At 60.0% G+C, this 47,208-nt stretch carries 44 protein-coding genes and 1 pseudogene (1 of these 45 only partly in view); 21 read left to right on the top strand and 24 right to left on the bottom strand.

All coding sequences use genetic code 11. The features are described from left to right. Positions 1-251: 251 nt before the first annotated feature. Positions 252-416 (top strand): annotated as a pseudogene (locus tag ACOYQJ_RS14210) (transposase); the annotation flags it as partial. 494 nt (positions 417-910) lie between these two features. Then, complete coding sequence (locus ACOYQJ_RS14205; protein ID WP_422906689.1) at positions 911-2,149, top strand: MFS transporter; 1,239 nt, start codon at positions 911-913, stop codon at positions 2,147-2,149. An 81-nt stretch (positions 2,150-2,230) separates the two neighbouring features. On the opposite strand, the gene ACOYQJ_RS14200 is transcribed toward ACOYQJ_RS14205, so the two are convergent. Then, positions 2,231-2,842, bottom strand: coding sequence for a LysE/ArgO family amino acid transporter (locus tag ACOYQJ_RS14200; protein WP_422906688.1), 612 nt, complete (start codon positions 2,840-2,842; stop codon positions 2,231-2,233). 98 nt (positions 2,843-2,940) lie between these two features. On the opposite strand from ACOYQJ_RS14200, the gene ACOYQJ_RS14195 reads away from it, so the two are divergent. The 8 genes from ACOYQJ_RS14195 (at position 2,941) to ACOYQJ_RS14160 (ending at position 11,747) form a co-directional block, all read left to right on the top strand. After that, positions 2,941-3,858, top strand: coding sequence for a LysR family transcriptional regulator ArgP (locus ACOYQJ_RS14195; RefSeq protein WP_422906687.1), 918 nt, complete (start codon positions 2,941-2,943; stop codon positions 3,856-3,858). A 143-nt stretch (positions 3,859-4,001) separates the two neighbouring features. Continuing rightward, positions 4,002-6,266, top strand: a complete 2,265-nt coding sequence (locus tag ACOYQJ_RS14190; RefSeq protein ID WP_422906686.1) for a putative bifunctional diguanylate cyclase/phosphodiesterase — start codon at positions 4,002-4,004, stop codon at positions 6,264-6,266. A 220-nt stretch (positions 6,267-6,486) separates the two neighbouring features. Then, on the top strand, positions 6,487-7,512 hold the full coding sequence (locus ACOYQJ_RS14185; RefSeq protein ID WP_422906685.1) for a TRAP transporter substrate-binding protein: 1,026 nt from the start codon (positions 6,487-6,489) through the stop codon (positions 7,510-7,512). Positions 7,513-7,589: 77 nt separating this feature from the next. Further along, positions 7,590-8,069, top strand: a complete 480-nt coding sequence (locus ACOYQJ_RS14180; RefSeq protein WP_422906684.1) for a TRAP transporter small permease — start codon at positions 7,590-7,592, stop codon at positions 8,067-8,069. A gap of 3 nt (positions 8,070-8,072) precedes the next feature. After that, positions 8,073-9,380, top strand: coding sequence for a TRAP transporter large permease (locus tag ACOYQJ_RS14175; RefSeq protein ID WP_422906683.1), 1,308 nt, complete (start codon positions 8,073-8,075; stop codon positions 9,378-9,380). A gap of 4 nt (positions 9,381-9,384) precedes the next feature. Then, positions 9,385-9,849, top strand: coding sequence for a DUF3237 domain-containing protein (locus tag ACOYQJ_RS14170; protein ID WP_422906682.1), 465 nt, complete (start codon positions 9,385-9,387; stop codon positions 9,847-9,849). A gap of 62 nt (positions 9,850-9,911) precedes the next feature. Beyond that, positions 9,912-11,153 carry an aminopeptidase gene (locus tag ACOYQJ_RS14165; RefSeq protein ID WP_422906681.1) on the top strand — a complete coding sequence of 414 codons (1,242 nt, stop codon included), beginning with the start codon at positions 9,912-9,914 and terminating at the stop codon, positions 11,151-11,153. 120 nt (positions 11,154-11,273) lie between these two features. Further along, complete coding sequence (locus ACOYQJ_RS14160) at positions 11,274-11,747, top strand: DUF2938 domain-containing protein (RefSeq protein WP_422906680.1); 474 nt, start codon at positions 11,274-11,276, stop codon at positions 11,745-11,747. 47 nt (positions 11,748-11,794) lie between these two features. Here ACOYQJ_RS14160 and ACOYQJ_RS14155 read toward each other — a convergent pair whose 3' ends face one another. The 3 genes from ACOYQJ_RS14155 to ettA all read right to left on the bottom strand — a co-directional run bounded on the left by ACOYQJ_RS14155 (position 11,795) and on the right by ettA (position 14,220). After that, positions 11,795-12,001 (bottom strand): cold-shock protein, encoded by a 207-nt coding sequence (locus ACOYQJ_RS14155; RefSeq protein WP_422906679.1) that lies wholly within the window; start codon positions 11,999-12,001, stop codon positions 11,795-11,797. A gap of 352 nt (positions 12,002-12,353) precedes the next feature. Continuing rightward, positions 12,354-12,557 carry a hypothetical protein gene (locus ACOYQJ_RS14150; protein WP_422906678.1) on the bottom strand — a complete coding sequence of 68 codons (204 nt, stop codon included), beginning with the start codon at positions 12,555-12,557 and terminating at the stop codon, positions 12,354-12,356. Between the two features lie 7 nt (positions 12,558-12,564). Next, on the bottom strand, positions 12,565-14,220 hold the full coding sequence (gene ettA / locus ACOYQJ_RS14145) for an energy-dependent translational throttle protein EttA (protein ID WP_422906677.1): 1,656 nt from the start codon (positions 14,218-14,220) through the stop codon (positions 12,565-12,567). Between the two features lie 326 nt (positions 14,221-14,546). On the opposite strand from ettA, the gene ACOYQJ_RS14140 reads away from it, so the two are divergent. The 3 genes from ACOYQJ_RS14140 to dacB all read left to right on the top strand — a co-directional run bounded on the left by ACOYQJ_RS14140 (position 14,547) and on the right by dacB (position 19,335). After that, complete coding sequence (locus tag ACOYQJ_RS14140; protein ID WP_422906676.1) at positions 14,547-16,949, top strand: methyl-accepting chemotaxis protein; 2,403 nt, start codon at positions 14,547-14,549, stop codon at positions 16,947-16,949. 159 nt (positions 16,950-17,108) lie between these two features. Continuing rightward, complete coding sequence (locus ACOYQJ_RS14135; RefSeq protein ID WP_422906675.1) at positions 17,109-17,714, top strand: nicotinate-nucleotide adenylyltransferase; 606 nt, start codon at positions 17,109-17,111, stop codon at positions 17,712-17,714. A 118-nt stretch (positions 17,715-17,832) separates the two neighbouring features. Beyond that, positions 17,833-19,335 carry a D-alanyl-D-alanine carboxypeptidase/D-alanyl-D-alanine endopeptidase gene (gene dacB / locus ACOYQJ_RS14130; protein WP_422906674.1) on the top strand — a complete coding sequence of 501 codons (1,503 nt, stop codon included), beginning with the start codon at positions 17,833-17,835 and terminating at the stop codon, positions 19,333-19,335. 9 nt (positions 19,336-19,344) lie between these two features. On the opposite strand, the gene ACOYQJ_RS14125 is transcribed toward dacB, so the two are convergent. After that, positions 19,345-19,773, bottom strand: a complete 429-nt coding sequence (locus ACOYQJ_RS14125; RefSeq protein WP_422906673.1) for a L,D-transpeptidase — start codon at positions 19,771-19,773, stop codon at positions 19,345-19,347. A gap of 150 nt (positions 19,774-19,923) precedes the next feature. Then, complete coding sequence (locus ACOYQJ_RS14120) at positions 19,924-20,346, bottom strand: tellurite resistance TerB family protein (protein ID WP_422906672.1); 423 nt, start codon at positions 20,344-20,346, stop codon at positions 19,924-19,926. Positions 20,347-20,449: 103 nt separating this feature from the next. On the opposite strand from ACOYQJ_RS14120, the gene ACOYQJ_RS14115 reads away from it, so the two are divergent. Continuing rightward, positions 20,450-22,027 (top strand): lysine--tRNA ligase, encoded by a 1,578-nt coding sequence (locus ACOYQJ_RS14115; RefSeq protein WP_422906671.1) that lies wholly within the window; start codon positions 20,450-20,452, stop codon positions 22,025-22,027. Between the two features lie 25 nt (positions 22,028-22,052). On the opposite strand, the gene ACOYQJ_RS14110 is transcribed toward ACOYQJ_RS14115, so the two are convergent. Continuing rightward, positions 22,053-22,718, bottom strand: a complete 666-nt coding sequence (locus tag ACOYQJ_RS14110) for an ImmA/IrrE family metallo-endopeptidase (protein WP_422906670.1) — start codon at positions 22,716-22,718, stop codon at positions 22,053-22,055. 166 nt (positions 22,719-22,884) lie between these two features. Between ACOYQJ_RS14110 and ACOYQJ_RS14105 the strand changes: the two genes are divergently transcribed. Together ACOYQJ_RS14105 and ACOYQJ_RS14100 are read left to right on the top strand one after the other, a co-directional pair. Further along, the gene (locus ACOYQJ_RS14105) at positions 22,885-23,301 is read left to right on the top strand and encodes a DUF4864 domain-containing protein (RefSeq protein WP_422906669.1); all 417 of its coding nucleotides are present in this window, start codon (positions 22,885-22,887) and stop codon (positions 23,299-23,301) included. 114 nt (positions 23,302-23,415) lie between these two features. Next, positions 23,416-25,707: a glycosyl hydrolase family 28-related protein gene (locus ACOYQJ_RS14100; protein WP_422906668.1), complete on the top strand. Its 2,292-nt coding sequence runs from the start codon at positions 23,416-23,418 to the stop codon at positions 25,705-25,707. Between the two features lie 72 nt (positions 25,708-25,779). Here ACOYQJ_RS14100 and ACOYQJ_RS14095 read toward each other — a convergent pair whose 3' ends face one another. Together ACOYQJ_RS14095 and ACOYQJ_RS14090 are read right to left on the bottom strand one after the other, a co-directional pair. Beyond that, a complete protein-coding gene (locus ACOYQJ_RS14095; protein WP_422906667.1) occupies positions 25,780-26,259 on the bottom strand; it encodes a HugZ family pyridoxamine 5'-phosphate oxidase in 480 nt (159 codons plus the stop codon). Between the two features lie 19 nt (positions 26,260-26,278). Then, a complete protein-coding gene (locus tag ACOYQJ_RS14090; protein WP_422906666.1) occupies positions 26,279-26,947 on the bottom strand; it encodes a hypothetical protein in 669 nt (222 codons plus the stop codon). Positions 26,948-27,074: 127 nt separating this feature from the next. Here ACOYQJ_RS14090 and parA point away from each other — a divergent pair, with 127 nt between their 5' ends. Together parA and ACOYQJ_RS14080 are read left to right on the top strand one after the other, a co-directional pair. Further along, on the top strand, positions 27,075-27,716 hold the full coding sequence (gene parA, locus ACOYQJ_RS14085) for a ParA family partition ATPase (RefSeq protein WP_422906665.1): 642 nt from the start codon (positions 27,075-27,077) through the stop codon (positions 27,714-27,716). 24 nt (positions 27,717-27,740) lie between these two features. Continuing rightward, positions 27,741-28,589, top strand: coding sequence for a DUF6206 family protein (locus ACOYQJ_RS14080; RefSeq protein ID WP_422906664.1), 849 nt, complete (start codon positions 27,741-27,743; stop codon positions 28,587-28,589). Positions 28,590-28,728: 139 nt separating this feature from the next. Here ACOYQJ_RS14080 and fsa read toward each other — a convergent pair whose 3' ends face one another. Next, positions 28,729-29,382 carry a fructose-6-phosphate aldolase gene (fsa, locus tag ACOYQJ_RS14075; protein WP_422906663.1) on the bottom strand — a complete coding sequence of 218 codons (654 nt, stop codon included), beginning with the start codon at positions 29,380-29,382 and terminating at the stop codon, positions 28,729-28,731. A gap of 57 nt (positions 29,383-29,439) precedes the next feature. On the opposite strand from fsa, the gene ACOYQJ_RS14070 reads away from it, so the two are divergent. Beyond that, positions 29,440-31,662, top strand: a complete 2,223-nt coding sequence (locus tag ACOYQJ_RS14070) for a primosomal protein N' (protein ID WP_422906662.1) — start codon at positions 29,440-29,442, stop codon at positions 31,660-31,662. 12 nt (positions 31,663-31,674) lie between these two features. Here ACOYQJ_RS14070 and ACOYQJ_RS14065 read toward each other — a convergent pair whose 3' ends face one another. The 14 genes from ACOYQJ_RS14065 to ACOYQJ_RS14000 all read right to left on the bottom strand — a co-directional run bounded on the left by ACOYQJ_RS14065 (position 31,675) and on the right by ACOYQJ_RS14000 (position 42,894). After that, positions 31,675-32,112 carry an acyl-CoA thioesterase gene (locus ACOYQJ_RS14065; RefSeq protein WP_422906661.1) on the bottom strand — a complete coding sequence of 146 codons (438 nt, stop codon included), beginning with the start codon at positions 32,110-32,112 and terminating at the stop codon, positions 31,675-31,677. Then, complete coding sequence (locus ACOYQJ_RS14060; RefSeq protein WP_422906660.1) at positions 32,109-32,876, bottom strand: TIGR02186 family protein; 768 nt, start codon at positions 32,874-32,876, stop codon at positions 32,109-32,111. The genes ACOYQJ_RS14065 and ACOYQJ_RS14060 overlap by 4 nt, the downstream gene beginning before the upstream one ends. 2 nt (positions 32,877-32,878) lie before the next feature. Further along, complete coding sequence (locus ACOYQJ_RS14055) at positions 32,879-33,784, bottom strand: sulfite exporter TauE/SafE family protein (RefSeq protein WP_422906659.1); 906 nt, start codon at positions 33,782-33,784, stop codon at positions 32,879-32,881. An 81-nt stretch (positions 33,785-33,865) separates the two neighbouring features. Then, positions 33,866-34,831, bottom strand: a complete 966-nt coding sequence (locus ACOYQJ_RS14050) for an ABC transporter permease (protein WP_422906658.1) — start codon at positions 34,829-34,831, stop codon at positions 33,866-33,868. Then, a complete protein-coding gene (locus tag ACOYQJ_RS14045; RefSeq protein WP_422906657.1) occupies positions 34,831-35,925 on the bottom strand; it encodes an ABC transporter permease in 1,095 nt (364 codons plus the stop codon). The genes ACOYQJ_RS14050 and ACOYQJ_RS14045 overlap by 1 nt, the downstream gene beginning before the upstream one ends. An 87-nt stretch (positions 35,926-36,012) precedes the next feature. After that, a complete protein-coding gene (locus tag ACOYQJ_RS14040) occupies positions 36,013-37,611 on the bottom strand; it encodes an ABC transporter ATP-binding protein (RefSeq protein ID WP_422906656.1) in 1,599 nt (532 codons plus the stop codon). Positions 37,612-37,723: 112 nt separating this feature from the next. Beyond that, the gene (locus ACOYQJ_RS14035) at positions 37,724-38,728 is read right to left on the bottom strand and encodes a BMP family lipoprotein (RefSeq protein ID WP_422906655.1); all 1,005 of its coding nucleotides are present in this window, start codon (positions 38,726-38,728) and stop codon (positions 37,724-37,726) included. Positions 38,729-38,872: 144 nt separating this feature from the next. After that, entirely contained in the window at positions 38,873-39,286 is a 414-nt protein-coding gene (rimI, locus tag ACOYQJ_RS14030; RefSeq protein ID WP_422906654.1) for a ribosomal protein S18-alanine N-acetyltransferase, read from the bottom strand. Then, positions 39,276-39,866 carry a tRNA (adenosine(37)-N6)-threonylcarbamoyltransferase complex dimerization subunit type 1 TsaB gene (tsaB, locus tag ACOYQJ_RS14025; protein ID WP_422906653.1) on the bottom strand — a complete coding sequence of 197 codons (591 nt, stop codon included), beginning with the start codon at positions 39,864-39,866 and terminating at the stop codon, positions 39,276-39,278. The genes rimI and tsaB overlap by 11 nt, the downstream gene beginning before the upstream one ends. After that, on the bottom strand, positions 39,856-40,419 hold the full coding sequence (locus tag ACOYQJ_RS14020) for a NifU family protein (protein ID WP_422906652.1): 564 nt from the start codon (positions 40,417-40,419) through the stop codon (positions 39,856-39,858). The genes tsaB and ACOYQJ_RS14020 overlap by 11 nt, the downstream gene beginning before the upstream one ends. 79 nt (positions 40,420-40,498) lie before the next feature. Next, positions 40,499-40,948 carry a DUF2267 domain-containing protein gene (locus tag ACOYQJ_RS14015; protein WP_422906651.1) on the bottom strand — a complete coding sequence of 150 codons (450 nt, stop codon included), beginning with the start codon at positions 40,946-40,948 and terminating at the stop codon, positions 40,499-40,501. A 9-nt stretch (positions 40,949-40,957) separates the two neighbouring features. Next, the gene (locus ACOYQJ_RS14010) at positions 40,958-41,413 is read right to left on the bottom strand and encodes a universal stress protein (protein WP_422906650.1); all 456 of its coding nucleotides are present in this window, start codon (positions 41,411-41,413) and stop codon (positions 40,958-40,960) included. A 69-nt stretch (positions 41,414-41,482) separates the two neighbouring features. After that, on the bottom strand, positions 41,483-42,349 hold the full coding sequence (locus ACOYQJ_RS14005) for a branched-chain amino acid aminotransferase (protein WP_422906649.1): 867 nt from the start codon (positions 42,347-42,349) through the stop codon (positions 41,483-41,485). Positions 42,350-42,417: 68 nt separating this feature from the next. After that, the gene (locus ACOYQJ_RS14000) at positions 42,418-42,894 is read right to left on the bottom strand and encodes a VOC family protein (RefSeq protein ID WP_422906648.1); all 477 of its coding nucleotides are present in this window, start codon (positions 42,892-42,894) and stop codon (positions 42,418-42,420) included. 284 nt (positions 42,895-43,178) lie between these two features. On the opposite strand from ACOYQJ_RS14000, the gene fdhF reads away from it, so the two are divergent. Continuing rightward, positions 43,179-45,950 (top strand): formate dehydrogenase subunit alpha, encoded by a 2,772-nt coding sequence (fdhF, locus tag ACOYQJ_RS13995; RefSeq protein ID WP_422906647.1) that lies wholly within the window; start codon positions 43,179-43,181, stop codon positions 45,948-45,950. Between the two features lie 221 nt (positions 45,951-46,171). Beyond that, positions 46,172-47,208 carry the 5' portion of a Zn-dependent hydrolase gene (locus ACOYQJ_RS13990; protein WP_422906646.1) on the top strand. It continues 166 nt past the right edge of the window, so the window shows 1,037 of its 1,203 coding nt (coding positions 1-1,037); the start codon lies at positions 46,172-46,174; its stop codon lies beyond the right edge, outside the window.

The raw sequence follows: 47,208 nt of genomic DNA, 5'->3' as shown, positions 1-47,208 counted from the left end.
AACTGGATGATCCTCGCAAATCCAGTCCTCCAAACGATCCGGGAACAGGGTCGTCTGGTCCCGGTCCACTCCCTCGATATAGCCCGACATCCACACCTCCAACTGATGAACGCAGTATACCTGAACCTCGGGTTTCCACACAGACCCGGCCGCTCACTGCATCGACTCTCGCGGCCTATTTTGTTGAAGAACTCGCCTTTGATCGATGTGTGATCAGCTGATTCAATTCCTCTCGAGGGGAGGGATTGGCGATGATGGGACTGGGGCAGGAGGCGCAGCCGGCGTTGTTCTACGAGTTCTCGCTCAAGGATCATGTGCCCCAGAACCACCTGTTGCGCTCGATCTATCGGTTCTTAGCCCTGTCAGGGCTCAGCACCGACCTTGCCGATTTCTACAGCCACACAGGGCGCCCATCATCAACCCACTTCTCAATACGACACTTCGCGACCGGGAACCTGCTTTCGCGATAGTGTCTCGCTTGGTTGCGGCAGGTGGCGTGTCAGCCGTGGATTTTGGACATGACGTCGGCGTGCCCTTCGCGCACGGGTTGAGGGGCGAGGCCACGGAAACCGAGATGGACGCTGCGCTGCGTTCGATGCTGGCGTCCTTTCATGAAACCTGCGGGTTTCCCGGGGCGACAGTTGCTACACCCTTTAAGACGTCACGACCGGGTCGATCGCCATCGGCCGCGCTCCTGCGGAACCCGGTTGTCGAATGGATGGGCGGCGGGTTCGTCTCCACTTGCTTCGACCTTACAAACTTACAAAATGGGGGCACGCGCTGTTCACCGGCGCGGCGATGGATGCCCCCTATCTTGATCGCCGAGACCAAAGTCGCCGCTGGCGCAGGCAGGTTTCAATGACATACCAAAGGAGGTGAACCGCGTGGTCACTGCAATGGAATGCTCGGGATGAAATCCAAATTGGTTGAAAACGGGAACGATCAGCCATTGGCCCCTTGGCGCAGCCTGCCCACCGGTATCTGGGCGCTGGGCTTTGTTTCCTTGCTGATGGATGTCTCGTCAGAAATGATCCACGCGTTGCTCCCTGTCTACCTGACGTTGGGGCTTGGGGCGACCGCGCTGGCGGTGGGGGCGATCGAAGGCATCGCCGAGGCGACGGCGGCGATCACCAAGGTGTTTTCGGGGGCACTTTCCGACCGGATCGGGCGCCGAAAGGAACTGGCTGCCCTCGGGTACGGGCTTGCTGCCGTAACGAAACCCGTCTTTCCGCTGGCGCCTGCCATCGGCTGGCTGGTCGCGGCCCGTTTCATCGACCGGGTGGGCAAGGGCATCCGCGGAGCGCCCCGTGACGCGTTGATTGCCGATCTTGCCCCAGAAGGGCTTCGCGGCGCAGCCTTTGGGTTGCGGCAGTCACTTGACAGTTTTGGCGCCTTTCTGGGGCCGCTTGCCGCGATCGGGCTCATGTGGCTGTTCTTGAACGATTTTCAAAGCGTCTTCTGGGTGGCGGTCGTGCCGGGCTTTCTGGCCTTGGCGCTGATCCTTTTCGCGGTGCATGAACCGCCGCGCCCCGAGGGACTGCGCCAAGTGCGCAATCCTTTGGCGCGGGCCGAGTTGCGTTTGCTTGGAACGACCTACTGGTGGATCGTTGCAGTCGCCACACTGTTTACGCTTGCAAGGTTCAGCGAGGCTTTCCTGATCCTGAGGGCCGAAGAGACCGGTTTGGCGTTGATGTTGGTGCCGCTTGTTCTGGTTGGCATGAATGCCGTCTACGCGCTCTCTGCCTGGCCGGTGGGGGTGCTTTCTGACAAGATTGGGCGCGCGGGGTTGTTGGCGGTGGGGCTGGCACTGCTCATTCTGGCGGATTTGGTGCTTGGCTTCACGGATGGACTGTCCGGTATTGCCGCCGGCGTGCTGCTTTGGGGGCTGCATTTGGGATTCACCCAAGGGCTGCTGGCCGCGCTGGTCGCCGAGGCTGTCCCGGCGGAACTGCGCGGGACGGCCTTTGGAATGTTCCATCTGGTTACCGGGCTGGCGTTGCTGTTTGCCAGCCTGATCGCCGGAGCGCTTTGGACAGGGCTTGGCGCGCAGTGGACGTTCCTTGGCGGAGCAGTCTTTGCCGGAGTGGCCATAGCGGGCTTGTTTCCGCTGGCACAAAGGCTTGGGAAGGCGCGCGGCAAAAAGGCCTGAACACCCAAACCATCACGCGTCAAAACTTCAATCGGCGCATCCTGATCGGGAGTGGATCTATGGCTCTGTTGCCACCTGTGTTCAGCTCCCAATCAGCAGCTTAAAGGCGATAATCCACATCACCAACGCGATGAGCACCTCGAGAATACGCCATGCCAGCGGTTGCTCAAACACCGGACGCAGCCGGACGGCCCCGTAGCCGAGCGCGAAGAAGAACGCGAACGATCCCAGGATCGCGCCGATCGCGAAGGATCCCTGACTGCCCGCGAACTGAGTGGAAATGGTTCCCAAAAGGACAACCGTGTCGAGATAGACATGGGGATTCAGCCAGGTGATGGAGAGGCACGCGACCAGCGTCCGAAAAAGATCAGTCATTACCGATGACGTCTCTGCCGTCAGGGCCTCGGTCGAGCGCAGGGCGGACTGCAGGCTTTTTGCGCCATACCAGATCAGAAATGCCGCGCCGCCGAACCGCATGACTGGTTCGATCCAGGGCAGCCAGCCGGAAACGGTTCCGAAGCTGGTCACGCCGACTGTGATCAGGATCGCGTCCGAGATCGCGCAAGTCAGGCAGACCGCGAAAACGTGCTCGCCGCGCAGGCCCTGCCGCAGGACAAAAGCGTTCTGCGCCCCGATGGCCACGATAAGGCTGAGCCCCATCATCAACCCTGTGAAGAAAACCGCGAGATCCATATGCAGGTGTCCGATCCGATTGCATTTGGCTTGTGTTATCTTGGCGCGCAGGATTAGACAAATTAAGGATTCTAATTCCAATGAAGGAAAACTGAACAATGATCGACTACGCGGCCGCCCGCGCTGTCGCCGCGATTGTCCGGACGGGCAGTTTCGAGAGAGCAGCCGCTGCGCTGAATGTCACACCCTCGGCGATCTCGCAGCGCGTCAAACATCTCGAAGAGCGGCTGGGGGCCGTGTTGATCGAGCGGGGCACGCCATGCAAGGCGACTGACAAGGGCCTTTGGCTTTGCCGCCATATGGAGCGTGTTGGCGTGCTCGAGAAGGAGCTCATGGCGCACTTGCCCGGGCTCTCAGCCTCTGAAGAGGCCGAGCAACTTGTGACTCTTAACGTGGCCACCAACGCCGACAGTCTCGGGACATGGTTCCTCAAGGCCATTGCCTCGTTCACCAAGGCGACGGATTACCTGATCAATGTCGCCATCGATGACGAGGATCACACTGCCGACTGGCTCAGGCGCGGGCGCGTGCTTGCCGCTGTGACCTCTCTGGAACGCCCGGTGCAGGGATGTCGCGCGGCGCCGCTTGGATCGTTGCGATATCAGGCCACGGCAAGCCCTGACTTCGTTGCGCGCTACTTCCCCAACGGTGTCACAATCGAGGCCTTCGAACGGGCACCGGCCCTGACGTTCAACCAGAAAGACCAGCTTCAGACCGCTTGGGCCCGGCAAGCCTTTGGTCGAGACCTGCAGTTTCCGACCCACTGGCTTCCTTCCACGCAAAGCTTCCTTGAGGGGAGCCTTGCGGGCATGGGCTGGGCGCTCAATCCAGTTCAGCTTGCGGCAGAGCATCTTGCGCGCGGAGAGCTTGTCGAACTTGTTCCCGGTGAGATTTTCGAGAGGCGGCTGTTCTGGCAGATCAACCGACTGGCGGCCGATCAACTGGCCGAGCTAACTCAGACAATCCTTGCAGTCGCGCGACGCGAACTCGGCCAGCCATTAGCTCCTTTTCGGTGAAGGCTGCGTGCTTTACCCCGTGAACAAGTGGGTTTGCAAAGCGGCAACTTAGTGAGGCAGAGGGAGGTTAATATGGCGCTAACAATCATGTGTTAACGTTTTGGAAAGGTTTGGCCCAACTTATGCTTGCAGGGACAAAAATAATGCAAGCAATGATAAATTTTTCTGAAGCCTCGCTGGCACCTGTCTGGCGCCGTTATCTGCCGACTGTTCTGGTCGGTGCTTTGGTGTGTCTGGCCTGCATCGGGGCCGACCGGGCAAACCTGAGTCTCGAGTTTCAGCAAGAGCGGGATCGCGTTCGCAACGAGGCGGCGATGTTGAGTGCGAAGCTGGAGCGCCGGATCAATGCACCGATACGTGCGGCACAGGGTCTTGTGTCCATGCTGTCGTCCGAGCCGGACATGTCCCCAAAAAGGTTTGAATGGCTCGCCCGTTCTGTCGTGGACAATATCTCGGAAGTGCGCAATGTCGCCGCGGCCCCTGACCTGATTGTCACCCTTGTACATCCGTTTGAAGGCAACGCGTCAGTATTGGGGCTGGATTACAGCCAGAACGATGCCCAGCGCGCGGCGGTTTATCATGTGCGGGATAGTGGTGAGTTCATGTTGGCGGGACCGCTGAACATAGTGCAGGGCGGACAGGCTTTGATTGGGCGTTTTCCGGTCTTTTCCGATATCGAGGGCACCCATTTCTTTTGGGGCATCCTTTCAGTCGTCTTGGATCTGCCCACGGTTTACGCCAATGCCGGGCTGGATGCATCGGACAACGGGCTTGATATTGCCTTGGTCGGGCTGGATGGCACAGGCCGCAATGGCCCGCTTTTCTATGGCGCGCCTTCCGTCGCAATGGATTCTCCGGTGTCCGAGGATATCCTCTTTCCCAACGGATCATGGGAATTGCACGCGCGGCCCATTGGCGGGTGGGGCAGTACTGTCGCGACGACCGGGTTTCGTCTGTTCCTCGTGGCGGCTGGCGGTTTGATCATGTTGCTGGTGGCGATCACGAACCACATGGCCGTCCAGCGCAAAGCGACGATTTCGACCCTGCAAAAGCGTGAAAAGGAACTTGAGGCCGCCCGCCACGAGCTGGAGTCCTTGGCGTTGCACGATCCCCTGACGGGATTGCCCAACCGGCGCCTGCTGAATCGCAAACTCAAAGAACTGTCCGGAACCTCTTATCCCGGCATCATTCAACTGGACCTCGATGGATTCAAGGATGTGAATGACAGCTATGGGCATGCGGTTGGCGATCAGCTTTTGGCCCGCGTTTCTGAACGCTTGCGCAAGGTTTTGGGGCCTGAGGCCATTCTGATCCGCAGCGGCGGCGATGAATTCGTTGTCCTGCTGTCGCGTTTGCCGGGCCAAAAGGCGGACCCGGTTAGTGACAGAAGTCAGCTTGAAGAAACGGCACGGCAACTGATCGGCTGTATGAAGACCTGCGTCATGGTTGGCGGCAAGAAGTGCCGGATCGGGATCTCGGCGGGAATCCATCTCCACTGTGCTGAGGACAGTCTGTCGCCAGAAGAAGAGCTGACGCAAGCGGATCATGCGATGTACGTGGCAAAACAGTCGGGGCGAAACCGTTTCAAGTTCTCGACACTGAACGCCCGGCCAACAACCGCCGCGCTGCACAGCGGTGCCGAGTTGCTCGAAGCCCTGAGCGACGGTGAAATCATCCCCTACTACCAGCCGCAATTTTCTGGCGACGGGTTGACGGTTGTCGGGGTCGAGGCTTTGGCGCGCTGGCAACACCCTGACGGCCGAATACGGGTGCCGGGTGAATTCATGGATCTGGCACATTCGCTCAAGATCGAGGGCGAACTGGATCATCGTATCCTTGAACAGGCCAAGCACGATCTGGATCAATGGGAAAAGGCGGGGCTCCATGTGCCGCAAGTCTCGGTCAACGTATCGCTGCGCCGTTTGAACGACCAACACTTGATTGAGTCGGTTGACGCCATCGACGTTGACCCGTCGCGCGTCACACTGGAATTTCTCGAATCCATTTGTCTGGATGAGGAAAACAGCCAAATGGTCAGCAACATCGAGGCGCTCAAGGCCCGCGGTTTCCGGATCGAGGTTGACGATTTTGGCACCGGGTATTCTTCGGTGACCAGTTTGCTCAAGATGCGGCCGCATTGTTTCAAGATTGACCGAAGCCTCGTACAGGCTGCACCATACTCGTCCGCGAACAAGCGGCTGTTGGCCAGCATCGCCGAAATGGGCCATGCGCTGAATATTTCTGTCTGCGCTGAAGGCATTGAAACCATTGAGCATCTTCGCACCGCGCGAGCGGTTGGCTGCACCACTTTCCAAGGCTTCCTTCTGGCGCAGCCAATGCCGGCAAGTGACCTGTCGCAGTTCCTGGTGGGGCTTACTGAGACCTGTCCTGACAAGCTTGCCAGCTAACCGGCATCCCTTGAGATTTCTGAAAATGAGGGCTCGTCGCTATGGTCGTGTCGTCGTGGTTGAACCATTTAACCGGGGCGGCTCTCATTATTTGTTTACAAGTGAACGGTTCCTGTGAATTGTAGAGCTCAAGGGTCCGCAAGGAACCCGGGCTCATTCGATGATCGCGCCTGAGGAGAGGTGCGGCCATCGAAGTACATTGAGAACGAAGGGGAGGAAAATGAAGCGTAGGACTTTCATGAAAGGCGCTGCTGCGGCCGGAGTTTCCGTAGTAGCCCTGTCGCCGGGTGCGGCATTGGCCAAAACCACAAGCTTGCGGATTGCAACATGGGTGCCGCCGACTCATCATATGACGGCAAACACCCTGCCTAAGTGGATCTCGGCGATCAGCGACGCCTCGAACGGCGAACTCAAGCTGAACATCGACCCGGCGCCTATCGCCGGCCCACCCGAGCAGTACAATATCGTGCGCGATGGCGCCGCGGATATTGCCTATCACGTGGCCGCATATACGCCGGGCCCGTTCGAGATTGCCCGCGGCGTAGAAGTGCCCTTCCTGTCGCCCAATGCCGAAGTCGGTTCGATGGCGGCCTATGATTGGTATGACCGCAACATAGGCTTTGACGCCGAATTCAAGGACGTGAAGGTTTTGACCGTCTTTGTGCACGGTCCCGGTGTGCTGCATTCGAAAATGCCGATCAATACGCTTGAGGACTTTGCCAATGTGAAAGTCCGCGTTGGCGGTGGCGGAGTAAAGATGGCCGAGGCGCTGGGCGCAGCGCCCGTCGCGATGCCTGCGAGCCAGGCTTATGAAGCGCTGCAAAAGGGCGTGGCGGATGCCATCCTTGGACCATGGGAGTCCATCAAGGGCTTCCGCCTGTACGAACATGTGAACCACCATCTCGAAATCCCGGGGGGCCTCTACACCACGTTCTTTGCGGTGATCATGAACCGCGCCAAGTACGACACCCTGCCGGACGAGCAAAAGCAGGTGCTGGCCGATCTGGGCGGCATTGAAGGCGCGCGTATCCTTGGCAAAGGCTGGGACGATGCCGATGTGGCGGGCAAAGCCTCGGCGGCTGACGGCGCGGTCATATCGACCCTGTCGGACGAAGAAATGGTGCGCTGGAAAGAAAAGGTCGCCTTTGTCGAGGACGACTGGGTCGCGCTGGCCAATGAGCGGGGCCAAGATGGCGCGGCTTTGTTGGCTGATCTGAAAGCGACGGTCGAGAAATACGCGGGCTGACGCCTTTCAACACATAAGGCGGGCGGTTTAAAAGGACTGCCCGCATCGTGGCTGACACTCTTGGTCGGAGCCTATTGATGCAATCCTTTATCCGGCGCCTGTCCTACGGAATGGCCTATCTCTCGGGTGGTCTGCTGTTGCTGGTCGCGGGCATCATGTTTGTCGATGTGATTGGGCGCTACGTCTTCAACGCACCGCTGACCTTTTCGGTTGAGCTGGTGCAACTTCTGATGGGGCTGGCGATTGCCTTTGGCCTTGCCCTTACCACTTTGCGCCGCGAACATATCCGGGTCGATTTGGTCACCCAGATCAGCCCTCCGTGGTTGCGGCGCGTGCTGGATCTTTTGGCGGATCTTGCCGGGCTGATGTTTTTCGGGCTGGTGGCATGGAAAATGTTCGACAAAGCCTTGCAGACAATGTCGGACGGACTGTTCACCCAGATCCTGAGCCTGCCGGTCTATCCCGTGGTGACTGTGATGTGCCTTGCGGCGGCTATCGCCTTTGTAGTCGCTGCGCTTTTGATCCTGCGCCCTCAGGCCGGCAGAAGCGAGTTTTAGGACATGGGAATTTCCATTGGCCTGATGGCTTTTGCTGGCCTCTTCGTGATGCTGGTGTTGACGGTGCCCATCGGTTTTGCCATGGCACTTGCCGGTCTGGCGGGGACGGCGGCAATCATCGGGTTGAACCCCTCGATCGCGCTTTTTGCAACAACCGTTTACGAGACGACGGTCACTTATGATTTGTCCATCGTACCGCTCTTCGTCCTGATGGGTGCGGTGGCGGCGCGCTCTGGCCTCAGCCGGGAACTCTATGATGTCTTCAACGCGTGGCTTGGCACCTTTCGAGGCGGTCTGGCCATTGCGACGATTGGCGCCTGCGGAGCCTTTTCCGCGATTTGCGGGTCATCGCTGGCAACGGCCGCGACCATGTCGAAGGTCGCTCTGCCGGAGATGAAACGCCTTGGCTATGCCGATAGTCTTGCCACCGGGGCGGTTGCCTCGGGCGGGGTGATCGGCATTCTGATCCCGCCGTCGGTGATCCTTGTGCTCTACGGAATCCTGACCGAGACTTCGATCGGAGATCTGTTTATCGCGGGGGTCTTGCCGGGCCTATTGACGGTGCTGGTTTTCATGCTGGTGATCGCCATCGTGACCCGCTGGAACGCAGAGCTTGGCCCGGCGGGCCCCAAACATTCCATGGCGGAAAAGCTGGCGGCACTTGGACGGACCTGGGCGATCTTGTTGCTGTTTGTCATCGTCATCGGGGGCATCTATTTTGGCGTATTCACCCCGACCGAAGCGGCCGGGATCGGCGCCGTTGGGGCCATTGGGATCGCGGCCATGCGCGGGCGGCTGACCCTGCCAACGCTGAAAGACGCACTGTTGGAGACGGTTCAGACCAGTGCCATGATCTTTACCGTGCTAATCGGCGCCTTGACCCTGAACAACCTTACGATTTTCTCTGGGCTGGCCGGGGCGCTGGGCGGATTTGTCTCGGGGCTTGATATGACGCCGATGGCGATCATGGCGATCATACTGCTGATCTACCTTGTGCTGGGTTGTTTTCTGGACGCACTGGCGATGATCCTGCTGACCGTTCCGATCTTTTTCCCGATCGTGACGGGGCTTGGCTTTGACCCGGTCTGGTTCGGAGTGATTGTCGTAATGGTGGCCGAATTGGGCTTGATCACGCCGCCCATCGGGATGAACGTCTTTGTCATCAAGGGAATGGCGCCAGATGTCTCGCTGTCGGCGATCTATGCCGGGGTGTTGCCTTTTGTGGCGGGGCAGATCCTGTTGATCGTGCTTGTTTTCCTTCTGCCCGACCTCGCGCTCTGGCTTCCTGAAACCGCGAAATCCTTTAGGTGATGTGATGCAATTCGACGCTCCTAAGCTGTCCCATGTTTTCGATCTGACCGCCAATCTTGCCCCAATCATGGAGATGGGGCCGGGCAGGGCGGGCCAAAGGCGCATCGTCCCGATCATCGGTGGAACGGTCGACGGCCCGCGACTGCGCGGCGAGGTGATGAACCTGGGCGCCGATTGGCAGACGATTTTTGCCGATGGTCTGGCCGAATTGGACACGCGATATGGCATCCGCACCCATGATGGCGCGATCATCGAGGTCAAGAACTATGGCCTGCGCCACGGACCGCCCGAGGTGATGGCGCGTGTTGCGGCGGGCGAAGATGTCTCGCCCAGCGAATATTACATGCGCACCCATTGCCGCCTTGAAAGCGGCGATCCACGTTATGACTGGGTGAACCGCAGTCTCTTTGTCGGCATCGGTGGTCGCAAGGCGCTGAGCGTCGAGATTTCTTTCTTCGAGATCACGTGAAGGGTGCGCGAAGCTGCGCAACGGCTCTTTTCATTTCCTGGATCTGCTGCCAGCATGTCGGCATGACAAAAGATATCATTGATCCCCGAGCCCTCGACCGCCTTGCTGAGGTGGCCATTACAACTGGTCTGAACTTGCAGGAGGGACAGGATCTGGTCCTGACAGCCCCTGTTGCGGCTCTGCCCTTGGTGCGCCGCATTGCGGCGGCGGCCTATCGGGCCGGGGCCGGGGTGGTGACACCGATCTTTTCCGACGAGGAATTGACGCTGGCGCGCTATCGCAACGCGCATGATGCCAGCTTTGACAAGGCGCCGAACTGGGTTCTGGACGGAATGGCCAAGGCCTTTGAAGGCGGCGCCGCGCGGATGGCGATTGTCGGCGACGATCCCATGCTTTTGGCCGACGAAGACCCGGAAAAGGTCGCCCGTGCGGGCAAGGCCAATTCCATTGCCTACCGTCCCGCGCTAGAGCATATCGCCAACTTCAAGATCAACTGGACGATCCTGAGCTACCCGACGGCCTCTTGGGCGAAACGTATGTTCCCTGACTTGCCCGAGGATGCGGCGGTGGCCAATCTTGCCGAGGCGATCTTTGCCGCCTCGCGCGTTGTGGGCGATGATCCTGTGGCCGAGTGGAAGGCCCATAATGCGTTGCTTCGCACCCGGACGGAATGGCTCAATGACCAGCGGTTCGACGCGCTGCACTTTACCGGACCGGGGACCGATCTGACGGTGGGGCTGGCTGACGGGCATGAGTGGCACGGCGGTGCCTCGACTGCGCAGAACGGGGTACTGTGTAACCCCAACATGCCCACCGAAGAGGTCTTTACCACACCCCACGCCGCCAAGGTAAACGGCTATGTCCGTTCGACCAAACCCTTGTCGCATCAGGGCAGTCTGATCGATGACATCGAAGTGCGCTTTGAGGGCGGCAGGATCACCGAGGCGCGGGCGTCGAAAGGAGAGCAGGTGTTGCTCAAACTTCTGGATACCGACGAAGGCGCGCGCCGTTTGGGCGAGGTTGCTCTTGTGCCGCATTCCTCGCCGATTTCGCAGTCGGGGCTGCTGTTCTACAACACCTTGTTTGATGAAAATGCCGCCTGCCATATCGCGCTTGGTCAGTGCTATTCGAAGTGTTTCCTGGACGGCGCATCGCTCACCGAAAATCAGGTCAAGGCGCAGGGCGGCAACAGTTCGATGATCCATGTCGACTGGATGATCGGCGGCGCGGAAACGGACATCGACGGGATCAAATCCGATGGCTCGCGGGTGCCGGTGTTCCGGCGGGGTGAGTGGACTTCTTAACCCCGGGGCACCGAAGGGAAATCCAAAAGGTTTGTCACGCATTTCGCGAAGATGTGCCCGCCGGATTGCGCGCGCCCGGTGTCTGGGGCAGGGTCGTGGGGCGAACAAGGAGTGATGCAGATGGGATTGTTGGGGGCTGGCGTGCTGATCGGAATCGGTGGCACGGTGGCGATGGATATATGGGCTTTGATTTTGAACAAGGCCTTTGGCCAACCGTTGCCGAACTGGGGCAATGTGGGCCGTTGGACAGGGCACCTGCCACGCGGCGTGGTTTTTCACGATGACATTGGCGTGGTCGAACCTGTGGTCGCAGAAACCGCCATCGGATGGGCGCTGCATTATGGCGTCGGCATCCTGTACGGGGTGATCTTTGTGATGTTCATGGGAATGGGCTGGGTCTCTGCGCCGACGTTCCTGCCTGTCTGGATCTTTGGGATCATTACAATCGCCGCAGGTTGGTTCCTGCTTCATCCGGGTATGGGGCTGGGCTGGGCCTTGTCCAAGACGGACGATCCGTGGCGCGGACGGATGATGGGGCTCGTGGCCCATACGGTATTTGCTTTGGGGATGTATGTGACCGCGCTGCTCATCTGAGGGGCGGTCTGGGTGGAGTGGGCCGACTGGCCCACCCCGAAACAGGCTTAGGCCAGTTCGATATCCGAAGCGCTTTCGCGGCCGTCGCGACCGGACTGCAGCTCGAAAGTCACTTTTTGGTTGTCCTGAAGGCCGGTCAGGCCCGAACGCTCAACAGCGGAGATGTGGACAAAAATGTCCTTGCCGCCATCGTCGGGTGCAATGAAGCCGTAGCCTTTGGTGGTGTTGAACCATTTCACGGTGCCAGTAGCCATATCCGTGGTCTCCTAGAGTATTTGCCGCTCGCGGATTTGCAGCGGCCCGGCGTAGTCAGAGCAAGATCGGTAGCGCTGTAGCCGGATTAGGGAGACAGGTAGGCGATAGTGGTAACGTAGCAGCCCGCTATATGGCAGCGAATGAGATTCGTTTCAAGAGGTTTGCAATCGACAGGCGAATTACAGCGCGGCCCAATCGGTGAAGCGATACGTCTTGATCGGGCGCGGGGCAGGCTCGGGCAGACGCGGTGCGTCCGGGGCGGGGTTAGGGTGCTTGGCGGTCATTTTGTCGTCCTCCTGCCGTTGATCATGCATGAGGTTAACGCATCGGGGTAGTCAGGAGTTCCGGACCTCAAGTGCGGGTTGTCGCAACCGAAATTCGGCTTTCTCCGCGGGCATACTGTCCGGCGATGAACAGGCCGAACGTCAAGGTTGCAACGACGACCATTGCCTTGAAAGCCGTTTGGTAGCGGAATATCGAGCTGGCGACACCAAATACGCCTGCAATCGAAACGACGCATAAAAAGATGGGCAGGTACTTTGCTGTACTGCCCATCTGAATTTCAACGCACGAATTTCTTGAACTTCACCCGTTTGGGTTCAAGGGCATCGGCCCCCAGACGGCGCTTTTTGTCTTCTTCGTATTCGGTAAAGCCGCCTTCGAACCATTCCACATGCGCCTCGCCTTCGAAGGCCAGGATATGCGTGCAGATCCGATCAAGGAAAAAGCGGTCGTGCGAGATGACCACGGCGCAGCCGGCGAAATCCACTAGAGCGTCTTCGAGCGCGCGCAGGGTTTCGACGTCAAGGTCGTTGGTCGGTTCGTCCAGCAGCAGCACGTTGCCGCCCTCTTTCAGCAGGCGCGCCATGTGGACGCGGTTGCGTTCACCGCCCGACAGCGAGCCGACCTTTTTCTGCTGGTCGCCACCTTTGAAATTGAAAGCCGAGCAGTAGGCGCGGGAGTTCATCTCGGCGTCGCCCAGTTTGATCAGCTCTGCGCCGCCGGTGATCGCTTCCCAGACTGTGTCGGTCGCTTTCAGGTCGTCGCGGGACTGGTCAACGTAGGCGAGCTGAACGGTGTCACCGTATTCGATACTTCCAGCGTCGGGTTTCTCGTTGCCGGTCAGCATCTTGAATAGCGTCGATTTACCAGCGCCGTTGGGGCCGATCACGCCGACGATGCCGCCGGGGGGCAGGCTGAAGGACAGGTCTTCGATCAGCAGCTTGTCACCCATGGCTTTGTTCAGGTGATCCACCTCGATCACCTTGTTACCAAGGCGCTGGCCGTTCGGAATGATGATCTGAGCGCGCGACAGCTTTTCGCGTTCGGACTGGTTGGCAAGATCGTTATAGGCGCTGATCCGGGCCTTGGATTTCGCCTGACGGGCCTTTGCACCCTGACGCATCCATTCCAATTCGCGTTCCAGCGTCTTTTGCTTGGACTTGTCCTCCCGCGCTTCTTGTTCGAGCCGCTTGGCCTTTTGTTCCAGCCACGCAGAATAATTGCCCTCGTAGGGGATACCGCGGCCGCGGTCGAGTTCAAGAATCCAGCTGGTGATATCATCTAGGAAATAACGGTCGTGGGTGATGATCAGGATCGTACCCTTGTACTCGATCAGGTGGTTTTGCAGCCATGCGATGGTTTCGGCGTCGAGGTGGTTGGTCGGTTCGTCGAGAAGCAGCATTTCCGGCGCTTCCAGCAGCAGCTTGCACAGCGCAACACGGCGCGCTTCGCCGCCCGAAAGCGTGGTCACATCGGCGTTGTCGTCGGGGCAGCGCAGGGCCTCCATGGCGACGTCGATCTGGCTGTCGAGATCCCAAAGGTTCTCGGCGTCGATCTCGTCTTGCAGGCGGGCCATTTCGTCGGCGGTTTCGTCCGAGTAGTTCATCGCCAGTTCGTTGTATTTGTCGAGCTTGGCTTTCTTTTCGGCGACGCCCAGCATGACGTTTTCGCGCACGTTCAGGGTTTCGTCCAGCTTGGGTTCCTGCGGGAGATAGCCAACGCGAGCGCCCTCGGCGGCCCATGCCTCGCCGGTGAAATCCTTGTCGATTCCCGCCATGATCCGCATGAGGGTCGATTTACCGGCGCCGTTGACGCCGACGACACCGATCTTGACGCCCGGCAGGAATGAGAGGCGGATGTTTTCAAAACATTTTTTGCCGCCCGGATAGGTCTTGGAGACGCCGTCCATGTGGTAGACATACTGATAAGAGGCCATGATCCGCTCCGCTTCGAGTACCTGTTGAGTTGCACAGGGGAGTAGCCTGTTGTGCGGGGCGGTGCAATCAGGGCGTTTCTGAACGTTGCTTTCAAAAATCGCAGGCGCATTGGGGATGTCATCTGCAATGGTTTGGAACGCGCAGGTCGACAGAATTTCATCTAAGTGATTGTAATGGATATGCAATGGGCGGACCTGTGAGCTGGTACGTCCCGAGATGCGCACGGTTTGCAATTAATTTGATCTAAAGATGTTCGAGTCATGTCTGTGGTCACGGCGGGCAGAAGATCCAGCCGAAGATGCGACTGTCGACCGGAGAAACCGAGATGACCCAGCCGAAATCGAACTATAAGCGTAATCCGTGGAAGCGACTCACGCTGAAATGGAAGCTGCCGATCCTGATAGCGTTCCCTACTGTGTTGATCATGCTAGGCGTTTCTTATTTCAGTTACGTACAGGCAAACGATGCTCTGCAAAATCGGCGGAACCAGACATTTTCGGCCCTTCTCGAATCCGATGAACACGCCATTGTAAAATGGCTTGACGACGTCAGCCTTGATATCAAACTGCTATCGACAGACTTGACGGTGAAAGACGCTTTGGACGGATTTGCGAGCGGTTGGGGCGCACTTGGGGCGCAGGCTTCGGCCGATCTGACCCGACTTTATGTCACCGAAAATCCGAATTCGGCCGGTAAGAAAGACGAGCTGATGCGCGCGAAGGATTCGTCGCGCTGGTCTCAGCAACATGCTCGCTTTCACGAACATTTCCGAAACTTTCAGCGCGGACATGGTTACTATGACCTGTTCCTGTTCGATACGCAGGGCAATCTTGTCTATACCGTTTTCAAAGAGGCGGATTTCGCGACGAACTTTGTTTCCGGTCCAAATGCCGGCAGCGGTCTGGGCGAAGTCTATCGTAAAGCGATTTCGGCCAAACCGGGCGAGATTTTCTTTTCGGATTTTGCGGCCTATGCGCCCAGCGGAGGTGCTGCGGCGAAATTTGTTGCGGCACCGATCTTTGGCGACTTTGGTCAGGTTATTGGTGTGGTCGCGCTTCAGACGAGCGTCATTGAATTGGTTGATATCCTTTCGGCTTCGGCTGTCCTGGGAAAGACCGGGCAAGTCTTTGCCATCAACGAAGATGGGCGGGCTTTGACCGCGTCCCGATTCGAGGGCGGCCATGGAATTCTAGATCAACTTCCCGATCTGCCGCACATTCGCGCCGCGAAGGGCAATGAGCCGTTTTCGGAGTTGCAGACCACTGGACTGACTGGCAACGCGGCTTTGGCCTGGGCAGAGACTTTTGACGCTGGCGGGACCAATTGGCATCTGCTGCTGGAACAGGATCAGGACGAAGCACTGGCAGTCGAGCGTGGACTTCTAATAACCACGCTGCTTCAGGTGGCCGTGGTCTTGTTGATGGTGCTGACCGTGGCGTTCGTCGTTGCCCGGCTTTTGACGCGCCGGATTGCAGATCTGTCGTCAAGCGTGAAACGGATTTCCGATGGCGACTATCACAGCGAGGTTCTTCAGACGAAAACCGGTGATGAGATCGGCGACATCGCCCGCGCGCTGAACCATTTCAAGGCCGATTTGGCCGACGGCAATGCGGCGGTCGTAGAGCGAGAAAAACGCGCCGCGCACCAAGCGGACGTCATGGCGCGCCTGAGCGGCGGGTTGAATCAGCTGTCGAATGGCAAACTGGACTGCCACATCCGTGAAGAGTTGGGTGAAGAATACGAGCTGCTGCGCGTCAACTTCAACGATACGGTGACGGCGCTGGCTGTTGTCATCAATGAGTTGCGGACCAGCGCCGAGTCCATCGACATTGACGCGCAGGTGCTGAGCGACGGCGCTGACAACCTGTCGCAGCGCACAGAAAATCAGGCGGCCACGCTGGAGCAGACTGCGGCGGCCATGGAACAGATCACGTCCAGCGTGACATCGACAGCCGACGGCGCAAAGCAAATCGTCTCGGCGATTTCGGTTGCCCGCGATCAGGCCGAGCGCGGAGAAGAGGTTCGTAATCGCGCCGTGCGGGCCATGGGCGCGATCGAGACGTCATCGAAGCAGATCAGCCAGATCATTCAGGTGATGGAGGACATCGCTTTTCAGACCAACCTGCTTGCGCTGAACGCCGGTGTCGAAGCGGCGCGGGCCGGTGAGGTTGGGCGCGGCTTTGCAGTTGTTGCATCCGAAGTGCGGGCCCTTGCGCAGCGCTCTTCGGACAGTGCCGCGGAAATCCGAAACCTGATCGTGACATCAAACGATAGCGTCAGCAACGGCGTCAAACTGGTCTCGGAAATGGGGAACTCCATCGAGCAGATTTTGCACGAAGTGGTGCAGGTTTCTGAAAGCGTACAGGACATCGCGGCGGGTGCCTCGCAACAGGCGTCTGGCCTTGCTGAGATCAACAATGGCATCACCATGTTGGATCAGGTGACGCAGCAAAACGCGGCCATGGTCGGCGAAAGTGCCACGGCGGGCCGGGCGCTTCAGAGCAAGGCGGCGGACTTGCGCAAACTCGTTTCGAGTTTTGGCGATGGAGGTGATTTGCAAAGCAAAAGCGCCAACGTCAACTCTGTCGTGTTCTCGGCGCATGCTGACACTTCGGATCTGGGCTGGGATGGCAGCGAGGCTGTTCCAATCACTCCGCAGTCGCCGCCTTTGCCAATGGACGTGCCCAAGGCCACCGGAACAACTGGTGGCATCTGGGACGAGTTCTAGGCGCCCCGGAGGTGATCAGGCAGAAGACCTTTTGGGCAAGTGAAGTGTAGCCACCTGTTTTCCACCGCGTCGGGGTTCTTGATGTGGGCTTGGGACTGGCCTATCCCTGACATCTGGCGCACCTGACGGCTGCGGGCGCTTCAAGGGGGGCGTTGCATTATGCGGGCTGAGGACGGCATTTTATTAAGGTCGGGCCAGAAGGTCGGTCTGCTTGGAGGGTCTTTTGACCCACCACATGCCGGGCATTTGCACCTGTCGAAAGAGGCGCTCAAACGATTTGGTCTGGATCGGGTCCTTTGGCTGGTCAGCCCGGGCAACCCGCTCAAACCCGATGCCCCCGCTGCGTTTGAGCGGCGGTTGCAGGCGGCCCGTGATCTTGTCGATCATCCGCAGATCGTGGTCAGCGACTTCGAAAATCGCATCGGCACCCGCTACACCGCGCGGACAATCGCCGAGATTCAGGCGCACTGGCCGGGTGTTCGTTTCGTGTGGCTCATGGGAGCAGACAATCTGGCGCAATTCCATCGTTGGCAGGATTGGAAACAGATCATGAAGCGCGTTCCCGTTGGGGTTCTCGCGCGCCCCGATGCCCGGCTTGCGGCGCGCAGTTCGGTTGCGGCGCGGATATTCCGGGGCAATCGACTGCCGGGGCGGGCCTCGAAATTGCTCGGGAAATCGGAGCCACCTTGCTGGTGTTTCATCAATATTCCCATGAAGCCGCATAGTTCGACGGCGATCCGGCAAACAGGGAATTGGAAACGATGAACCGTCCGGTCGACTTTGAGCGGAAGACCGCGAAAACACCAATGCCTTATAGAAAATGTGAACACATGAAGAAGGGACAGCGCTTGCTCACGCCCTTCAGTTCGGCTTAGATCGCGACATGACGAAACGTATTTCCAGACGCTATTTTCTAGGCGCTGCGCTGGCTTCCGGAGCCTTCGGAGCATCACCGACATGGGCCGAAGCGCCGTTGACCTCGCTGCGTCCGATTGCGCGTGGGGGTGACTTCCTCAAGAAACTTCAAAAGCCTGCCGAAGCGTTGATCGAGCGCGCCAATCTGGGCGGCGCTGTGGCGTTTTGCGTGGCAAATGTGGAAACGGGATTCATTCTGGAAGCTCATGAGCCGGTTCTGGGGCAACCGCCGGCAAGCGTTGCAAAGGCGCTGACCGCAGCCTACGCGCTTGAGGCTTTGGGACCGGGGCATCATTTTGTCACCCGCCTGATTGCAACCGGTGAGGTCACTGATGGCGTGGTTCAAGGCGATCTGATTCTGGCCGGCGGCGGCGATCCGACATTGGATACCGACGGGCTTTCCAAGTTGGCAGCCTTGCTGAAAGATGCGGGAATCCAAGAGGTTCGTGGAGACTTCAAGGTTTGGGGTGGGGCTCTGCCGTTTGCGGCGCGGATCTCCAAAGAACAACCTGACCATGTCGGTTACAGCCCTGCGGTGTCAGGGCTTAATCTGAATTTCAACCGGGTCCATTTCGAATGGCGGCGGGCCGGAAACGCGTACAAGGTGACGATGCAGGGCCGATCCGAGACCCATCGGCCTGATGTTCACTTTGCCCGGATGGGTGTCGTGCCGCGCTCATTGCCGGTCTACACCTATGAAGATATGCCGGGGCGGGACGAATGGACTGTGGCCAAGGGCGCCTTGGGCGAAAGTGGCGCGCGCTGGCTGCCGGTCCGCAAACCAGAGCTTTATGCAGGCGAGGTCTTTCAGACTTTTGCGGCTGCGCAGGGCATTAAACTGACACAACCGGTTCCGATAGAAAGCCTGCCTGATGGCACCGAGTTGACCCGTCATGAAAGCGCCCCCCTCAGGGTTATTCTGCGCGATATGTTGAAATGGTCGACCAATCTGACGGCCGAGGTCGTCGGCCTGTCCGCCACTGCGGCGCGAACCGGAAAAACCCCGAAAGATCTGCCAAGTTCGGCGGCAGTCATGAACGCATGGGCAAAGGAGCGGTTCGCCCTGACCAGCATAGCCTTTGTGGATCACTCAGGCCTGGGCGAGCGGAGCCGGATCAGCGCACCTGACATGATGACGGCGTTAAGCGCTCTTCGGAAGACCACGGGGCTGAAGGAACTGCTCAAGCCCTTCAAGATGCTGGATGAAAGGGGGCGGCTGATCAAGGATCACCCTCTGCATGTTCGGGCCAAGACAGGCACGTTGAACTTTGTCAGCGGGCTGGCTGGTTTTATCGATCTTCCGGATGGAACAGAGTTGGTCTTTGCGATTTTTGCCGCCAATCTTGAACAACGCGCCAAGCTGAGCATCGCCGAACGAGAACGCCCAGAAGGCGGCGCTTCATGGAACCGGCGGGCGAAAGTGTTGCAACAGGCGCTGATAGAACGCTGGGGCGTTCTGTACAGCGCCTGACCTTATCGCTCAGTTTTCAATGACCACGCGCATGTTCTGCTTGCCGACCCTTTGGGTCAGCTCAAACAGACGGGCGGCATGATCGGGGTGCAGGCGCACACAGCCCGCCGACGCGGGCCTGCCAAGGCGATTGATTTGGTTCGTGCCGTGGATCGCGTAATTGCCATTGAAAAAAATCGCAAAGGGCATCGGCGCATTGTTGTAGAGGCTGGATTTGTGATGGCGCGACAGCCATTTCGCCGACCAGGCGCCCCGCGGGGTCCATTTGCCTTTGCGTGCGGTGGATACGGGCCAGCGATAAGCGACCTCGCCGTTGTAAAGCACTGTCATCGTTTGAGATGAAACATTAACCTTGGCGACAAGTGGCGCGGCAGCGCCAAGAATGGGCAGCAGGCAAAGCAAAATCGTGCTGAGCGACGTAAAGACAATCCGTTTCATTCTGGTCCCCGAAAAAAAAGACTATTGAAGCTGGGCGTTAAATGCCTGCTTTGGTTATACAATACCAAAGTTAATGGGTCAGTCAGGGAATCCTGACCCACATCGTTTTTTCCATAACATTTGAATTGCGACGGTCTGATTTATGGCAAATCAGGCCGGAAGATGTCGAGCCCTTGCGCCGCGTTCAATCGCAGCGGCATGAAGACGGTCGATATTCAGCTCATAGCGGATTTCTTCAAGCAGGCGCAATTCGGCTTCTTTCAGGGTGCCATCCGCTGCCGCGACATCGCAGGCCAGCGCGTAGGCTGTTTCGTAAAAGCGTTCGGGAAGATGGTCGCGCAAAAGACCGAACAACGCGTCCAGGCCATCCTCTTGCTCGAACAGGTCGAAGACCAGCGCTGACATGACCTGAACCCGGTCGGCGTCATACTCTGCAAAGATCGGCAGGTTGTTCACCGCGCCGTCAATCTTCACCAACTCGGCGGTGCGGACGTTTTCATCCGAGGCTGAAACAGCGATCATCAGGGCGACGAGGCTGTCCTGAGGGCTGAGGGGATGTGCGGTGTCGGTCATGGCTTTGGCCTTTCAGGCAAATGCGGCGTTGCGGCACAATTTATTGACGGCGGGCCGCAGCCGCAATAGGAAGCGCGCTGATATCCCAAATGGAGTGTTTCAGATGTCCGAGATGCGCGACGTGGCAATGAGCTCGAAGGCGTGGCCCTTTGAAGAGGCTCGCCGGATCCTGAAACGCTATGAAAAAGCCCCGCCTGAAAAGGGTTACGTGCTTTTCGAGACAGGCTATGGCCCCTCGGGCCTGCCGCATATCGGCACCTTTGGTGAGGTGGCGCGCACGACAATGATCCGCAAGGCTTTTGAACTGCTCAGCGATATTCCGACTCGGTTGATCTGTTTTTCGGATGACCTGGACGGGATGCGCAAGGTGCCCGGCAACTTGCCGAACCAAGAGATGTTGCAGGAGAACCTGCAAAAACCGCTGACCTCGGTGCCCGATCCCTTTGGTACGCACGACAGCTTTGGCGATCACAACAACGCCATGTTGCGCCGGTTTCTGGATACCTTCGGGTTTGAATACGAGTTCTATTCGGCAACCGAGTTCTATCGCAGCGGCCAGTTTGACGAAGTGCTTTTGCGCGCTGCCGAACGTTACGACGATGTCATGGCGATCATGCTGAAATCGCTGCGCGAAGAACGTCGCCAGACATATTCGATCTTTCTGCCGATCCACCCGGAGACCGGGCGGGTGCTCTATGTGCCGATGAAGAATGTCGATGCCGCCAAGGGCGAGATCACCTTTGACGATGAGGATGGCAAGGAGTGGACGCTGCCAGTGACAGGCGGCAACGTCAAGTTGCAATGGAAGCCGGACTTCGGTGCACGATGGGCCGCGCTGGGCGTCGATTTCGAGATGTACGGCAAGGACCACAGCACCAATACGCCGATCTATGACGGGATTTGCCGGGTTCTGGGCATGCGTCCGCCCGAGCATTTCACCTATGAATTGTTCCTCGACGATCAGGGGCAAAAAATCTCGAAGTCCAGCGGCAACGGGATCTCGATCGATGAATGGCTGACCTACGCCAGCACCGAGTCGCTGTCCTATTTCATGTTTCAAAAGCCCAAGACGGCAAAGCGGCTGTATTTCGATGTCATCCCGAAGGCGATGGACGAATACCACCAGCAGTTGCGGGCCTATGTGACGCAAGACGCGAAAGCGCGGTTGAACAACCCGGTCTGGCACATTCATTCCGGCGATGTGCCCGAGTCCAAAATGGTTGTGCCCTTCTCGATGTTGCTCAATCTGGCAAGTGCGGCCGGGGCGCATGACAAAGAGGCGATGTGGGGCTTTATCCGCCGCTATGCGCCCGACGCGACCCCCGAGGCCAATCCCGATCTTGATGCGGCGGCGGGCTATGCGGTGAAATACTACGAAGATTTCGTCAAGCCGACCAAGACCTTCCGCGCCCCGGATGAAAAAGAGCGTGCGGCGATGGAAGATCTGGCTGCGCGCCTGCGAGCTTATGATGGTCAGAAGGATGATGAATCCTTGCAGACCGTGGTCTTTGCGGTGGGCAAAGAGCACGGGTTCGATCCGCTTCGCGACTGGTTCAAGGCGCTTTACGAAGTCCTTTTGGGCCAAAGCCAAGGGCCCCGTTTCGGCGGGTTTATCGCGCTTTACGGCGTGACGGAAACGGTTGATCTGATCGAAAAGGGTCTTTCTGGCGAGTTGGGCTGACTTGCTTCGTCGCGCCGGGAAGGCTCTAAGAGCCGATCCGGCGTGCATATCCTCCCGCTGAAGGAGGCATGGGCGTTTCGCCCTTGCTGGCTGGGGCAACGGTTTCCGCGGGAATGACCACGTCTTCCGGTTCGTCCGGGGGGGCGATTTCTGCTGTTGCGGTCAGGTCCAGCCATTTTGCCCGGTCATAGACAGCTTGGGTTGGCACATTCAAGGTTTCGGCGACAAGTTGGGCGCGCCCCTCGTACCAAAGCGTCGTGAAGGATTCCGCTGGCATGAGAAGATCGAAGGCGAAAAGCCGTGCCTCGCGTAATGCCGTCTTGTCGCTGGGGGTATAGAGCGCCTGAATACCGTTGCGCGGATGCGCTTCGCGGGTGATCGGCACATGAAGCAACCAGTGGCCGATCCCGGTGGCCAGCGTCATTCGGTCATGGCGAGGTTTCCCGCGCTTGGGTAACCAGATGACAGCGTGACGGTCCAGCGGTACATCCAGCAGGATTTCATTGGGTGAATCCGAATACTCCACATCCACGTTCAATGCGCGGCAAAGTTTGTCCAAAGGGCCGCCATCGCGCAGCGACAGGGTGGGGTTTTGCGACAGCATGTCATCAATCGCTTGCACGATTTCATTTTCTGACAGACCGGCGGCCATGGTCTCGACATAGGGGTACTTCGGATATGCCCTTGGCATGTTGCGTGGTCCTGTTGTTGTTGGCGATCATTGGTCCGGGCAGCGCGGGACAGGCTGTTTGTACACGCAGAGCCTTTACACATTCTCAATTGCCGCAGCTTGTTTTGACCAGACGGCAATCGGCGCTAACTGAATTCTGAAAGGGTGCGATCGTGGAGGTGATCAAATGCGCAGTTTGATGATGGCAAGTGCTTTGGCGGCGTTTTTGTCCGGGGCAGTTTGGGCGCAGGAGGTGCAAGCTCCGAATGCAGGGATTGAAAACACGATCCGCAGTCAGATCGACGCATTCCAGCAAGACGATTTTGGTGCGGCTTTCGAATTTGCCGGTCCGGGCATTCAAAATATGTTCCGCACGCCCGAGAATTTCGGCGCGATGGTTCGGAACGGCTATCCCATGGTCTGGCGTCCCGAGGATCTGCGCTTTGGCGATCTGAGGGACATCGGTGGCGCACTTTGGCAAAAAGTCATCGTCCAAGATGGCGCCGGGCGCACCTATGTTCTGGATTACCGCATGGGCGAATATGAGGACGGTTGGCGTATCGACGGCGTGCAGATCTTGCCCGCCCCAGAGGTCAACGCCTGAGGCCGAGGCCGTCGCAACACCCACCGCACGGTGGTGTCGGAGGCCGTTAAGACCCCGTTGATATTTCCCTTGTCCAACCGAGGCGCGATGCCTCTTGCGTGGAAAGGGATCTCGATGAACAAGGCGATTACCGACGGTGTGGTTTTTATGCCCCCGGCTTTTGCAGCGGATAATCTGGGGCTGTTTTCGCGGGGTGATGGCACGCCCGGCTCGGCCACTTATGCCAATCTGCCGACAGCGGCCTTCGTGCCCGCCGATCAGGATTTTGCAGGGTGTCTGGAAATCCAGAAGACCGACAGCACACAGCGGCTGCGCTTTATGGGGCAGACGCCTCTGTTTCCGGGCTGTTACCTGCAAATCACCGTTCGACTCAAGGCGGTTGCAGGCGCGCTGCCCAGCGTGCGCATCGCCGGTTGGCCGGGTGATGCCAATGAAAACCAGATCGGCGGTGTCACCACCACTGGTCCTTCGACCACGCTGACCACCTATGGCGAGGTTGTCGAGGTAAGTGCCATCGTCGGCACCGGAGCGCGCGGCGGTGTAGATATGGCTTGGGGGCCGAACGCGGTCTATGGCCATTTCGGTCTGGATCTGACCGGCGTCAGCGGCGGTGTAGTCCGTATCGATGACATTGTGATTGAAGACGTCACCTCGGTTTTTCTGCGTGACTTGATCAGCGTCGTGGACGTGCGCGATTTTGGTGCGAAGGGTGACGGAACGACCGATGACAGCGCGGCTTTTGAAGCTGCCGACGCTGCAGCGGACGGCCGCCGGGTATTTGTCCCTTCTGGTACCTATTTCCTTGGAACTTCGGTCGAGATCAGCAATCGCATCCAGTTCGAAGGCAAGGTCACCATGCCGACGACCGCGATCCTTTCCCTGACCAAGGATTTTGAACTGCCCACCTATATTGATGCCTTTGGCGGTGATGAGGAACTGGCGTTCAAGAAGGCGGTTCAGTCCTTGATGAACAATGCCGACCACGAAAGCCTTGATCTGGGCGGGCGCAGGATTTCGGTCACTTCTCCGATTGATGTGCAGGGTGCGGTTCCCAATCGCACGACCTATGCGCAGCGCCGCGTCATTCGAAATGGCCAGTTGCGGGCCGAAGACAGCACCGCATGGGACGAGGTCAAGGTGACCAGCCAGGCCACCTATTCGGCAAGCAATCACTGGAAGCTGACCAACGTCACGAATATCGCCAATATCCAGAAGGGCAGCCTGATCGAAGGCGCGGGCGTGGGCCGTGAAATCTATGTCAAGGACATCAATCTTGGCGCACAGGAAATCACTCTGTCGCAGCCCCTTTCCGATGCGGTCGGCACGCAAACCTACACCTTCACCCGTTTCAAGTATCTGCTGGATTTCAGCGGTTTTGATCGCCTGAACGTGTTCGAGATCGAAGACGTGGAATTCCAGTGCGGTGAACGTGCCTCGGGGATCATGCTGGCGCCCTTGGGGACGATCAACGTGATCCGCAATTGCGTCTTCAACCGTCCGGCCAAGCGCGGCATCACATCGCCCGGTGATGGGTGCCAGGGCCTTCTGGTCGACCATTGCCAGTTCATCAGCCATGAGGGCGACGTGCTTGCGCAGAACCGCCAGACGGTTGCGATCAATACCAACGCCAATGACGTCAAGCTCCGCAACAACCGGGCCTCGCAGTTTCGCCATTTTGCGGTGATCAGCGGCGCGCATTCGGTTATTTCGGGCAACCACTTCTTTCAGGGAGACCCCAGCGCAAACGGTGTGCGAACAGCGGGGCTGATCATTTGTCTGCGCGCCTGCAACGCCCAGATCACCGGCAACTACATCGACAACTGCTTTGTCGAATGGACCAATGAACGCGAGCCCGAGCCTGATTTCTCGGGGGGCTTCGGTTTTGCCGGTCTGTCGATCACCAACAACGTGATGCTGTCCTCGAACGTGGCGCCGTGGTTCAGCCATATCGTGGTCAAGCCCTATGGAACGGGTCACTACATCAACGGTATGAATGTTTCCGGCAACACGTTCCGCTGTGTCGGTGCGACCGTCAATCGGTCCGAGCGGGTGGACACCTCGTTCGCCAACCTCGAATTCCAGAGCATGAAGAACGTGTTCTTCACGGGGAACACCTATCACAACGTCACATCGGGGGCGGAAAACCCGTTGCTGGTGCGCCATTCGCAGGCCAGTGGCGCCCAGGTCTGGGAAGTGGATACCGACGACCGTCTGCCCTTTAACGGCTATGCCATGGAGGTCGAAAGCCTCGTGACGCGCTCGCGCCCCCGCGATGGCAACAACGTATCACAGTATTACATGCCCTATACGTCAACCCGTGAAGGCGGCGCACAGGACAAGGTCCATGTGATATGGCCAGAGAACATGCGCGGCGATGTCACGCTGAAGGTGCGTATGGACATCTGATCGCTGACGTTCAATTGGCGCTGGCATCCTTGTCGGCGCGGCCGGGCCACCTTTGGTGGACCCGGCCATTTGCTATGTCAGATCGTCCGGGGTCAGGAAAAAGGCCTTGCCGAAGCCGCCATTCAGAAACGCCCCAGTCAGGGTCAGGCGCATCAGGGCGAAGTCACCAAAACTGATATACAGTTTCGCCTTCGGTTGCAGGGTCAAATAATGGGCGGCCAGTGCCCCGTGTTCCGCATCAGCGTGGCGGATGAACCGCGCGCGCCCTTGCAGGCTGAGTCGGGGGTGGGTCAGCGGATCACCCTTGTCGCCGGGCTCGCCGACCATCAAGGAGCACCGGGGGTCGGCCTTGAGCGCGGCTGTATGGGCCGCAAGGTCAGATACCAAGGACAGTGGCAGGCCATCCGGCCCCGGGACCACGGCAATCCGGCTGACCAGCGGCGCCCTGCTTTGCGGGTCCAGCACCGCCAATGCGCCGTACCGTGCGGTCTGCATCAGATTGCGGGCCAGTTGCCGCGCTTCGTCGTCGGTGGGGCGAATTGGGGACGTCATCTGCGCAGTCTAGCGGCTTTCAGAACTCCGTCCATAGGCCGATCTTGAGACCCATCGACGTGTCCCCGACAAGGCCCAGCGTCCCGCCTGTCTCAAGCTTGGCGCGTTTGCCCATCGGAACCACGATCGAGGGCGCCAGCCGCACAAAGGCCGGATCAACCGCCGGCTTGCCAGTTTGCAACTGAAGGATCAGCTTGCGATCCCGCGCCAGATTGCGCCCCCAGGTGATGTCCATCTTATAGTCGGTCAGGGCGTTCTCGATCTGGTATTCGGCGGTAGAATCGATGGTCAACCAGCCCTTGTTCAAGCCCCAGCCGATAAACAACCCCGGCCGCAGCACTATCTGCTCTCCGATCCGGCCAAGACCCAGCGCCGCCGAAATCTTCGGACCCTTGTCGGCACTGCGCAGCGGCCATTGCAAAAATCCAACCGTCTTGCCATCGCCTGAAACCGAGCGGCCAAGGTCGAACCCCAGTGTCACCTTGTCCGTCAGGCCATATTCCAGATAGGCGGTGTAGTACTGCTCGGTCGGGTTGGGCGACGTCCAATGCGACAGGTTTTGCGGCCACGACAGGCGGACCGCCGTGCTGACAAAGCCATGCCCCTTTTCGCGCGGCCAAGCCCCGGCCTGCGCAACCGTCGCGCAAAAGATCAAAATCAAACACGATAAAAGCGCCCGCAGGGACATCCATGGCTCCTCATTTGGGGCAAGAATGTCTTCACCTTGGTTAATGCGGCGTTAAGTGCGCCCCATGGGGCTGGATTTTGCCATGCTGCAAGTGCAAAGTGCGTCAGCCTTATAGGGGGACGAGTCCATGGCGGGCCAGGTTATCACAATCGCGCAGCAAAAGGGCGGGTCGGGCAAGACCACCACGGCCGTCAACTTGGGCGTCGGGCTAAGGGCGCTTGGCAAAACCGTTGCCTTCATCGACCTCGACCCGCAGGGCAGCCTTGGCCGCTGGTTCATGACCCGCGCCGAAAATCGGCCAGACCTTGTCGAAGGGCTCGAATTTGCGACTTCCTCGGCATGGGGCATCTCATACGAGGTCCGCAAGCTGACCGCGAACTTCGATTTTGTGATCGTCGACACCCCGCCCAAGGCTGACAGCGACCTGCGTCCAGCACTGCGGGTGGCGGCTTTGGTTGTTGTGCCGATTTCCGTTAGCCATGTCGATCTTTGGGCGACCGAAGGCGTGCTGGATCTTGCGCAACGAGAAAACCGCGACGCCTTGCTGGTGATGAACCGCACCCGCAGCGGTACGCGGCTCGGCGCGGATGTCGCTCAGGCCGCAGCCAAGATGGAAGCCGAGATTGCCGAATCCGGGCTGGCCAACCGTGTGGTCTATGCGGAATCGCTGGGCTTGGGACTTGGCGCGCTGGAAATGCCGCGCGGTCCCGCCCACGCCGAGGTGCAGGCGTTGACGGCAGAGGTGGCGCGGCATCTGTCAAACGGGTAAGGAGCCCTTCAAAGGAGACGACCCATGACAGACCTCGCTGCGCTGGCAGACCTGATCCGCGCCGATTCCGCCACCAAGGGCCAGACGATTTCCAAGCTGGGTTACTTTTGCGCCCCCTTCCAGCCGGCAAGCGGGCCCTTTTCCGACAAGGTGATCAAGGTCTACCGCGGGTTGCCGGATGCGGCCGCGCTGGACCGCCTGAAGGTCTGCCATGACGACTATGTCGTTGCGCTGAACGCCTCGGGTGTGGGCCTGCCGGAAACCGAGTTCCATTTGCTGGACATGGGCGGCACGCGCATACCGGTGATCGTTCAGCAGGCCTTGCCGACCGAGCGCCTCATGCGCCCGCTGATGCAACAGGGAACACTGGAAGAAACGCTGGCGATGATGGAGGCCGCTGGCCAGATCATCGCGACCTTCTGGCACTGGGCAAAAGGGACGCAGACCCGCATCGGCTTTCACCCCTCGATCCGCAACTTTGCCTATATCGATGGGCGCGCGGTGTTTTTTGACACCTTCCCGCCGCTCATCCACTACACCCGCGACGAGATGGGCAAGATGCTGCTGCTCTTTTCTGACAAACGCCTGATGCGCATGGTCGGCCCTTTCCTGCAAAAGAAGGTGACCGGCATTCAGGACGAATGGTATTCTCCCCCGGAAACACTGGTTGGACTGGTCGGCAGTGCCTGCCGCCTGCGCCCCGAAAACGCACAGGCCTATCTGGAGTGGGGGCGGGGCTTTGCGATGCGCGCCATGGCCCCTTGGGCAGACGAGGCTCTGGCTGGGATGAAAGAACCACCCCGCTTGCCGGGGTATTGGACAGGCTTCCGGAAAATTCTCGGCCTTCAGGGCGAACCAAATATCGAAAAATGAAGACGGGTGTCCATGTGCCACCCGTGCCTTGCTTCTTTGGGCCTAAAATACCTCGGGGGTCCGGGGGCAGCGCCCCCGGTATGCGCTTTGCCATAGGCAAAGCGCAGGGATCGGATCGCCTAAGGCGATCCGAATTCCATCAGACGATCTTGATACCGGCGTCCTTGATATCCTTCAGGAACTGGTCCAGCCCCTTGTCGGTCAGAACATGGTTCGCCATGGCCTTGATCACGGCAGGCGGGGCGGTGGCCACGTCAGCGCCGATCTTGGCGCATTCGCTCATGTGGTTCGCCGTGCGGATCGAGGCAGCAAGGATCTGCGTCTCGTAACCGTAGTTGTCATAAATCTCGCGGATGTCCGCAATCAACTCCAGCCCATCCACGTTCAGGTCATCCAGACGCCCGATGAAGGGCGAGATGAATGTCGCGCCAGCCTTGGCCGCCAGCAGCGCCTGATTGGCGGAAAAGCACAGCGTCACGTTGACCATTTTGCCTTCGCCCGACAGCACCTTGCAGGCTTTCAGGCCGTCCCAGGTCAGCGGAACCTTGACGGCGATGTTCTCGGCGATTTCGGCCAGCTTACGGCCCTCGGCAATCATGGTATCGGCATCGATAGCGGTGACCTCGGCGGACACCGGTCCGGAGACCAGCTCGCAAATCTCTTTGGTCACTTCAAGGATATCACGCCCGGATTTCTTGATGAGCGAAGGGTTGGTTGTCACACCATCCACCATGCCCAGATCGTTCAATTCAGCAATTGCATCGATTTCGGCGGTGTCGACAAAGAATTTCATGAGGCTTGCTCCCTTTGATGGCTTGGCCTTTCCTGCCTTCGGCTTTACCCCTTTTGCATGGCGCACAAAACCCCGGATCGACAGCAGACCCTCCCTGTATATTACGAGACAGGTGATCTCGTGGCGGTGCTGACGGCGCAGCCGCTGGACCGTTTGCTCGATTACAAGGCACCCGAGGGCGGCTGCCACCTTGGCGCCTATGTCGAGGTGCCGCTTGGCCCGCGCAAGGTACAGGGCGTCGTGTGGGGGCCGGGGCAGGGGGACTATGACCGTTCAAAAATCCGCTCGGTCATCCGGGTCTTGGATGTGCCGCCCATGCGCGATGAAATGCGCAGCTTTCTTGAAAAATCCGGCGCCTATACGCTGACGCCGATGTCGCTGATGTTGCGCCTTGCGACCCGCGCACCGGGGCTGGGCGATCCGCCGTCCATGCGCAAGGTCTACCGGATCGGAGAGGGCGAGCCGCCGCGCCTGACAGACGCCCGCCGCCGGGTGATCGAGGCCGCGCAGGAAATGGGCGGGCTCGCGCTGACCCTCAAGGAATTGGCCGAGGCCGCCGGGGTGACGCCCCAGGTGGTCAAGGGACTGCTGCCTTCCGGCGCAATTCGCGAAGAGGAATGCCCGCGCGACCCGCCCTTCCCGCTGCTTGACCCGGATTATGGCTCAAAGACATTAACGCCGGATCAGGCCGCCGCAGCCGAACGTCTGCGCGCGGCGCAGCGCAACGAAACCTATTCGACGACCCTGCTCAAAGGCGTTACCGGATCGGGCAAAACCGAGGTTTACCTCGAGGCCGTCGCCGAAGCATTGCGGCAAGGACGGCAGGCGCTTGTCCTGCTGCCCGAGATTGCGCTTTCGGCTGAATTTCTTGCCCGCGTCGAGGCCCGCTTTGGCGCCCGCCCGGCGGAATGGCACTCGGGCGTGACGATCACGGAACGCCGCCGCACGTGGCGGATGGTGGCCGAAGGGCACGCGCAACTGGTGGTGGGCGCGCGATCCGCTTTGTTCCTGCCCTATCAGCGCCTTGGCTTGATCGTGGTCGATGAGGAACATGACACCTCTTACAAGCAGGAAGAGGGCGTGTTGTACAACGCCCGCGACATGGCCGTTCTGCGCGCCTCGATCCTTGGGGCGCAGGTGGTGCTGGCCACGGCGACACCCAGCCTTGAAAGCTGGGCAAATGCCGAGGCGGGCAAATACGACAAGCTGGTTCTGACCTCGCGCTTTGGCGAGGCCGTCCTGCCCGAGATGCGGGCGCTGGACATGCGGCCTGAAAAGCTGCCGTCGAACCGCTGGATTTCCGCGCAACTGGAAACCGCCGTCAAACAACGGATGGAGCGCGGAGAGCAGGCGTTGCTGTTCCTCAACCGACGCGGCTATGCGCCGGTGACGTTGTGCCGGGCCTGTGGGCAACAGATCGGCTGCCCCCATTGTGACGCGCGCATGGTGGAACACCGCTTTTTGCAACGTCTGGTCTGTCATCAATGCGGGGAAAGCACACCGATCCCGACCACCTGCCCAAGTTGCGAGGCCGAAGATCGTCTGGCCCCCGTCGGCCCGGGTGTCGAACGTCTGGCCGAAGAGGCAACGGCGCTATTTCCCGAGGCGCGGATCGCGGTGCTGTCCTCGGACCTGTACGGGACGGCACGCGAACTCAAGGAACAGATCGTCGCCATCGCCGAGGGCGGGTCGGATATCATCATTGGCACGCAATTGGTGGCCAAGGGGCACAACTTTCCGCATCTGACCCTGGTGGGCGTGATCGACGCCGACCTTGGGTTGCAAGGCTCGGACCTGCGGGCGGCGGAACGGACATTTCAGCTGATGCGGCAGGTGGCGGGGCGTGCGGGGCGGGCCGAAAAGCCCGGCGTGGCGATGCTGCAGACCTATCAACCCGAACACCCGGTGATCCGCGCTATCCTTGCCGGCGACGAAGAGGCCTTTTGGCGGGCCGAGGCCGAAGAACGCCGCGCGGCGGGCATGCCGCCTTATGGGCGGTTGGCCGGGATCATCCTGTCAGGCGGCGAGCCGCAGCAGGTTTTTGATCTGGGCAACCATCTTGCCCGCAACGATGCGCCCTTGCGCCGGGTTGGCGCGGTTGTCTACGGGCCGGCGCCTGCGCCCATCGCCCGGGTGCGCGGACGTCACCGCGTGCGCCTGTTGGTCAAGGCCCCCAAAGGCGTGGCTTTGCAGGGCGCGCTCAGCAACTGGGTCGCGCCGATCAAGTTGCGCGGGGATCTGCGTTTGGCCATCGACATCGACCCACAAAGCTTTTTCTAGCGTTGGGGCCGGTCAGCCCTTTTTGAGCAACCCGGCAAAAATCGACCGCGCGGCCTCGGGGATCGGGGTGGGGCGCCCGTCCGGGCCGGTCAAAACCTGCGCAAAGAACCCTTCGGCGCTGGCGGTATCCTCGTCGTTGCGGAACAGCCCGACCTCGAAGCGCAGGGACGAATTGCCCAGATGTCCGATCCGCAAACCGGCGTGAATGACATCGGGAAAGCCGACCTCTGCGTGATAGCGCACCCCGGTCTCGACAACCAGAAAGCGCAGCGCCTCGGGGCCGCGGATTTGCAGGCCCTGACCCAACTGCCAAAAGCTGACGGCAGTGTCGATCAACGACAAGTAGGTGGCGTTGTTCATGTGGCCGTATTCATCGTTGTCCATCCAACGGGTGGGCAAGACATGAAAGGCCGCATAGGCTTTGCGGGTTCCGGGGGACGGACGGCTCATCCTGACCTCAGTATGCGAAAGGCAGTGGACGCGCCCCAGCCCGCCGCGATGGCGATGGCCAGCGACATCAGGCCATAAATCAGCGGCTGCTGCCGCGACAGGGTATAAAGCCAGCGTTCCAGCCCGACCTTGCGCACTTCGATCACGGTCTCGAAGTTGGAAATCACATTGCCGCCGCGCGTCAAAAAGATACGCGTGGGGTACGATCCCTCGGTCAGGTTGGAGGGCATCGAGATGGAGGTGTTGAACAGAGTGGACTGGCTGACCTCTACCGTGCTTTCGAGCAACTGGTAAAGATCTTCCTCCGCGCGAATGCGAATGACGGCCGCCGAAAAACTTTGCGAATCCTGTACCTGCATAGGGGCGCCTACGGACCGGATGGCGCGCGGGATTGATATCTTGTGGCGCAGGTCTTCGACGTTAGAAATCACTTCGTTCCACGGCCCAGAGGTGGCCACGGCATAAAACGATGGCGCCGCGTCAACGACGACGGAATCCGTGTTTACCCAAATGCCGAAACGGTGTTCCTTGCGGCGCACTGTCACCGGTTGCAGAGGGCCTGCGATGGCTATGATCACCTCAAGCGGCGGTCCCTCGGGGATCGGCTCTTCGCGCTTGATCGCACCAAAGATCAGGATGTCGGAGCCGTCGAAATCGGTCGAGATCGATACGCGGTCCTGACTGAGGCCAAGCACCACCTCTTCGGCGCGCAAGGGCAGGGACCAAAGCACCAGCAGGACCAAAAGGGCGGCAAGGCGCGGCATGCTCAGACCCCCGCAATGCTGTAGAGTTCAGAGGGCATGAGCAGCAATTCAAGCGCCAGCTTGGCGCAGACCAGCAGTACCAGACCGGCCAGAAGAATGCGCAGCTGCTCAGCCTTCATCCGCGCGCCGATGCCCGCCCCGAACTGCGCCCCGATCACGCCGCCGACCAGCAGCAGCACCGCCAGAACGATATCGACGGTATAGTTTGTGGCCGCGTGCAGCGTGGTCGTGAAGGCGGCGACAAAGATGATCTGAAACAAGGACGTGCCGACAACCACCTTCGTGGGCATACCCAGCAGATAGATCATCGCGGGCACCATGATAAAGCCACCCCCGACGCCCATGATCGCCGCCAGCACACCCACCATGAGCCCCACCACAAGCGGTGGAATGACCGAGATATAAAGCCCGCTGGTCCGGAACCGGATCTTGAACGGCAGCCCATGCACCCAGTTGTGTTTCTTGCGGGCTGGAACGATGCCGCGGCGCGACTTGCGCAGGGAGTTCAGGCTTTCGATGAACATCAGCGCGCCGATGATACCCAGAAACACCACGTAAAACAGGCTGACCAGCAAATCGACCTGTCCCAGCTTCTTGAGGTAGTTGAACAGCATGACGCCGAAAGTGGCGCCGATCAAGCCTCCGATCAGCAGGACGGTGCCCATTCGCAGATCAACCGTTCGGCGTTTGAAATGTGCCAGAACCGCGGAAAAGGACGAGGCGACGATCTGGTTCGCGCCGGTGGCAACCGCCACGGCCGGGGGAATGCCGATAAAGAACAGCAGGGGCGTCAAAAGAAAGCCGCCGCCAACGCCAAACATGCCAGACAACACTCCGACCAAGCCGCCCAAGCCGAGCACGAGGAAAATGTTGACCGAAACCTCGGCGATGGGGAGGTAGACCTGCATAAAAACATTTAGCGCCGCCCAAGCAGCAAAGGCAACGGGGCGGCGCATGTTTCTTGTTGAGCGAGGCGGCTTTGCCTGTGGTTAACGCTCTTTGACGTAAGGCTCGCCTCCAGCGCGGGGCGGAATGGCCTTGCCGACAAAACCGGCAAGGATCACCACCGTCAGGATGTAGGGCAGCGCATCCATGAATTGAACCGGGATGGTGAAAAAGCCCAGGTCGATGTTCTGGAACCGCAGCGCGATGGCCTGAAGCAGACCGAACAGCAGGCAGGCCGCCAGCGCGTACCACGGCCGCCACTTGGCAAAGATCAGCGCGGCCAGCGCGATATAGCCCCGGCCAGCCGACATCTCGCGGCCAAAGTTGGACTGAATCGAAGTTGCCAGATAAGCGCCAGCAATGCCGCAAAGCACGCCACAGATCGCCACAGCCGCAAATCGCATCCCGGTGACGGACACGCCAGCGGTGTCCACGGCGTCCGGCGCTTCGCCCACGGCCCGCAGGCGCAGGCCAAACCGGGTGCGGAACAGGATCCACCATGTCAGTGGCACCATGGCAAAGGCCGCATAGGCCAGAATTGAATGCCCCGAGATCAGATCTGAATAAATCGGGCCGACCACCGGCACGTCACGAAGCGCATTTGCAAAGGGCAGGTCCAGCTCTCCGAACTTGGCGGTGCTTGGCAGGGTCAAGGTGCGCCCGCCCTGTTTGTACCAATCCTGCGCGATCAGCACCGTCAGGCCAGAGGCGAGAAAGTTCAATGCCACCCCCGAGATCAGCTGGTTGCCCCGGAAGGTGATCGAAGCCAGCCCGTGAATGGCTGAAAACACCAGCGACGCGGCGATCCCTGCGCCCAGACCCACCCAGGCCGATCCGGATTCATAGGCAATGGCAGCCGAGAAGAAGGCGGCGATCAGCATCTTGCCTTCCAGACCGATGTCAAAGATCCCCGCACGTTCGGAGAACAGCCCTGCCAGACAGGCCAGCAAAAGCGGCGTGGACATGCGCACGGTGCTGTCGAGCACCTGAATGATCGTGTTCAGATCCATCACGCGTCTCCCTTTCGCATCGCCAGAAACAGTTTTTCAAGCGGCATGCGCACCATGTTGTCCAACGCTCCGGTAAACAGGATGACCAAAGCCTGGATCACCGTGATCAGTTCGCGCGGGATGTTGGCCCAAAAGGCCAGCTCGGCCCCGCCTTGGTACAAGAACCCGAACAGCAGCGCCGCGAGAAAGACCCCCAAAGGGTGCGAACGCCCCATAAGCGCCACGGCGATCCCGATAAAACCGGCCCCCTCCGAGGCGTTCAGGACCAGACGCTCGGCTTCGCCCTGGGTGGTGTTCAGGGCCATCATTCCGGCGAGCCCACCGGATATCAGCATAGCAACCACGGTGATCTTGACCGGTGAAATCCCGGCATATTTTGCCGCCGACTCGGAATGGCCAAAGGCACGGATTTCATACCCTAGCTTGGTGCGCCAGATCAGGAACCAGACGGCGATACAGGCGAGGATGGCGATGAAGAAGGTGACATTGGCCGGAGACCCACGGAACAAGGGCGTCTCGGCGGTCGAGAACATCGCCTGGAATGTCGGTAAATGCGTGCCAACCGGGAAGTTCGCGGTGGCAGGCTCCATCGCGCCGGTGGGGCGCAACTGGTTGACCAGCACATAGTTCAGCACGGCAGCGGCGATGAAGTTGAACATGATCGTGGTGATGACGATATGGCTGCCGCGTTTCGCCTGTAGATAAGCCGGGATATAGGCCCAGGCCGCACCAAACAGCCCGGCCGCGAGCGTGGTGAAGATCAGCGAAATCGACCAATGCGGGAAGGGAATGAACAGGCAGACAAGCGCCACGCCCAACCCGCCGATCATCGCCTGCCCCTCGCCGCCGATGTTGAACATGCGGGCGTGAAAGGCGACGGCCACGGCCAGCCCGGTAAAGGTGAAGTTGGTGGTATAATAGAGCGTATATCCCCAGCCCGAGGATTTCATCAGCGCGCCGTCGACCATCATCGTGAAGGCGGTGATCGGGTTTTCCCCAATGGCGAGGATGACCACGGCCGAAAGCAGCGCGGCAAGGATGATCGAGATCAGAGGAACAAGGACCGCGTCGGCCCAGGCAGGCATTCTATCCATGGAGCGCTTCCTTGAAAGCCGGGGCGATTGCGGCACGGCGGGACGCCTCCGGCAGGGGTATTTGGGACAAGATGAAGACAGGGGCGGTCATAGTTTGGCGGCCTTCCGTGCTTCTTTGGCCTGCAATTGCTCGTCAATCGCCTCGATCAGCGGTTTGTCCGGCATTTCGGTGACACCCGCCATCAGCAGGCCCAGTTCGGTTTGATTGGTCTCGGCCGGCAGCCGTTCACCCATGATCAGGCCGTCGAACATCACCGCGATCCGGTCAGAAAGCGACATGATCTCGTCCAGCTCGACCGAGACCAGAAGGATTGCCTTGCCCGCATCGCGCAGGGCGACGATCTGCTGGTGGATAAACTCGATCGCGCCGATATCGACGCCGCGCGTGGGTTGGCCGATCAGCAGGATATCCGGGTTGCGCTCGATCTCGCGGGCGAGGACGATCTTTTGCTGGTTGCCCCCGGAAAAGTTGCGCGCCGCAAGGTTCGGGTTCGGCGGTCGAACGTCGAAACGCGCCATCTTTTTGGCGGCTTCTTCCTTGATCCCGGCATTGTCCATCAGAAGGCCATTTTGGTAGGCCGGATCGCGGTGATAGCCGAACACCATGTTTTCCCAGGCGGTAAAGGGCAGGATCAGGCCTTCACCGTGGCGGTCTTCGGGGACATGGGCGATGCCACGGGCGCGGCGCGACTGACCGTCAGAGTGCTTGCCCGTCAGGTCAATTTCCTGACCATTGACGCGGATTGACCCGGTGGCGTCGGCATAGCCGCCCAAGACTTCGAGCAGTTCGGACTGGCCATTGCCTGACACGCCCGCGATGCCAAGAATCTCGCCCGCGCGCACATTCAGAGAGATTCCTTTGAGCCGCTCGACCTTGTCTTTGTCGATATGGCGCAGGTTTTCGACTTCAAGCACCTTGGCGCCGGGCGTCGCGGGCTTTTTATCCACGCGCAGCAGGACTTTGCGACCGACCATCAGTTCGGCCAGCTGTTCGGGACTGGTTTCCGATGTCTTGACCGTCGCGGTCATCTCGCCCCGGCGCATCACGCTGACGGTATCGGTGATTTCCATGATCTCGCGCAGCTTATGCGTAATCAGGACGATGGTTTTGCCCTCGTCCTTCAACCCGTTGAGGATACGGAACAAGTGGTCGGCCTCGGCAGGGGTCAACACGCCTGTTGGTTCATCAAGGATGAGAATGTCGGCCTCGCGGTACAGCGCCTTGAGGATTTCAACCCGTTGCTGGTGCCCGACGGACAAGTTTTCGATCAGCGCGTCAGGATCGACGTTGAGTTCATATTCCGAGGCAAGCTGTTTCAGAACGCCGCGGGCGCGGGACAGGCTGGGGCGCAAAAGCCTGCCGTCCTCGGCGCCAAGGATCACGTTTTCCAGAACGGTGAAGTTCTGCACAAGCTTGAAATGTTGAAAGACCATGCCGATACCAGCGGCAATGGCGGCTTGACTGTCGGGGATCTCGGTCTTCTTGCCGCCGATAAAGATCTCGCCGCTGTCGGCCTTGTAGAACCCGTAGAGGATCGACATGAGCGTCGATTTGCCTGCGCCGTTTTCGCCGATGATACCGTGGATCGTGCCGCGTTCGACACGGATCGAGATGTCCTTGTTGGCCTGAACGGGGCCAAAGGCCTTGGAAATGCTTCTGAGTTCGATCGCTGGGGCTTGGGTCATAATGCGCCTTTTGAATGAGGGCGTCCGCTGATCTGCCCTGAGGGGCAGCCGCACCAAGCGTGCAGGCAGCGGTAGACAGGGCCGAGGCAGTGCGCCCCGGCCCTGAACTTCATCAGAACTGGAGAACCGGGCAGGTGTCGTCCGTGCTGTAATCGTGGACCGAAATCTCGCCTGCGATGATCTTTTCGCGGGCGCCGTCCACGGCGGCTTTCATCTCGTCGGTGACCAGCGCGGCATTGTTGTCGTCCAGCGCATAGCCGACGCCCTCTTCCGCAAGGCCCAGCACCTTGACGCCGGTTTCCAGATCGGCGCCTGCGGTCATGGCTTCGTCAACGGCCACATCGACACGCTTGAGCATCGAGGTAAGAACCTTGCCCGGGTGCAGATAGTTCTGGTTGCTGTCCACGCCGACCGACAGGATGCCTTCGTCGGCGGCGGTCTGCAGAACGCCCAGACCGGTGCCACCGGCGGCAGCAAAGATCACGTCGGCGCCCTGCGAAATCTGCGCCTTTGCCAGTTCGGAGCCTTTCACCGGGTCATTCCACGCGGCGGGGGTGGTGCCGGTCATGTTGGCGATGACCTTGGCGTCGGGGTTCACGGCCATCGCGCCCTGGGCATAACCGCAGGCAAACTTGCGGATCAGCGGGATGTCCATGCCACCGACAAAGCCGACGGTGTTCGATTTGGAGGCCATCGCGGCGATCATGCCGACAAGGTACGACCCTTCGTGCTCGGAAAACAGGATCGACAGAACGTTCGGGTGCTCGCCGGGATCGACAAAGCCGTCGATGGTGACGAATTTGGTGTCTGGATAGTCCGCCGCAACCGAAGCGATCGGCGAGGACATCGAGAAACCAGTGGTCACAACCGGGTTGAAGCCCGCTTCTGCAAAGCGGCGCAGGGCCTGCTCGCGCTGGGCTTCGGATTGCAGTTCGATGTCCTTGTAGCTGCCGCCGGTTGCTGCGGCGTATTTTTCGGCACCGTTGAAGGCGGCTTCGTTGAAGCTCTTGTCGAACTTGCCGCCAAGGTCGTAGATCAGCGCCGGGTCGGCCAATGCGGCGCCTGCGCTCAGCGCGAGGGCGGCGACAGAGCCGAGGGTCTTTGCGATAAAGGTCATGGAGTTGCTCCCAGTCGGTTGAAGGGCGGACCTCGTTTGTGGGTCCGCCTTGCGTAATGGACGCAATTAGGGCGCGTGGCTGTCAGATGGTCAACCGATTCTTGTGGATTTAGTTGCGGATCAGGCGGCTAAGGTCCGCTGACGTCAGGGCAAATCCCGCGCCATGATCAAAGCATCGGCACTCGGCCCGTTGGTCAGGCGATAGTAGGCTTTTCTGCGCCCGACGGCGGTATAGCCGTGTTTTTCGTAAAACCGGATGGCCGGGATGTTGTGTTCCGGGACCTCCAGAAAAACCCGGGCGGCGCCACGTGTGCGTGCCTGCCGGTGGAACATCTCGAGGGCGGCGCTGGCCTGCCCGCTACGCTGTTTTGCCGGATCGGCAGCAAGGGCGAGGATCTCGGCCTCATCGGTGATGACTTGACCCAGAACAAACGCGCGCTGCGAGGTGGTCAGAAGCGATGAAGGTTGCGCCAAAGTGCTGGCGATCTGCGCGGCGGTCCATGGCGACATATGCTGGTAAGCGCGGGTGCAAAGGTCAGCAAGAGCCTCAGGCGTCATCCAAAATCACCGGCGGGGTATCGCGCGACGGCGCAGCGTCGGCGGGCCTGATGTACAGCGGCGCCGGTCGAGGCGTGTTCTTGGGCGCTTTGGCGGCGATGCGGGCCATCATTTCGACGTGATCGACGGGCGCGTGTTCGGTTGACAGGGCATAGGCCATGTCCGGCATCTGCGGGCTCAGGATCGGATCACACATCTTGTCGTGATCCTTTAGATAAACCTGATCGCGGGGCGCGGGAACGGCGGTCTGCGCCCGATTCGACAGGCACTTGGTTGTCTGAAACAGCGAGACGCCGATGGCGGGAATGCCGAGGCCAAGCGCAAGGCCGCGAGCCGCGCTGACGGAAATGCGGATGCCGGTGAAGTTCCCCGGGCCAATGCCAACCCCCAAAGTGGTCAGTTCGGTCCAGTCTTTGCCGGTTTCATCAAGCAACTCTTGCAGCAGCGGCATGAGCCGTTCTGCCTGACCGCGTCCCATTTCTTCGGAGCGGCTGGCTAAAACCGTGTCACCACACAACAAAGCGGCGGCGCAATGCGCCGCCGATGTGTCGAATGCCAAAACGAGTGGATCAGACGGCAACCGGGCGTACCTCGGTCACTTCCGGGATGTAGTGGCGCAGCAGGTTTTCGATGCCCATTTTCAGCGTCAGTGTTGACGAGGGGCAGCCCGCGCAGGCGCCCTGCATGTGCAGGTATACGACGCCGCGATCAAAGCCGTGGAAGGTGATGTCGCCCCCGTCCTGAGCCACAGCGGGGCGTACGCGGCTGTCGAGCAATTCCTTGATCTGGCCGACGATTTCACTGTCTTCACCGCTGTGATCGGCATGGCCGCCGGCCTGCATGGCGCCATCGCTCATGACAGGCTGGCCGGATTGGAAATGCTCCATGATGGCGCCAAGGATGGCGGGTTTCATGTGGTCCCAGTCAACGGCCTCATCTTTTGTCACGGTCACGAAATCGGTGCCGAAAAAGACACCGGTCACACCCTCGACAGAGAACAGTCGCTGCGCCAATGGCGAAGCACTGGCGGCCTCGGGGGCCGGGAAATCGGCGGTGCCCATCTCCAGCACGGTCTGGCCGGGCAGAAACTTGAGCGTGGCAGGGTTCGGCGTGGATTCGGTTTGAATAAACATCTTGGTCGCACCTTTCGTGGCTTGCACTTTATATGCGCCTCTAAGGGCCGATCGTCAAGGATTGGAACGATTCTAAAGACTAGCCAAAGCCGGGCGAAAGATCCTTGTCGGAATAGCCGCTCAGCTGCCAGAAGGCCTGCGCTTCGGGGCCGATCTTGGCCAGCGCACGGCGCAAGATGTCGGGGCGTACGGCCCGGTGCAGGGCAAAGGACACCGCTTCTACCGCGTTGTCAGGCGCGAAATTGTGATTTTTGCGCAGGGCTTTGACCTCGGCCAGAATGGTGGCGGGGTCGGCCCAAGGCACCGGGTCCGCCAATTGCCAGTTCTGCACGAAAAGGGCGCGGGGCAATGCGGGCAGATCTTGCGCAAAATCCAGCGCCTGCTGCGGCGTCAGGCGGCCGCGAAAGGCGCGGAACACCCCTTCGGTCATGGTATAGGCAACATTGTCCGAAGGGGTGCAGGCGATTTCGCGCACGTCATCAAGAAAGCTGCGCCATTCGCGTTTCGCGTGACGATAGCTCCAGGGCATCGGCATGGGTCATGTGACCGCTTCGAGGCGTTCCTTGCTCATATCGCCGGGAACGATGGTGATGGGAATGGGCAGGGATCCGGCGTTTTTGGTCAGCTGTGTGACCAGCGGCCCGGGGCCCTTCTTGTCGGCGGCGGCGCCCAGAACCAGCACACCGATGTCGGGATCGTCTTTGACCTGAGCGATGATTTCCGGCACGGGTTCGCCCTCGCGGATGACAAGTTCGGGGTCGATCCCTTGCTTGTCGCGCATCCATTTGGCGAAGACCTCGAAATGCGCAATGATCCTTTCGCGGGCCTCTTCGCGCATGATGTCACCAACACCGATCCAATGGTTGAACTCATCCGGCGGAATGACCGACAGGATTTCGACCCCGCCACCGGTATTGGCGGCGCGCATGGCAGCAAAGCGCATGGCGTTCAGGCATTCGCGGCTGTCATCGAGGACAACAAGAAACTTGCGCATGTGGTACTCCCTCTTCGCAGCGATGATGGCCGAGAGGCGCAGGCCTGTCCAGCGCCCCGGTCTTGGAGATCACGGTGCCGTCGAGGTGGCCCAGTCCCAGTACATTTCGCGTACGCGCCTGGTGACGGGCCCCGCCTGATACTCTGTGTCTTCAAAGCCGGTCACGGCGGTGACCTTGCTCATGTTGCCGGATAGAAAAACCTCGTCCGCGTCTTTGAAATCGTCGAAGGTCAGCACGGTTTCATGCACTGCCATGCCATCGGCGCGCATGTTGGACATATGCCGGGCGCGGGTGATCCCGGCAAGGAAAGTGCCATTGGCGATAGGGGTGAACACCTCTCCGTCCTTGACCATAAAGACGTTGGCCGTGGCGCTTTCTGCGACGTTGCCCATGGCATCCGCAACCAGGGCATTGCCAAAGCCGCGCGCGCGGACCTCGGCCAGCATGCGGGCGTTGTTGGGATACAGACATCCCGCCTTGGCGTTCACGACCGAGCTTTCCAGAACCGGACGGCGAAAACGCGTGTGCCCGAGTTTGACGGTCGCGCTATCCGGCGCAAAGGGGATTTCTTCGAGGCAGATGGCAAAGCCGGTCTCATCAGGCTGCGGGACAATGGCGGTGATGTCGCCATTAATGCCCCAGTACATCGGGCGGATGTAAACGGCGGCGTCGGGGGTATAGGCCTTGAGCCCTTCGAGGACGATTTCCACCATGTCTTTGGGGGTGACCGTGGGCTTGACCATCAGCGCCTCGGCCGAGCGATTGACGCGGGCGCAATGCGCATCAAGGTCGGGCGCAACACCCTGAACATAACGGGCGCCATCAAAGACGCCTGACCCCAGCCAGGCCCCATGATCGGCGGCGCGAATGATCATCGTGTCGCCGTCATGCCACTGGCCATTGTAGTAAGTGCGGATATTCGTGCCGGTTGCCATGAGCGTGCCTTTCCTTTTTGTCGCGGACCCTAGGCAGCATCCAAGGCAAGGTCCAGAGGCGACGTTGCTCAGGCTTCGGCCAAGAGCGCGTTCAGGTCCAGGCGGGCGTTCGACATGGTCAGGTTGCCCTGTGCGTCCCGCGGCCAATCCTCGGGCGCACGATCACGGTAGATTTCGATGCCGTTGCCGTCGGGATCGGAAAAGTAGATCGCCTCTGAAACGCCATGATCGGCTGCACCCTCCAGTTCGACCCCGGCGTCCAGCGCCCGTTTCAGCGCCCGCGCAAGGGCCGGACGGTCAGGGTACAGGAAGGCGGTATGGTACAGGCCGGTGGTGCCGCGCGGCGGTCTTGGGCCTCCGGCGCTTTCCCATGTGTTCAGCCCGATGTGGTGGTGATAACCACCTGCGCCAAGAAAAGCAGCCTGATCCCCATACATCTGGGTCACTTCCAGCCCCATGATATCGCGGTAAAAGGCGATGGAACGCTCAAGGTTTGATACCTTCAGATGCACGTGGCCAATACGGGTTTGCGGATGTGTAGGCATTGGACGGGTCTCCTTTGAGGAGGGGTCTAAAGAATGTGCGTTCGTGCGGCAATTGGCGCATAGTGCAGATGAATGGTGCGAAAATGCTTGATTGGGGGCAATGTGGCCGCGTCGGCCCCTCGCGGGTTTGGAAACAGGTCACGCTCACATCCTGCAGCATTTCAGGGAGCCTGTCGCCTATTGGAAACCCGAGGAGGCGCAAATTCGAGGGAAGGTGTCGGGATTGATCTGCGCTATCCAGTCGGGGCATGATTAAAAGACCCAGACGAAGGGAGTTCCGCGCAATGTCCGATACGATCCGTTTCACGCTGGATGGCAACGAAGTTGAAGCCGAAAAAGGCATGACCATCTGGGAGGTCGCCAACGGGCGGGGCCTGAAGATCCCGCATTTGTGCCACAAACCCGCGCCCGGGTATCGCCCGGATGGGAACTGCCGGGCCTGCATGGTCGAGATCGAGGGCGAGCGCACGCTTGCGGCTTCGTGCATTCGCGAACCCTCGGACGGGATGGTGGTGAACACCGCCAATGCCCGCGCCATCAATGCGCGAAAGATGGTGATGGAGCTGCTGCTGGCCGACCAGCCAGAGCAGGCAGCGGCGCATGACCGCTCGTCGCATCTGTGGGACATGGCCGAGCGGACCGGGGTGTCGGAAAGCCGTTTCCCGACGCTGGAGGCCGAGCGCATCCCGCTGTTGGACGATTCCCACGTGGCGATGCGGGTCAACCTTGATGCCTGCATTCAATGCGGGCTGTGCGTGCGGGCCTGCCGCGAGGTGCAGGTCAACGACGTGATCGGCATGGCCGGGCGCGGACATGATGCCTATCCGGTGTTTGACATCGACGATGAGATGGGCGCCAGCACCTGCGTCGCCTGCGGCGAATGCGTGCAGGCCTGTCCCACCGGGGCCTTGATGCCCGCCACCGTGCTTGATGACGCGCAGCAGGGAGACAGCGCCGATTTTGACAGCGAGGTCGAAAGCGTCTGCCCCTTCTGTGGGGTCGGCTGTCAGATCAGCCTCAAGGTCAAGGATGGCAAGATCAAGTATGTCGAGGGGATCAATGGCCCCGCCAACGAAGGGCGTCTTTGCGTCAAGGGGCGCTTTGGCTTTGACTATGTGCATCATGAACACCGGCTGACCAAGCCGTTGATCCGGCGTGAGGGCGCGCCCAAGGGGCTGAACGTCGATCCGGGCAACTGGCAAGAGGTGTTCCGCGAGGCAAGCTGGGACGAGGCGATGGAGGTCGCGGCAGGCGGTCTGGCGCGGCTGCGCGACCTGGGTGGCAAGACCGTTGCGGGCTTTGGCAGCGCCAAGTGTACCAACGAAGAGGCCTATCTGTTCCAGAAACTGATCCGTCAGGGCTTTGGGCACAACAATGTCGATCACTGCACACGGCTGTGCCACGCGTCTTCCGTGGCGGCGTTGATGGAGAACGTCGGCAGCGGTGCGGTGACGGCGACCTTCAACCAGATCGAGAATGCCGATGTGGCCATCGTGATCGGGGCCAACCCGATCGAGAACCATCCGGTCGCGGCGACCTATTTCAAGCAGTTCACCAAGCGCGGCGGCAAGCTGATCGTGATGGACCCGCGCGGTGTCGGCCTGCGGCGGTTCGCAACGCATATGTTGCAGTTCAAACCGGGCGCTGACGTGTCGATGCTGAACGCGATCATGCATGTGATCGTCGAAGAGGGGCTCTACGATCAGCAATATATCGAAGCCTTCACCGAGAATTGGGAGGCCGAGAAAAAGCACCTCAAACAGTTCCAGCCCGAAAAGATGGAAGCACTTTGCGGCATTCCGGCCGAAACCCTGCGGCAGGTTGCCCGCGATTTCGCAACCGCCAAGGCTGGAATGATCTTCTGGGGCATGGGCGTGTCGCAGCACATTCACGGCACGGACAATTCGCGTTGCCTGATTTCGCTGGCGCTGATGTGCGGCCATGTCGGGCGTCCGGGCACCGGGCTGCATCCCTTGCGCGGGCAGAACAACGTTCAGGGGGCCTCGGACGCGGGGTTGGTCCCGATGTTCCTGCCCGATTACCAGCCGGTGGGCGATGACGGGGTGCGCAGCGCCTTTACCGATGTCTGGAAATCGGGCGATTTCAGCGCCGAAAAGGGTCTGACAGTCACCGAGATACTGGACGCGGTGCACACCGGGGATATCAAGGGCATGTATGTGCTGGGTGAAAACCCGGCCATGTCCGACCCGGACGTGGAGCATGCCCGCGAAGCCCTGGCCAAGCTGGAACACCTTGTGGTGCAGGACATTTTCCTGACTGAGACGGCGAACTACGCAGATGTGATCCTGCCCGCCAGCGGCTTTGCCGAAAAGAGCGGGACGGTGACCAATACCAACCGTCAGGTTCAGATGGGGCGGCCTGCGGTGTCCCCTCCCGGTGAGGCGCGCGAGGATTGGGCAATCACCGTCGACTTGGCGCAGCGCTTAGGGCTGGCTTGGGACTATGACGGCCCGGCAGATGTCTTTGCCGAGATGAAGCTGAACATGAAATCGCTGTCGAACATCACGTGGGAGCGGCTGGAGCGTGAGAACGCGGTGACTTACCCGTCGCTTTCGCCCGAAGACCCGGGGCAGGCAATCGTCTTTGGTGATGGTTTCCCGCGTCCCGAGGGGCGGGCGAAGTTCACTCCGGCATCGGTCATTCCGCCAGACGATCTGCCGGATGCCGACTATCCCATGGTTCTGACCACGGGGCGCCAGTTGGAGCATTGGCACACCGGGTCGATGACGCGTCGCTCCAGCGTGCTGGACGCGGTCGAGCCCGAGGCAAATTGTTCGCTGCATCCCTCGACTCTGCGCCGGCTGGGGGTCGAGCCGGGCGGGATGGTGCGTCTGAGCACCAAGCGCGGCAGTGTCGAAGTGATGGCGCGGGCGGACCGGGCAATTGCACCGGATATGGTGTTTCTGCCCTTTGCCTATGTCGAAGCGGCCGCGAATATTCTGACCAACCCGGCGCTCGACCCATTCGGCAAGATCCCCGAGTTCAAATACTCGGCGGTGCGGGTCGAAAAGGCTGAGACTGTCGCCGCCGAGTAAGCTGTTGGTATATGGAGCGCCTTCGGCGCGCTGGATATCTCCCCTCCCGCCTTTGGCGGGAGGCTCGGGTTTGGCGCCCGTTTTGATCTTGGACTGATATGTTGACCGCTGGGTGTTTTGAGGGCGCGGGGCAGAGGCGATTGAGCTGCGCTCAAATTATCATGATAATTTGACAGTCTTGGGATTCGAGCGCAGAACATGGGGTGAAAGGAAGGTGTTTCATGATCCCTGTACAGCCGGAGCGGTTTCTCAAAGACCTGCATGACCTGCGTGCCATCGGTGCGTCTGGTGTTGGCAAGGGTGTGGTGCGCCCGGCCTATTCCGAAGCGGATATCACTGCACGCGATTGGCTGGCCGACAGACTGCGCGAGGCCGGGCTTGAGGTGCGTTTTGATCCCATGGGATCCGTGTTCGGTCTGGCGGATGGGCCATCGCTGTTGATGGGATCACATTCGGACACGCAGCCCGAGGGAGGCTGGCTGGATGGCGCCTTGGGAGTCATTTCGGCGCTGGAGGTGGCACGGGCGGCAAGAGAAGCGGGTGGGCCAGCGGTGTCGGTCGTGTCGTTTCAGGACGAAGAGGGCCGTTTTGGCGTCACCACCGGCAGTGCGGCGTGGTCCGGCGTTTTGCCAGAGGAGGACGTCGGCAAGTTGGTGGACCCAAGCGGCGTGAGTTTGGCCGAGGCGCGATCGGCCATGGGCGCGCGTCTGGGTGATTGGGTTGATCCGGCGCGGTTCACCGGTTTCGTCGAGATGCATATCGAGCAAGGCCCGGTGCTGGATCAAACTGGCGGAAAAATCGGTGTGGTCGAGGCGATTGTTGGTATCCGTGACATGGTGATCCGCTTTGAAGGCCAGCAGAACCATGCGGGCACCACCCCCATGGCGATGCGCAGGGACGCGTTTCAGGCGCTTTCGACCTTCAACCAACGTATCAACGACCACTTCCGCAATGTGGTGACTCCGGCCACGGTCTGGACGGTGGGGCATGTGTCCGTGCATCCCAATGCGCATTCGGTTGTGCCGGGAAAAGTGGCCTTCTCGATGCAATGGCGCGATGGCGATCCCGAGCGGCTGGCTCGGATGGAGCAGATCATTCGTGACACCGCCTCCGAGGTGGCAGGGGACATGGGCCTGTCGCTGGAGTTTGGTCCGATGCTGGGTGTCGAACCTGTGGCAATGGACGCGACTTTACGCGCGGTTCTTGCGGGTGCGGCCGAGATAGAGACACCGGGGAAATGGCGACACATGCCCTCGGG

The organism is Pacificoceanicola algae (genome assembly GCF_049341065.1).
GTDB lineage: Bacteria > Pseudomonadota > Alphaproteobacteria > Rhodobacterales > Rhodobacteraceae > Pacificoceanicola.
Note: the sequence above shows the minus strand (reverse complement) of the source record. Positions and strands in the feature narration are given on the sequence as shown.

Excerpts from the sequence above, each read along its gene's own strand:
- ACOYQJ_RS14165 (WP_422906681.1), top strand. The coding sequence starts at position 9,912 with ATGACAAAAGATATCATTGATCCCCGAGCCCTCGACCGCCTTGCTGAG.
- ACOYQJ_RS14135 (WP_422906675.1), top strand. The coding sequence starts at position 17,109 with ATGCGGGCTGAGGACGGCATTTTATTAAGGTCGGGCCAGAAGGTCGGT.
- ACOYQJ_RS14195 (WP_422906687.1), top strand. The coding sequence starts at position 2,941 with ATGATCGACTACGCGGCCGCCCGCGCTGTCGCCGCGATTGTCCGGACG.
- ACOYQJ_RS14090 (WP_422906666.1), bottom strand. The coding sequence starts at position 26,947 with ATGTCCCTGCGGGCGCTTTTATCGTGTTTGATTTTGATCTTTTGCGCG.
- ACOYQJ_RS14170 (WP_422906682.1), top strand. The coding sequence starts at position 9,385 with ATGCAATTCGACGCTCCTAAGCTGTCCCATGTTTTCGATCTGACCGCC.
- ACOYQJ_RS14190 (WP_422906686.1), top strand. The coding sequence starts at position 4,002 with ATGCAAGCAATGATAAATTTTTCTGAAGCCTCGCTGGCACCTGTCTGG.
- ACOYQJ_RS14125 (WP_422906673.1), bottom strand. The coding sequence starts at position 19,773 with ATGAAACGGATTGTCTTTACGTCGCTCAGCACGATTTTGCTTTGCCTG.
- ACOYQJ_RS14005 (WP_422906649.1), bottom strand. The coding sequence starts at position 42,349 with ATGGCAACCGGCACGAATATCCGCACTTACTACAATGGCCAGTGGCAT.
- ACOYQJ_RS14035 (WP_422906655.1), bottom strand. The coding sequence starts at position 38,728 with ATGACCTTTATCGCAAAGACCCTCGGCTCTGTCGCCGCCCTCGCGCTG.
- ACOYQJ_RS14200 (WP_422906688.1), bottom strand. The coding sequence starts at position 2,842 with ATGGATCTCGCGGTTTTCTTCACAGGGTTGATGATGGGGCTCAGCCTT.
- fsa (WP_422906663.1), bottom strand. The coding sequence starts at position 29,382 with ATGAAATTCTTTGTCGACACCGCCGAAATCGATGCAATTGCTGAATTG.
- ACOYQJ_RS14010 (WP_422906650.1), bottom strand. The coding sequence starts at position 41,413 with ATGCGCAAGTTTCTTGTTGTCCTCGATGACAGCCGCGAATGCCTGAAC.
- ACOYQJ_RS14110 (WP_422906670.1), bottom strand. The coding sequence starts at position 22,718 with ATGCCAAGGGCATATCCGAAGTACCCCTATGTCGAGACCATGGCCGCC.
- ACOYQJ_RS14055 (WP_422906659.1), bottom strand. The coding sequence starts at position 33,784 with ATGCAGGTCTACCTCCCCATCGCCGAGGTTTCGGTCAACATTTTCCTC.
- ettA (WP_422906677.1), bottom strand. The coding sequence starts at position 14,220 with ATGGCCTCTTATCAGTATGTCTACCACATGGACGGCGTCTCCAAGACC.
- ACOYQJ_RS14180 (WP_422906684.1), top strand. The coding sequence starts at position 7,590 with ATGCAATCCTTTATCCGGCGCCTGTCCTACGGAATGGCCTATCTCTCG.
- ACOYQJ_RS14080 (WP_422906664.1), top strand. The coding sequence starts at position 27,741 with ATGACAGACCTCGCTGCGCTGGCAGACCTGATCCGCGCCGATTCCGCC.
- ACOYQJ_RS14150 (WP_422906678.1), bottom strand. The coding sequence starts at position 12,557 with ATGGGCAGTACAGCAAAGTACCTGCCCATCTTTTTATGCGTCGTTTCG.
- rimI (WP_422906654.1), bottom strand. The coding sequence starts at position 39,286 with ATGACGCCTGAGGCTCTTGCTGACCTTTGCACCCGCGCTTACCAGCAT.
- ACOYQJ_RS14040 (WP_422906656.1), bottom strand. The coding sequence starts at position 37,611 with ATGACCCAAGCCCCAGCGATCGAACTCAGAAGCATTTCCAAGGCCTTT.
- ACOYQJ_RS14175 (WP_422906683.1), top strand. The coding sequence starts at position 8,073 with ATGGGAATTTCCATTGGCCTGATGGCTTTTGCTGGCCTCTTCGTGATG.
- ACOYQJ_RS14120 (WP_422906672.1), bottom strand. The coding sequence starts at position 20,346 with ATGACCGACACCGCACATCCCCTCAGCCCTCAGGACAGCCTCGTCGCC.
- ACOYQJ_RS14095 (WP_422906667.1), bottom strand. The coding sequence starts at position 26,259 with ATGACGTCCCCAATTCGCCCCACCGACGACGAAGCGCGGCAACTGGCC.
- ACOYQJ_RS14060 (WP_422906660.1), bottom strand. The coding sequence starts at position 32,876 with ATGCCGCGCCTTGCCGCCCTTTTGGTCCTGCTGGTGCTTTGGTCCCTG.
- ACOYQJ_RS14045 (WP_422906657.1), bottom strand. The coding sequence starts at position 35,925 with ATGGATAGAATGCCTGCCTGGGCCGACGCGGTCCTTGTTCCTCTGATC.
- ACOYQJ_RS14015 (WP_422906651.1), bottom strand. The coding sequence starts at position 40,948 with ATGCCCTGGAGCTATCGTCACGCGAAACGCGAATGGCGCAGCTTTCTT.
- ACOYQJ_RS14185 (WP_422906685.1), top strand. The coding sequence starts at position 6,487 with ATGAAGCGTAGGACTTTCATGAAAGGCGCTGCTGCGGCCGGAGTTTCC.
- ACOYQJ_RS14000 (WP_422906648.1), bottom strand. The coding sequence starts at position 42,894 with ATGCCTACACATCCGCAAACCCGTATTGGCCACGTGCATCTGAAGGTA.
- dacB (WP_422906674.1), top strand. The coding sequence starts at position 17,833 with ATGACGAAACGTATTTCCAGACGCTATTTTCTAGGCGCTGCGCTGGCT.
- ACOYQJ_RS14155 (WP_422906679.1), bottom strand. The coding sequence starts at position 12,001 with ATGGCTACTGGCACCGTGAAATGGTTCAACACCACCAAAGGCTACGGC.
- ACOYQJ_RS14160 (WP_422906680.1), top strand. The coding sequence starts at position 11,274 with ATGGGATTGTTGGGGGCTGGCGTGCTGATCGGAATCGGTGGCACGGTG.
- ACOYQJ_RS14105 (WP_422906669.1), top strand. The coding sequence starts at position 22,885 with ATGCGCAGTTTGATGATGGCAAGTGCTTTGGCGGCGTTTTTGTCCGGG.
- ACOYQJ_RS14050 (WP_422906658.1), bottom strand. The coding sequence starts at position 34,831 with ATGGATCTGAACACGATCATTCAGGTGCTCGACAGCACCGTGCGCATG.
- ACOYQJ_RS14065 (WP_422906661.1), bottom strand. The coding sequence starts at position 32,112 with ATGAGCCGTCCGTCCCCCGGAACCCGCAAAGCCTATGCGGCCTTTCAT.
- ACOYQJ_RS14140 (WP_422906676.1), top strand. The coding sequence starts at position 14,547 with ATGACCCAGCCGAAATCGAACTATAAGCGTAATCCGTGGAAGCGACTC.
- ACOYQJ_RS14205 (WP_422906689.1), top strand. The coding sequence starts at position 911 with ATGAAATCCAAATTGGTTGAAAACGGGAACGATCAGCCATTGGCCCCT.
- ACOYQJ_RS14070 (WP_422906662.1), top strand. The coding sequence starts at position 29,440 with ATGGCGCACAAAACCCCGGATCGACAGCAGACCCTCCCTGTATATTAC.
- ACOYQJ_RS14115 (WP_422906671.1), top strand. The coding sequence starts at position 20,450 with ATGTCCGAGATGCGCGACGTGGCAATGAGCTCGAAGGCGTGGCCCTTT.
- fdhF (WP_422906647.1), top strand. The coding sequence starts at position 43,179 with ATGTCCGATACGATCCGTTTCACGCTGGATGGCAACGAAGTTGAAGCC.
- parA (WP_422906665.1), top strand. The coding sequence starts at position 27,075 with ATGGCGGGCCAGGTTATCACAATCGCGCAGCAAAAGGGCGGGTCGGGC.
- ACOYQJ_RS14020 (WP_422906652.1), bottom strand. The coding sequence starts at position 40,419 with ATGTTTATTCAAACCGAATCCACGCCGAACCCTGCCACGCTCAAGTTT.
- ACOYQJ_RS14100 (WP_422906668.1), top strand. The coding sequence starts at position 23,416 with ATGAACAAGGCGATTACCGACGGTGTGGTTTTTATGCCCCCGGCTTTT.